Raw genomic sequence first — 55279 nt, 5'->3', positions numbered from 1 at the left:
GTGCAGACGGCAACGATCTTCGCCCGTTCGATGCCTGCCGCACGCAATACATCGAGCCGGCTACCGTCGCCGAAATAGATACGGAAGCCGAAAGACGCTGCCTGCCGGATACGGTCAGGGCTGTCGTCGATGATTGTCACGTCGCGGCCGCTGGCGAGCAGGATCTGCGCCGCGATCTGGCCGAAACGGGAAAAGCCGATCATCAGCACGTCGGCGCCCGCGCCTTCGAAATCCTCCTCGATCTCCTCGCGGACCTCGGCCGATACGAGCCGGCGTGACAACAGCTGCCCGAACGGCATCAGGGCCATCGAAAGCGTGACGATGGCGATCAGCAGCGAGGAGGTGCTATTGGTGAGCAGCCCACTCGCCGCTGCCGTGGTGAAGATGACGAAGCCGAATTCACCGCCCTGCGGCAGCAGCAGCGCAACGCGGATCGCATCGTCATGGGACGAGCGGGTGACCCGGCAGAGCGCATAGAGCACGACCGCCTTGATCAGCATCAGTGACGGCACCGCGACGACGATCATCAGGAGGTTCTGTCGGATGACGTCGAGTTCCATCGATAGCCCGACGGACATGAAGAAGAGGGCGAGCAGGAGGCCGCGGAACGGCTCTATATCGGCCTCGAGTTCGTGCCGGTAGGAAGATTCGGCGAGCATGACGCCCGCGAGGAAGGCGCCCATCGCCATCGACAGCCCGCTCGCATGCATCAGCATGGCCGACCCCAGCACGACGAACAGCGCTGCCGCGATCATCACTTCGCGGGCGCCGGTGCGGGCGATCACCTGGAACATCGGCGTCAGCAGGAAGCGGCCGGAAAGCACCGTGACCACGATCGCTCCGAGCGAGATGGCGATGTCGAGAAGCGGCGACTGGTCCGCTCCGCCGCGGTCCCCGTCGAGGACAGAGAGCATGGCAAGCAGCGGCACGATGGCGATGTCCTGCAGGAGCAGGATCGAAAAGGCGCGCTGGCCATGGCGGCTGTTGAGTTCGGCATTGTCGTTGAGGATCTGAAGCGCGAAGGCGGTGGAGGAAAGCGCAAGACCGAAGCCGGCGACCAGCGCGCCCCGCCACTCCAGAAGTCCGGTGGCGACGGCCACCGTTGTCAGGACAAGACCAGTCAGCACCACCTGCGCCGAGCCGAGCCCGAAGATGTCGTCGCGCATGTGCCAGAGCCGCGACGGCTTGAGCTCGAGGCCGATGATGAACAGCAGGAAGACGACGCCGAGTTCGGCGACGGCGAAGATGTCGTCGGTTCCGGTGATCAGATGGGCCAGCGGACCGATGATGATGCCGGCCGCGAGATAGCCGAGCACGGTGCCGAGGCCGAGCTTGCGAAACACCGGGGCGGCGACGATGGCGCCGCCGAGCAGAAGCAGCGTTTCCGTGAAAAGCGCCTCGGAACCTGTCGACAAATCCTGGGTCTCCTGCCTTTGTGATCGGGCCATCCCCGGGAATCGCCCCGCGACCCTTGATGCCTTCCGTAATGCACAATAAATGGAGCGGGAATGAAAGGCCAAATCATGTCCAGCCAAATCGATTCCGCGCCCCTCCTCGCTCGTGCCGAAGAGCTCGTCTCGCTTGCCCGCAAGGCCGGTGCCGATGCCGCCGACGCCGTCGTGGTCCGATCCCGTTCGACCTCGGTCAGCGTCCGCCTCGGCAAGGTCGAGCAGACCGACGCCTCGGAGGGGGATGACTTCTCGCTCCGCGTCTTCATCGGCAAGCAGGTCGCCAGTGTTTCGGCCAATCCGGGCTTCGATCTGAAGGCGCTCGCCGAACGGGCCGTCGCCATGGCCCGGGTTTCGCCCGAGGACCCCTATGCAGGTCTCGCCGATGCCGCCGATATCGCCAAATCCTACCCGGACCTCGATCTCTTCGACCCGACGGTGGTGTCGAGCGATGCCCTGCGCGAGGCGGCCCTCGCGATGGAAGCCGCAGCACTCGAGGTCGAAGGGGTCAGCAATTCGGCCGGTGCCGGAGCCTCGGCCGGCATGGGTGGCATGGTGCTCGTCACCTCCCACGGTTTTTCCGGAAGCTACATGGCGTCGCGCTTCAGCCGCTCCGTCGGTGTGATCGCCGGCGAGGGCACGCGCATGGAGCGTGACCACGATTTCGACAGCCGTCTCTATTTCGCCGACCTCGACAAAGCCGAGGAAATCGGCCGCCGTGCCGGTGAACGTGTCATCAAGCGCGTCAACCCACGCCAGGTGCCGACCGGCAAGGACCTGACCGTCGTCTTCGATCCGCGTGTCGCTCGCGGGTTTGTCGGCCATATCGCCGGCGCGATCAACGGCGCGGCCGTCGCCCGCAAGACTTCGTTCCTGCGTGACCGCATGGGCGAGCAGGTCTTGAAGGCCGGCCTCAACATCACCGACGATCCGCTGAAGGTACGCGGTTCCGCCTCTCGTCCGTTCGATGGCGAGGGCGTCAAGGGCGAGCGCATGACGATGATCGAGGACGGCGTGCTGAAGCACTGGTTCCTGTCGTCTTCGGCCGCGCGCGAACTCGGCCTGCACACCAACGGTCGCGGCGCCCGCGGCGGCACTGCCGTTTCCCCGACCTCGACCAACCTCGCGCTCGAGCCGGGCGATGTTTCGCCCGCGGACCTGATCCGCTCGGTCGGCACCGGCTTTTATGTGACCGAGCTGATCGGCCAGGGCGTCGACATGATCACCGGTGAGTACAGCCGCGGCGCGACCGGTTTCTGGATCGAGAACGGCGAACTCGCATTTCCGGTCTCCGGGGTGACGATTGCCTCGAACCTCAAGGACATGTTCATGCGGGTGACGCTCGCCAACGACATCGATCGCAAGTTCGGCGTTGCCGCCCCGACCATCGCGATCGAGGGCATGACGCTGGCAGGGCAGTGATCGCATGATGAACGGGACGGCAGGAGGGACAGCTTCGCCATGAGCGCCCAACCGATCTTCGACTGGCAGGCCGACCTGGCCCTGATCGCGGAAGCCGCCCGCGCGGCCGGTGCCGTGGCCCTTGGTCACTTCGGCCAGTCGCCGGAGGTCTGGTGGAAGAACGGTGGCCATTCCCCCGTCAGTGCCGCCGACTATGCCGCCAACCAATGCCTGGAAGAGAGATTGCGCAGTGCCCGCCCGGCTTATGGCTGGCTGTCGGAGGAGACGGACGACGATCCGGCCCGGCTCGCCTGCGAAACCCTCTTTGTCGTGGACCCCATCGACGGCACTCGCGCCTTCATCAACGGCCGCAAGACCTGGTGCGTCAGCGTCGCGGTGGTGCATGGTGGTCGGCCGGTCGCGGGTGCGCTGGTCGCCCCTGCACTCGACGAGGAGTTCCTCGCCGTGGTCGACGGGCCGGCGCTGAAGAACGGCAAGCCGATCTCGGTTGCCACCCACCGGCCGGAGGAAAGGCTCAAGGTCGCGACGCCGCAGGACATCGTCGCCGGCTTCGATGCCGTCATCCGCGACCGCATCGAGCGGGTCGAGCACATTCCCTCGCTGGCCTATCGCCTTGCCATGGTCGCCGACGGTCGTATCGATGCGACGCTGGTGAAGCGCAATTCTCATGACTGGGATCTTGCCGCCGCTGACCTCATCCTGGAGCGTGCCGGCGGCCGCCTCGTCGATCTCGATGGAGAGGCGCTGCGCTACAACCGCCCCGAGGTAAGCCACGGCGAACTCTGCGCCGCGATCGAGGCCGAATTGCCGGACCTGCTTAAACACCTGCTTCTCGCGCCGCGCAGTTGACCTTTCCGTCGAAATCGATCAGAGGAAGGTGGACGCGAAATCTACGGAAAGAGACTGGAAATGGCGGATTCGAACGACAGCAAGCAGCTTCTCCACCTCGTCTTCGGCGGCGAACTGTCGAGCCTGGAAGACGTTCAGTTCCGCGATTTGAACGCGCTCGATATCGTCGGGATCTTCCCGGACTATGCGAGTGCCCTCGCTGCCTGGAAGGCCAAGGCGCAGCAGACCGTCGACAACGCCCACATGCGCTATTTCATCGTCCACATGCATCGCCTTCTGACCCCGGGCGGCGCAACGGTCGAGCACTGAGACTTTTTTGGGCATCGACCTCGGGCGGTGCCCGATGACCGTTGCCGCATGTCACGTTTAAAACGTAGTTTTGAAGCATCAGGTATTTTTGCGTAGCCAGCCTCCTGAAAGGGCTCGATGGCGTTCATGATGAATAAAAACGGTGTCGCACGATGGCAATGAGCGATGGTCTCGCATCCTTGGCCATTGCCTCCTATGGCTGGGCGGGCATCGCTGCCTATCCTCTGACGGGGCCCCTGCTTGCCTTTCGTGCCGCGAAGGGCAAGGAGGATCGCGCCCGCCGCCTGGAGCGTTTCGGCTATCCCGCCATCGATCGGCCGGCAGGTCCGCTGGTCTGGGTGCATGCCGCGAGCGTCGGCGAGACGCTGGCCGTCGTGCCCTTGATGCGCGAACTGCGTCGGCGTGACATCCACGTGCTTCTGACCACCGGTACCGTGACCTCGGCCGAACTCGCGCGCTTCCGTCTCGATGGCGAGATCCTGCACCAGTATGTGCCGCTCGACGTCAAGCCGGCGGTGCGCCGCTTCCTGAGCTACTGGCAGCCGGACGTCGCGATCTCGGTCGAATCCGAGATCTGGCCGACGACGCTGATGGAGCTTCACAAGCGTCACATCCCGCAGATCCTCGTCAACGCGCGCATTTCTGATCGCTCCTTCGATCGCTGGCAGCGCCATTCCTCGATCGCCGAAGCACTGTTTTCCAAACTGTCGCTGGTGATCGCCCAGTCCGAGCTCGACGCCGAACGGTTCCGCGATCTCGGTGCCTGGCCGGTCAGCGTATCGGGCAACATCAAGGTCGACAGCGACGCCCCGCCTTGCGACATGGCGGTGTTCGAGCGCTATCGCCAGCAGATCGGCGACCGCAAGACCTGGGCCTCCATCTCGACCTTCGACGGCGAGGAAAAGATCGCCACCATGGTCCATCGGGCGTTGAAGGCCCACACCGGCCTTCTGTCGATCGTCGTGCCGCGCCATCCCGAGCGCGCCGACGAGATCGAGGCGATGATGATCGAGAAGGGCATGAAGGTGGCACGCCGCACTCGCGACGACGTGATCACCCCGGATGTCGACGTCTTCCTCGGCGACACGATCGGCGAGATGGGTCTTTACCTGCGCCTCACCGAGATCGCCTTCGTCGGCCGGTCGCTGACGGGCGAGGGCGGCCAGAACCCGCTGGAGCCGGCGATGCTGGGCTGCGCCGTGCTGGCCGGTCCGAAGGTCGGCAATTTCCGCGAGAGCTATCAGCGGCTGGTCCGCAGCGGCAATGCCCGTATCGTGCGCGATGCCGAAATGCTCGCCAAGGCGGTCCATTTCCTGATGTCGAACGACCTCGCCCGCCACAAGATGATCGACGCCGGAACCGAGACCATGCAGGAAATGCGCGGCGCGCTGGTCGCGACGCTGAAGGGCCTCGAGCCCTATATCACCCCGCTGACGGTGACGGCCAAGCTAGAGCCCCGTGTGGCGGGTCGCGGCTGACGCTGGAATCGGGGGAGGGGCACATCATGACGACCACATCGGAGATCGCCGGCATTCTGTTCGACAAGGACGGTACGCTGCTGGATTTCGATGCCAGCTGGGCGCCGGTGAACCGCAAGGTCGCCCTGATCGCCGCCGCAGGTGACGCGGCGCTGGCCGAGAACCTTCTTCGGGCCTGCGGCATGGACCCGGTGACCGGCCGGCTGGTTCCCGACAGTCTGCTCGCCGCCGGCAATACCCGCGAGATCGCCGAGGGGCTGATCGCCGCCGGCGCGCAGCACGATCTGGATGCGCTTGTTCCGCTGATCGACGACCTCTTTGCCGGCGCGGCTGAACTGTCCGTCCCGGTCACCGAACTTGCGCCGCTCTTTGCCCGGCTGCGGGAGCGTGGGTTGCGGCTCGGTATCGCCTCCAGCGACAACGAGCGCTCGATCCGGGTTGCGGTGCGCCGTTTCGGCATCGACGACTACGTCGATTTCGTCGCCGGCTATGACAGCGGTCATGGTTCCAAGCCCGGCCCCGGTATGGTGCTGGGCTTCTGCGCCGAAACCGGCCTCAAGCCACACCAGGTCGCGGTCGTCGGCGACAACAACCACGACCTCCACATGGGCCGCAATGCCGGCGCCGGTCTCAAGGTCGCAGTGCTGTCCGGAACCGGCTCCCGTCAATCGCTGGAGGAAGCCTGTGACGTTCTTTTGAACGACATCACAGAGCTCGAGGCTGTTCTCAACTGAGCGACGCGTGCGAAGGATGTCCGCAACCGGCTTGACGAAGGCTATCCGGTTGGGCTCTCTTGTGCCGCGACGTGGGGTCGAGCGGTCGGGGGACCGCGACAAAGAAAGAAAGTGGACCGGATGGTATCGGAAGCACCGCCTTTTTGGTGGATGAAGCCCGACTGGCGTGCCTGGAGTCTTTCTCCCCTGTCCTTCCTCTATGGCCAGGTCTCCGGTCGTCGCATGGGCCGCAAGCGCCGCCATGCGCCCCCGGTTCCCGTCATCTGTGTCGGCAACTTCACCGTCGGCGGTGCCGGCAAGACCCCGACGGCGATTACGCTTGCGCGCGCCGCGGTGGCCAAGGGCCTGAAGCCCGGCTTCCTCAGCCGTGGCTACGGCGGTTCGCTTGATGTCACCACCGTGGTCGATCCGGATCACCATCGTTCGGTCGATGTCGGCGACGAGCCGCTGTTGCTCGCCCGCGAAGCCCTGACCGTGATTTCGCGCCGCCGGGTGGCAGGCGCGGAGCGCCTGGTCAAGGAAGGGGCCGACATCATCATCATGGATGACGGCTTCCAGAGCGCACGGCTCGCCGTCGACTTCGCCCTGGTGGTGATCGACACCCAGCGCGGCATCGGCAATGGCCATATCGTTCCGGGTGGTCCGGTGCGGGCGCCGATCGCCGTCCAGATGCGCCACCTAGACGCGATCCTGAAAGTCGGAAACGGCAATGCTGCGGACCTCCTGGTGCGCCAGGCCGCGCGCGCCGGAAAACAGGTCATGGTCGCCCGCCTCGAACCGGAGCGCAACGACGCCCTGTCCGGGCGCCGCGTGCTGGCCTTCGCCGGCATTGCCGATCCGGGCAAGTTCTATCGCACGCTGGATGAGCTCGGTGCCGAGGTTGCCCAGACCCAGGGTTTCCCGGATCACCATCATCTGAGTGACGACGAGATTGATGATCTTCTCGCCCGGGCCGATGCCGCCGCGTTGCAGCTCGTCACCACGGCGAAGGACCAGGTGCGTCTGATCGGCGGGCACGGCAAGGCGGCGGAACTGCTGAGCCGAGTAGGCGTGGTCGACGTGGAAATGAAGTTCGATGATCCGAATGCGCCGGGCCGGGTTATCGACCGGGCAATCGATGCCTTTCGCGCCCGGCGGCTCAGGACGGCCGGACGCTGATGGCCTGAGGCCTCAACGCTTCTGGTTGGGCAGGGCGCCGGCGCGCTTTTCCGCCTCCAGCGATGCGGCGGCATCCACATAGGGTTCCTGGCGTGCCACGCTCCAGTATTTCAGCTCGTCGACGAGGATCGGCTGTCCGGTGATCGCACAGGTGACGAAAGTCCCGGGCGAAAGGATCTGGAAGTCCGCATCGAGATAGCGGATCTTGGCTTCCCGGCTTCCGCCTTCAAAACGGTTCATCTGGATCGATCTCCTGCGTGTAACAAAACTGCCATAGCGCGCCATCGTCCGGATTTCCAGACTTTTCAGCTACGCCCGAAAAGGCGTTCGATGTCGGAAAGCTTGAGCTCGACATAGGTCGGCCGGCCGTGATTGCACTGGCCGGAGCCCGGCGTCTCCTCCATCTGGCGCAGCAGCGCATTCATTTCCTCGACCCTGAGCTGCCGGCCTGACCGCACCGAGCCGTGGCAGGCCATGGTTGCCGCCACATGTTCGAGCTTGGCCGAGAGCCCCTGAGCCGTATCCCATTCCGCCACTTCGTCGGCGAGTTCGCGGATCAGTCCCGGCACGTCCATCTCGCCCAGCATGGCGGGCGTTTCCCGGACCGCGATGGCGCCGGGGCCAAAGCGCTCGATGGCAAGCCCCAGCTGTTCCAGCGAGGCGGCATGGACCATAAGCCGGTCGCAATCCTCTTCCGGAAGGTCGACGATCTCGGGGATCAGCAGGCCCTGCGAGGGAAGCCGCCGGCCGGAAAGCGCCTTGCGCATCTGCTCGAACACCAGACGTTCATGCGCGGCGTGCTGGTCGACGATCACCAACCCGTCCTTGGTCTGAGAGACGATGTAGTTGGCATGCACCTGGGCGCGGGCCGCACCGAGGGGAAAGGTTGCCGTCTCGGTGGCGGGCTTTTCGGCCGCGACGAAAGCCTCGCTCCGAGCAGTGGGCATTTCGGTTTCGCCGAACCGCGCCTGCAGCGGCTCGGAGAACCCCGGTTGCGAAAACGCCGTCGCGGCGTTCGTCGGCTGGCCCGCAAAGGGACGATAGGGAGACGACTGGTAGCTCCAACCTGCGCCTGATGGCGCGGGCGGCGGGGTGGGGCGGAACCCGGGCCTGAAGGCGCGCAGCATGCCTTCGGCACCCGTGGTCGAGGCCCGGTCGCCCTCCCGCTTCAGCGCTTCGCGGATCGCCCCGACGATCAGGCCGCGCACCAGTCCGGGGTCGCGGAAGCGAACGTCCGATTTGGCCGGGTGCACGTTGACGTCGACCAGTGCCGGATCGAGTGTCAACGACAACACGGCGACGGGATAGCGCCCCTGCGGCATGGTCTCGGCATAGGCGCCGCGGATCGCCGACAGGATCTGCTTGTCCTGCACCGGACGGCCGTTGACGAAGGCATATTGATGAGCCGAATTGCCGCGATGGAAGGTCGGCAGGCCGGCAAAACCGCCGAGCCGGACGTCCTCACGCTCGGCGTCGAGCGCAATCGCATTGTCGCGGAAGTCGCTGCCGAGCACCTGGGCGATGCGGGCGAGGCTGTCGTCGCCGGTTGCCGGCAGTTCGAGCGTCGAACGGTCGCTGCCCGACAGCACGAAGCGGATGGCCGGGAAGGCGATGGCCATGCGTTTGACCACTTCGGTGATCGCGGCCGCCTCGGCCTTTTCCGTCTTGAGGAACTTCAGCCGCGCCGGCGTCGCGAAAAACAGGTCACGCACCTCGACCGTGGTTCCGGGATTGGCAGGCGCCGGCCTCACCGCCGAAACCTTGCCGCCGGTCACGGTGATCTCCGCGCCTTCGGTACTGTCGGGCCTGCGGCTGGTGATGCTGAGCCGCGCGACCGAGCCTATCGAGGGCAGGGCCTCGCCGCGAAAACCGAGCGACCGGATGTCGAACAGCGTGTCTTTGAGCTTCGACGTGCAATGCCGGCGGATGGCGAGTTCCAGGTCCTCGGGCGCCATGCCGCTGCCATTGTCGATGACCCGGAGCAGGCCCTTGCCGCCGCCGGCGGTGGCGATCTCGATGCGGGTGGCACCGGCATCGATGGCATTCTCGATCAATTCCTTCGCTGCGCTGGCCGGTCGTTCGATGACCTCGCCGGCGGCGATCTGGTTGATGAGGGTTTCCGAGAGCTGCTTGATGACCATTTTTCTATTTTCGGGGATTCGCGGGCAGGATGGAAGCGGTAACTGAACCTGTGCACGGAAGGGGCAAAGGCAGGCAACTCCATTAAGCTGGTTTTAAGTTAAGGCGGATAGTTTCAACGCTGACTTGAAATGTTTTTCAAAGGCAGGGCCGGTTCCGCCGGCAGGGGAAGGACGATTGCCGGAACGTCCTTCATCTCACCCTCTGCCGCCTCAAGCGAATTCTCCCGGCATGTTTCGGCGTGACGAAATACCTATGGATTCGACTGTCTGGCGTACGCTTTTCAGTGTTTTGAGGCGGTAGTGTGAAAGAGTTTGCACCAGTTCCTGGTGAAGACAGGCCGAAAGGGAACGACGCAATGGTCAGCGGGGGTGCGGATGCGACAATGCAGACGACCATGCTCGACGCCGTGTCCGAGGCGCTTTCCGTTGCCTTCGTGGTCTACGACCGCAATGACCAGTTGATCTACGCAAGCCGACTGATCCGCAACTATTTTCCGATTCCTGCAGAGTTCCTGAGCCCCGGAACCCGTCTGCGCGACTATCTCGGTGCGCTCTACGATGCCGGCTGGCGCGATGCCGCGACCGCTGGCAAGGGCGAGATCGTCCAGAGCCGCGAGGAATGGATCGCCGAACATATCGCCGCCCACTGGCGCGAGCGCTCCGAAGTCCAGCAGCTCGACGGCCGCAATCGCTGGACACGCTATTCCAAGCGTCGCCTGCCGTCGGGTTTCGGCGTCTGCGTCATCACCGACATCACCGACCAGAAGAAGCGCGAGGAACAGTGGCGCGCCGACATGGAACGGGTGCAGCTCACCGAGGAAATCCTCGACAACCTGCCGCAACCGGTCTTCGTCCAGGATCGCAACCTTGCCATGGTCGCGGTCAACAAGGCTTTCTGCGCCTGGATGGAGATTTCCGCCGACAGCATTCTCGGCGGCACGCTCGCGAGCGCCTTCGCCGACGAGGTCGCGGGCCGCCTTCAGGGTGTCACACGCCACATTCTGGAGACCGGAACGCCGTCCGCCGTTTCCGTCGATCTTCCGGCGGGCGCTGCGGGCATCCGCCGCGTCGTGCTGCGCAGCCAGCGGGTCGGCAAGCCCGGTCGCTATTTCATCGTCACGAGCTTCGATGACGTGGCCGCCGTCGGCAGCGAGACCGCACCCGGTGCCCCGCTTGGTCCTGCGCTCCCGCTGCTTCCCGAAAACGATCCTGTGCGCCCGGCGATCCCCGCCGCCAACATCGGCCGAAAGGCCCTGCTGATCACCGGCAACGTCGAATTCGAAAGCAAGGCGCTGAAGACCCTTCAGCGCCTCGGCATCGACGCCTGCGCCGTTCGCGATCCCGGCGAGCAGGAAGCTTTCCTGAGTGTGGCGCGATCTGTCGGCGTGGTGATCGACCTCGTCATCGTCGATACCGACATGGATGTAAAATGCCTGGAGATCGCCGAGACCTTCGGCACCGCGACGATCACGCTCGACGGTTTCCAGCTCGACACCGAACTCGCCTTCCTGGTGATGGAGCGGCTTGCCGGTCTCGATCCGGACGGCGCGGCCGACGACTGGGAAATCTCGACGTCCGAACCCCAAGCTGCAACGCCGGTCGCAACGGCGCCTCTGGTGCTGGTCGCCGAGGACAACGAGATCAACCAGATCGTCTTTTCCCAGATCCTCGAGGGACTGGGTTATTCCTACCGCATCGCTGCCGACGGCGAGGAGGTCGTCAAGCTCTGGCTTGAACTTCAGCCGGACATCGTGCTGATGGACATCACGCTGCCGCGGCTGAACGGCTTCGAGGCAAGCCGCCGCATCCGCGAACTGGGCCTGAGTTCGGCCCGCGCAACCCCGATCGTCGGCGTCCTCGTCCAGGCCTTCGAGCGCGACCGCGAAGAATGTTTTGCCGCGGGAATGGATGATGTCATCCTCAAGCCGCTGAGCCCCGATGCCGTGGAAGCCGTGCTCTCGCGCGTCGCCCCGGCGCTGAAGGGCGTCTCGGCCGGCTGACGATCACTGTCAACCCCCTAAATCATGGGCCAGAATCCATAGCCAAGGCTACGGAATTGCTATTATTTTTTTAATGTTTGACACCCATCCTCGGTAGCGTCGAAAGATCTCAATCCAGGATGTGCCCATGGGCTCTGCGGGAACAACATTGCCACCAGTGAGCCAGAACGAGCTTCAGGCAATGGCCTATACCGACCAGCTCACGGGCCTTGGCAACCGCTACCGTCTGCGCGACAAGGTGCGCCTGCTGGCGAGCGAGCGTGCCGCCGATCCCGCTCCCTTCACCGTCGGCATCGTCAACCTTGATGGCTTCAAGCCGATCAATGATCTTTTCGGTTCGGTGGCCGGCGACGAAATCCTCTGCCAGGTCGCTCATCGCCTGAAGGCCTGCGTTCCCGATGGCGCGACCGTGACCCGCCATGACGGGGACGAGTTCGCCATTATCCTGCCGCTGGTCTTCGAGCGCGTCGGTGCCGAGCGTACCGGCCAGATGATCAAGGACGTGCTCTCCGCGCCTTACGACCTCGGCGATCGCAACGTCCGTCTTTCCGCCTCGCTCGGCTTTGCGGTCTATCCCTTTGCCGGTGCCGATTTCGAGGAGCTGATGAAGAGCGCGGAAACCGCCCTTTATCGCTCCAAGCGCCGCGGTCGCGGCCAGATCACCGTCTACTCCCGCGAGATCGCGCAAGAGATGCGGCGCGCCACCCAGCTCGAGCAGGCGCTGCGCAACGCCATCATCAACGACAATGTCGACGTGCACTTCCAGCCGATCGTCCGCCTGTCCGACAATCGCGTCGTCGGTTTCGAGGCGCTCGCCCGATGGAATGATCCCGATCTCGGCTTCGTTTCTCCCGCCATCTTCGTGCCGCTCGCCGAAGAACGGGGGTTCATCGACATGCTGTCGGAGACCCTGTTGCGCAAGGCGGCCGAAGCAACCCTCGCCTGGCCGCGTGAGCTGTTCCTCTCCTTCAATCTGTCCTCGGCCCAGCTGATGGATCCGCGCACCACGTTCAATACGTTGTCGATCCTCTCCAGCGTCGGTTTCGACCCGCGCCGCCTGGAACTCGAGATCACCGAAACCGCCGTGATGACCTCGGCGGACACCGCTCGCCGCATCATCGACGAACTGCGCGAAGCCGGTATCCGCATCTCGCTCGACGATTTCGGGACGGGCCAGTCCAGCCTCGGGCGCCTGCGCGACTTCACCTTCGACAAGGTCAAGATCGACCGCGCCTTCGTCTCGGCCATCACCACCGACCGCACCTCGGAACACATCATCAAGGCGATCGTGACGATGTGCGAGGGCCTCGATCTGGAAGTGGTCGCGGAAGGCATCGAAACGGCGGCGGAAGCCGAAAAGCTGCGCCGTCTCGGCTGCGGCATGGGCCAGGGCTATTACTTCGGCAAGCCGGCGGACGCCGCTGCCACGCTGCGTTATCTCAACGACCACCACCACGAGTTTGCGCTTGTCGAAAGGGCGACGGCCTGAAACGTTTCAGCCGGTGCCGTCATGTCCGATCGCCGGCTTTTCCCCTTGCGACAGCAGCCAGTCCCGCACTCTGGCGGCCGACGGCGTCAGCTCGCGCGAGCGCGGCCACACCACATAGAAGGCGTGTCCGGTATCCAGCGCATGGCCGCCCACTTGGACGAGCTGCCCTGAACGCACCTGCCCCTCGATGAGATGGTTCCAACCGAGGGCGATGCCTTCGCCGGCGAGTACGGCCTGGATGACCAGCACATAGTCGTTGATCGCCAGCCGTCGCCCCTTTGGTGCATAGGCGATGCCCGCGCTGGCGAACCATTCCGGCCAGTTGCAGGCCTGCCGCACCGGTTCCTCGAGCCAGATCAGCCTGTGCCGCGTCAGGGACTCGGGCGTGTCGGCCGGGCCGTTCTGCTCGATGAAGGCGGGGCTCGCGACCGCGCTGATCACCTCCGGTGCCAGCTTGGCGGCGTGGTAATGCGGCCAGTTTCCGGGATCGCCGCCGCGTACGCCGAGCGGGATGGCCTCTTCTTCGAGGTCGAGATCACGAACGCTTGTCTGAATCCTGAGATCGATGTCGGGCAGGTCTTCGCGGAGGCGCGCGAGCCGCGGCAGCATCCACATAGAGGCGAAGGCGGTTGAGGCCGCGAGCGTGACGTTGACCTCGCGGCCCTTGGCCCGGATGTCCTCGGCCGCGCGACCGATGCGAGAGAGACCGGCCGACACGTCGGAATGAAAACGCTCGCCGACCTCGGTCAGCCGCGCCGCCCGGTGCACCCGGTCGAAGAGCACCACGCCGAGCTGTTCCTCGAGCGCCCGGATGGCGTAGGAGACGGCCGCCTGGGACATGCCCAGTTCCTCCGCCGCGCGGGTGAAATTCTCGTGCCGGCCCGCCGCCTCGAAGACGATCAGGTTGTTGGCGGAGGGCAGCAGGCGACGGAAACTACTCATAAGCTGAACTTATCGCATCGCGAGACTTTTTCCAACGTCACAATGTCTCCCAGCACCGCTAGCTTCGATCAAAATCAGATTGCAAGGGGAGCGCCGGATGTCGGGAGATCTGCAGGAACTGGAACGCAAGGAACGCCGGACTCGGTCCGCGAGGGGAGGGCGACGGGAGGCCGGCGCAAGTCCTGCCTTGAGGGTGCCCTTCATCCGTCGCAACATCCCGACCTACGACATCCTGTCCGAGGAAAACCTGCTCCGCATCGAGCAGACCGCAGAGCGGATCCTGGCGGAAGTCGGGATCGAGTTTCGCGACGATCCGGCGGTGCTCGATCACTGGAAGCGGGCAGGTGCCAAGGTCGAGGGAGCGCTTGTGCGCTTCGAGCCCGGCATGCTGCGCGAGATCGTGTCGAGTGCACCGGAGACCTTCGTCCAGCACGCGCGCAATCCGGCAAACAACGTGGAAATCGGCGGCAAGAACGTCGTCTTCTCGCCGGCCTACGGCTCCCCCTTCGTCATGGATCTCGACAAGGGGCGCCGCTACGGCACCATCGAGGATTTCCGCAATCTCATCAAGCTCGCCCAGTCGAGCCCGTGGCTGCATCATTCGGGCGGCACGATCTGTGAACCGGTCGACCTGCCGGTCAACAAGCGCCACCTCGAAATGGTCTACAGCCATATCAAGTATTCCGACCGCGCCTTCATGGGCTCGGTCACCGCGGAGGAACGGGCAGAAGAATCGATCGAGATGGCCCGGATCCTGTTCGGCGCCGATTTCGTCGACCAGAACTGCGTCATTCTCGGCAACGTCAACGTCAACTCGCCGCTGGTCTGGGACGGCACCATGACCCGGGCGCTTCGAGCCTATGCGCGTGCGAACCAGGCCGCCGTCATCGTTCCCTTCATCCTCGGCGGCGCCATGGGTCCGGTCACCAATGCCGGCGCGATCGCCCAGGCCTATGCCGAGACGCTTGCCGGCTGCGCATTGACCCAGCTGGAGCGCAAGGGCGCGCCGGTCATCTTCGGCAACTTCCTCTCCTCCATGTCGCTCCGCTCCGGTTCGCCGACCTTCGGCACGCCGGAACCGGCGATCGGTTCCATGGTGATCGGCCAGCTCGCACGGCGCCTGAAGCTGCCGCTGAGATGCGCGGGCAATTTCTCGAATTCCAAGCTGCCCGACGCCCAGGCCATGCAGGAGGGCGTCATGTCGATGCTGTCGGCGGTCCATTGCGGCGCCAACTTCATCCTGCATTCGGCCGGTTTCGTCGATGGCCTGCTGTCGATGTCCTACGAGAAGTTTGTCATGGACACGGATTTCTGCGGGGCATTGCATTCCTACATGGCCGGCGTCGTGATCGACGACAACACGCTCGCCATGGACGCCTTCCAGGAGGTTGGGCCGGGCAGCCATTTTCTCGGCTCTGCCCATACGATGCGGAACTACCAGACGGCCTTCTGGGATTCGGCGCTTTCCGACAACGAGCCGTTCGAGAAATGGAGCGCCGCCGGCTCGACCGACATGGCAACCCGCGCCAACAGGCAGTGGAAGAAGACGCTCGCCGAATATCAGGCCCCGCCGCTCGACGTCGCCGTCGACGAGGCCCTGCGCGACTACATCGAGCGGACCACCCGCGACAGACCCGACGCCTGGTATTGACTTCGGCAGCCTGCGGCCGCTCGTTAGCCCTGATCGTTCATCATGGCGGTGAATTCGCCGCCGGGGCGCTCGGGCATCGGGTCGAAGACCAGTTCTTCCGGCCGACGGGTGAGGGCGATCTGATCGCCCTGTTCCGTGACGAACGTATCGAAATGCGTGAAATTCTTGTCGCGCAGATCGAAGACCGGCTCCTGATTGGCCTCGAGCGCTGCCTTGAAGCCGATGATCGTGCCTGCCGCCGCAACATAAGCGGAGGCACGTCGAAACAGCTTCGGCATCAACACCAGTTGGTCCGTGAGCGTACCGATATTGACGATGGATGAGAGCGTATTCGTTGCATCGACTGCGTGAACGCCAAGCCCCGCCGCGCGTGCTGCGTCGACACTCGCAGTCAGATGCTCGCGCAGTTCGGCGAAGAGCGTCCAGTAATAGGTGGGATAGGCGAAGCCACGCGACAGCAGATGGATATTGACGCTGTTGTCGAGGTCCTGAGCCTTGGCGAAGATCTCGCTGCCCGTGGCCATCGGTGCCACGTCGGCGAATGCAAACGCGATGACGCGCCCGAATTTGTCCGTCGATCTGGCAAGAATGTAGCCCGGCGATCCGTCATCGGCTGCAATGACGCTCCCGGCATTCGCATCCCACTGAACGTTGCGGATCCCGACGAAGTCCAGCAGTGCGTTGCGGGCCGCATTGGCCAGGTTCAACGGCTGATGGCGGCCTTCGAAATGGGTCTCCAACGCGTCGATCCCTTCAAGGCGGAGAGAGATATGCCCGCGCTTGTTGATTTCAGGTGGGACGCCATCCAGCAGATCCAAGATCTGATATTTGATCGGGTGAAAACCGGATCGTATCGCCATCGGGCGAATAGTTCACGCAGAAGAAGCGACCGGTGAGTATTCTGAAAGGCATCCCGCATACTCGCTCTATCGGAGAAAATCTCGCAATAGGTGTATTTCTATCATCTGCAAGCGGGCAAAGGAAGCGAAACTTCGGTCTGTCGGTCTGTGCGGAAGCCCCGCGACCGCATGTGTCTGGACACGGGAAAGGGCGGCGCCGAGGCGCCGCCCTTCAGGGACTTACAACACGTCCCGCGTTCCGGGTTACTTGGTAACCGTCGACGAGGTGGTGGTGTTGTCGGTCGGCATCACGGCCGGATTGGCGTCGGCCTGCTGTTCCAGGGTCTTGAACTCCGGCGCAGCCTTGAGCGTTTCGGCCGTTTCGACCGTCGTCAGGCGCAGTTCGTCGCCGTCATTGGCGTCGCGGGTCACCGTGATCTTGTCCATCGGAACGGCGACATCCTTTTCGCCGATCCCGAGGAAACCGCCGACGCCGATCACGGCCGCAACGATTCCGCCCTTGTCTTCGATGATCAGGTCGTTGATTTCGCCGATGGACTCGTCAGCAGCGGTGTAAACCGAAGTGCCGATGAACTCGTTGGCGCTGAGCTGCGTCTCGCCCTGTTCGGTGAGATAGGTCGCACTGGATGCGGTCGAAGTCGTGCCGTCGGTCGTGGTGGTCGTCGTCGTGCTGCTTGCCGCAGCGTCCGGAGCCTTGTCGGTCGGGACGACGGCCGGTGCTTCGGTGCCTGCTGCAGGCGCGGGCGCTGCCGGAGCGGTGGCGTCCTGGGCATAGGCGAGCGGTGCACTGGCGGTCGAGCCAAGCAGGACGGCGGCGACAAAGGTGTTGAGGGTCTTCTTCATGGTGGGCTACCTTTCCTCTGAGATAGTCTTGCGAATGACGCGGATCGCTTGCCTTGAGAGGCTTGGCTGCCTGCGTCGGTTCGAGAGGAAAATGCCCGGTGCCGATGATCGTTCCCGAACCGCGGCAAGGTTTATTTTTGCCGCAAGAGGGAACATTTTCAGTCTATTAGGATCGCGGCGGCGATCAATGCCTCCGCCGCGTCCCGGTTTCTCAAATCTTCAGAGGCGGAACGCCGGCTCGATCCGACCCTTGACCGCAATGCCGAGTTCGAAGGTCGCGCCGGCCAGGTTGTCGGCCTCGCGCCCCGTCGCGTCGAGCCCCTCCCAGCAGGAGGTGACCATCAGCCGGTCAGCATTGTTGCCGAAGAAGGCGGGGCAGGTGACGCGCCGTGCCGGCATGGCGTAGCGTGCGATATGGTTCCCCTGCGCATCATACCGGTCGAGGCAACCGCCGTCCCAGCGTGCGTTCCAGATATGGCCGTTGGCGTCGCAGACCGAGCCGTCGAAGACGCCCGGCATGTCGCGGCCGTCGACGAGAACGGAGGCGGGCCCGGTCGGCAGGCCGGTGGTCGGATCGACCGGCACGCGCATCAGCTGGTTGACCTTGGAGTCGGTGAAATACCCGACCGAACCATCGGGAGAGAAGCAGATCGCATTCGGAATGCTGACCGCATCGAAGATCCGCGTCACGGTCGTTCCGGCCACGTGGTAGATCGCGCCGGCGCCGGTTGCTGCGGTCTTGCCCATCGTGCCGATCCACAATGTGCCGCTCGGATGCAGCCGGCCGTCGTTGGAGCGGGTCCCGCGGCTCGCCGGTTCCAGTTCCGCGTGAAGGCTAAGGGCGCCGGTCGCCGAATCGCGCAGGAAAAGTCCCTGATCGGAGGCGATCAGGTGACGCTTGCCGTCGATCCGGGCGATCACGCTACCCATGAAGGGCAGGGCATGCGAACGCGTCGTGCCGTCTGCGAGTTCATGTTGCTTCAGGCTCCGCCCCATGATGTCGAACCACCAGAGGCAGTTCGCCACCGGGTCATAGGTCGGTCCCTCGCCGAGCTCCAGGCGCTCCTCGTCGAGAATGCTGCCGGCAAACGAATGTTGTGACGCCATGTCCGCTCCCTGGTCTAGGCCTTTTTGCAGTGCGTAAGGCCGTGAGCCCCTTATTGGCAGGGGTTTACCGTAAAATAAAGTTGGCTGCTGGACTGTTACGCGAATCTGCGGCTATTGTCCCAACCCATGGCAAGCCGGATTCGACTGGGATCGGGACTGCCGGCACATTGCAGTCGATAAAGCTCTTCCTTTTCGGTATCGGAAAAAAGACTGGCCGCGGCAAACCCCGTGGCACGCAGGGGGAAACGCCAGAGGGCGGCTTTAATTTGACGATTGTCATGCGTGGTCCGAACGTGCTTCAAGAGGGAATATTGCCGGCGATGCAACCGTTGGCGGAGATTCGTGGAGTGCGTGTTCGGAACGGGGAGAAGAATTTGTCGCTTGCTGATTTTGGGGTCTTGCGAAGAAAATTTATCCGATGAGTGTGAATGAAACTGACGGTGCGGACCGGATTGCCGGTTACGTCGCCGATATCAGCGGGTTCAAGACCCAGTTCGACGTCTTCCATTTCATGAAGCGGCTGACCGAAAACTATGGTGCGCGCGCATTCATGGTGCTGAACCTTCCTTCTGCGACCTCGCTGGACCTTTCCAGCAGTTCGATCATTACCAACTGGCCTGCGGATCTGCTCTCCGAATTCGATCAGACCGCGCTTTTGCCCACCAGCCCGATCCTCACGCGCCTGCGCACCGCGACTGCGCCCTTCACCTATGATATCGCCCACGTAGCCAAGCAGCGCGACGCGCAGACGACGGATCTCTCTCGTTCCCTGTTCGAGCGCTTCCGCATGCCCCGCGGCGCCTATTTCCCGGTTCACGATGCATCCGGCATGCGCGGCGCCGTCTCCTTCGCCGGCGATCGTGCGCTCTTCACGCCGGCCGAGATGATCGAACTCATGTATCTATCGGTTCACGTCTACAACCGCCTGGCCGAGATACGCGAGCTCGACAATCGCGCCACGGACATGCTGACGGAGCGCGAGATCGATTGCCTGAACTGGACCGCCGCCGGCAAGACCAGCGTCGAGATCGCGGAAATCCTCGGGCTGTCGGAACACACCATCAACCACTATCTCAACCGTGCCACCAAGAAGCTCGATACGGTGAACCGGACGCAGGCGGTCGCCAAGGCGCTGCGGCTCGGGCTCATCAAGTAGGCGCGACCGCCGTCGGATGCCGAACCGACCGCAGATCACCCTCGGCTTCCTTCCGCTGCTCGACAGCGCCATCCTGGTGGTCGCGGTTGAAAGAGGCTTCGCCAGCGACGAGAACCTCGATCTGAGATTGGTGCGCGAGACATCGTGGACGCAGGTGCGCGACCGCGTCCTCATGGGCCAGTTCGCCGGCGCGCAGATGCCCGGCCCGCTGCTCATAGGATCCAATCTTGGACTTGCGCCGCTCGCCGTGCCGATGGTTGCGCCGATGGCGCTCGGGCTCGGCGGCAACGCGATCGTCATCGCAGGCCCCATCCACGACGAGATGAAGGAAGTCGGCCTTTCCGACGACCTCGACCCGGCACAAGCGGGAGCAGCGCTTGCCGCGGTCGTGCGTCGGCGGCGAGCGATCGGATCGCCGAGGCTGCGCCTCGCCGTCGGCCACCGTCTCTCCGGCGCCAATCTTGCCTTGCGTTACTGGCTGGCTGCCAGCGGCATCCACCCGATCGGCGATGTCGAGACCATTTCCGGTGAACCGGCACCAGTGCCGGTCGCGCTGTCAAACGGTATGATCGACGGCTGCTGCGTCGGCGAGCCATGGGCGAGCCTCGCTGTGGAACGCGGGCAGGCCTGCATCGTTTCCACGACCTCGGCGATATGGCGGTCCGGCCCGGACAAGGTTCTGGGCTTGTCGGAACCTTGGGTCGAGGCCAATCCCCTTCTGCTGCAGGCCCTGCTGCGCGCGCTCTACAGGGCCGCGCAATGGTGCGCCAATCCCGCCAACATCGAGGAACTGGCCGGCGTACTCGCCGCCCGGCAATATCTCGACGTGCGGGGGGAATTGCTGCTGCCGGGCCTGACCGGCATCTTGGGTGTCGAAGCGGGCCGCGTGGTGACCACGACCGATTTCGTCCAGTTCGAGAAGAAAGCCGCGACCTTTCCTTGGCAGAGCCACGCCCTGTGGTTCTACAGCCAGATGGTGCGCTGGGGCGATTGCGCCCACCATCCGCTCCATGTGGCGATCGCCCGCGACAGCTACCGCCCCGATCTCTATCGCCAGGCCCTGAAGCCTGTCTTCGCGCCGATGCCGGGCGCCAACCTCAAGGTTGAGGGCGCCTTGCCGGAAGCCCGTGACGTCGGGGCCGCCAATGGCCGGATGGTCCTCGGGCCGGACGGTTTCTTCGATCGCGGCCTCTTCGATCCGGATCGTCTCGATGACTACATTGCCGGGCAGTCTCCAACCTCCATTGCCTGATTTTTGCGCGCCGCCTGCTGCGCCGCACAAAACGAAGGCAGGGAGAATGAGCGTCGAAAAGCATCCGGAACGGCCTGTTTTGCCTTAAGTCTTTGAAAATAAACGATGATTCTCTGTGGTTCGCAAGTTGGCACGGTTTCTGCATTTCAATGACAAGTCCAGAGGGGACGCTGCCAGCACCCGCCAAGGGTGCGACAAAGGCAAGCCGCCGCTGCTGACGTCCGCCACTCCGGACGTCGCGGCCGGCGGCTTTCCTTTTTTGTCGACCGGATTCTCACGCAGTCCACCCCCCGGGCGATTTGGTCGCAACCCACGACCGTATCCGCCGAGCTTTTCGGGTTGGCGAAGCCTGCCGTGTCCACTATCTAGACTCCGACGCCCCGGTTTTGGGGTCGCATCGCGAGAGGGTGGTATGAGCGCAGTCACGAAAGAGCAGGTTATGGAGACCCTGAGGGCCATTCGCGGCCCGGATCTCGAGGGCGACATCGTCAGCCTCGGTCTCGTCTCCGACGTCTTCATTTCGGACAGCAAGGTCTATTTTTCGATCACCGTGCCCTCCGATCGCGCCGATGCTCTCGAGCCGCTGAGGCAGGCCGCCGAACGGGCGGTCAAGGCCGTGCCGGGCGTGAAGGGTGCGCTCGTCAGCCTGACGGCGGAACGCAAGGCGGGTTCCACGCCGCCGCCCCGGCCGCAGGCGTCTGCGCCTGCCCATTCCCATGGCCACAGCCACGCGCCCGCACCGAGCGGGTCCCGGCCGGGTAAGCAGACCATTCCGGGAATTGGCGCGATCATTGCCGTGGCCTCGGGCAAGGGCGGCGTCGGCAAGTCGACCACCGCCGTCAATCTCGCTCTCGCCATGAAGGCCAACGGTCTGAAGGTCGGTATCCTGGACGCCGACGTCTATGGCCCGTCTATGCCGCGCCTGCTCGGCATCAGCGGCCGTCCGCAGCAGATCGAGAACCGCATCATCGTGCCGATGGAAAACTACGGCATCAAGGCGATGTCGATGGGCTTCCTCGTCGATGAGGGAACCGCCATGATCTGGCGTGGCCCGATGGTCCAGTCGGCATTGATGCAGATGCTGCGTGAAGTCGCCTGGGGCGCTCTCGACGTTCTGGTGGTCGACATGCCGCCAGGCACCGGTGATGCCCAACTCACCATGGCCCAGCAGGTTCCGCTCTCGGGTGCAGTCATTGTCTCGACCCCGCAGGATCTCGCGCTCATCGATGCGCGCAAGGGCCTCAACATGTTCAACAAGGTCGAGGTGCCGGTGTTGGGCATTGTCGAGAACATGAGCTACTTCATCGCGCCCGACACCGGCAAGCGCTATGACATCTTCGGTCACGGTGGCGCGCGAGCCGAGGCGGAAACGATCGGAGTACCCTTCCTCGGCGAAGTTCCGCTGACGATCGCTATTCGCGAGACCTCCGACGCCGGCACGCCGGTTGTCGTCTCCGATCCGGAGGGGCCGCAGGCGCTGGTCTATCGTGACATCGCCACCAAGGTCTGGAAGGAAGTACAAGCCCGCGCCGGTCGCGCTGCGCCGTCGATCGTCTTCGAATAGGGTCCGGGAAAGTAACCGCCACCTGGAAAATCGACCGCCGCCCCCAGGCGGATAGGGGCGGCGGGATTGCGCGATCTATTGTTGTTTTTCGATCGCGATCTTGCGCTCGACAGGAGCCGTTCCCGGCTTCTTCGGCATGGTGACCGTCAGCACGCCCTTGTCGAACTTCGCGGCGACGGCCGCTTCATCGACGCTGGACGGCAGGCGCATGGACCGCTGGAAGCTGCCATAGCGCCGCTCGACGACGTGATAATTGTCCTTGTCGTCCTTCTTCTCCATCTTCTTCTCGCCCTTCAGGGTGAGAACGCCGTTGTGGATCGAAAGGTCGACATCCTCCTCGGAAATGCCTGGCAGTTCCGCGGTAAGCGTGATTGCACTCTCATTTTCGGCGACGTCGATCGACGGCGCCATGAATTTTTCGCCCTCTGCCTCACCCGGCAAGCCCCGCTTGCCGAAGAAGCTTTCGAGCGCCTTATCCATCTCCTTGCGCAGATCGGCAAAGGGATTGTCAGACCAAAGACTCGGAAGAAAATTGGACGACTTGTCGTTCATTGCATCCTCCATCGGTTCCCAGCCCCGACGGCTGGAATAGTATGACGCGAAGGCAGCGTCGCTTTGATCCAGATCAAGCGGACGACGACCGGAAGCGGGCCTTTTTTGGGCTGGGAGTCGGGTCTGCTCTGCCCGAGTCTTTCGCTGCTGCGAAATGCTGCTTGCTTTTTTTTCTGAAGAGGTGTTTGTCTCGCGCGCCGAAACGGACCCTGAGGGCGCTATGAAAGTGTCTGCAACTTGATCAGAGCCTACCACCTGGATGGAAGGGCCGAGATCATCAATGCCGCCGAGCCGCGACAGGCGCTCGAGGCCGATAGCCTGTGGCTTGACCTCATCAATCCGGACCTTGCCGAGGAAGCCCTCGTCGAGAAGCTTTTTGGAATCCCTCTGCCGACCCGCGAAGACCTCAAGGACATCGAACCTTCCAGCCGTCTTTATGTCGAAGATGGTGGCGTTTATATGACCGGGTCGCTGGTCTGGAAGGCTGAAAGCGACCTGCCGGAAATCACCGACGTCGCCTTCATCCTGGCCGGCCATCGCCTGGTGACCATTCGTTATGCCGAACCGCGCGCCTTTGCCCTGTTCAGCGCCGCGCTCTTGCGGATGCCGGGCAAGTACCGCACCGGTGCGGAACTTCTCGCGCGACTTCTGGAGACGATCGTCGATCGCACGGCCGAGGTGCTCGAAGCCGGCGTCGCCCGCATCGATGAGCTTTCGGCGACAGTCTTCGTGGATCGCAAGGCGGCCAAGCGCCGCCCGCCCCGCTTCCTCGAAGACAAGTTGCTCGACATCGCCGCCCATCACCGGCTGGTCAGCAAGGCGCGCGACAGCCTCGTTTCTCTGTCCCGCATGGTTGCCTTCCTGCGCTCCCTGCCGAAGGTTCGCGAGGACCGTGAGGCGGAGGAGCTCTGCGGCATTGTCGCCCACGATATCCAGTCGCTCTCCGAGCACGCTGCCTTCGTCTCGAACAACATCACTTTCCTGCTCGACGCCTCGCTGGGCCTCATCAATGTCGAGCAGAATGCTATCATCAAGATCTTCTCGATCGCTTCCGTGGTCTTCCTGCCGCCGACCCTGGTCGCCTCGATCTACGGGATGAACTTCCACTTCATGCCCGAGTTGGAATGGACCTTCGGATATGGCTTCGCGTTGGTCGCGATGCTGCTGTCCGCCGTCATTCCGTTCCTGTTCTTCCGCTGGAAAGGCTGGCTCTGACGAGCCTGTGATCCCCATGACCCAAGAAACCTGCGAGACTCCGGAGACTAAGAAGAGTGTGCACGGCCTTTTCGGCCTGGCACTCGGCTCGGTCGGCGTCGTCTACGGAGATATCGGCACGAGCCCGCTTTACGCCTTTCGCGAGGCTCTGAAGCCGATCGCCGACGGCGGCATCATGCGTGAAGAGGTGATCGGCCTCATCTCGCTGATCATCTGGACGCTGACGATCATTGTCACGCTGAAATACGTGCTGTTTCTGCTGCGCGCCGACAACGAAGGCGAGGGGGGCACGCTGTCGCTGCTCGCACTCCTGTCCAAGAATGTCGGCGGTCATGGCGCTGTATTGATGATCCTCGGTCTGGTCGGGGCGGCGCTCTTCCTCGGCGACTCGATGATCACGCCGGCCCTCTCGGTGCTTTCGGCCGTCGAAGGCCTCAAGCTGGTGACGCCGCAGTTCGATGGCTACATCGTGCCCATTTCCGTAGTGATCCTGATCGCGCTGTTTGCCGTGCAGTCCCGCGGAACGGGTGCGGTTGCCAAATTCTTCGGACCGATCACCGCGATCTGGTTCGTCGTCATGGCACTCGGCGGCATCGTGCACATCTCCGAGGATTTCGGCATCCTGGCCGCCTTCAATCCCTGGCATGCCGTGCAGTTCCTGATGCGCGAGGGCTTCCTCGGCATTGTCGTGCTCGGTGCCGTCTTTCTGACGGTGACCGGTGCGGAAGCCCTCTACGCCGACCTTGGCCATTTCGGCCGCAAGCCGATCCAGTGGGCCTGGTTCGTGCTCGTCTTCCCGGCCCTGGTGCTGAACTATCTCGGCCAGGGCGCCATGGTGCTCAACCATCCTGAAGCCGCGTCGGATCCGTTCTTCCTCATGTTCCCGGAATGGGCGCTGCTGCCGGTGGTTATCCTGGCGACCTTCGCCACCATCATCGCCAGCCAGGCGGTCATCACCGGTGCCTTTTCGCTCGTGCGCCAGGCGATCCATCTCGGCTTCTTGCCGCGCATGCAGATCCTCTTCACGTCGGAAAAGCACACCGGCCAGATCTACCTGCCGTCGGTCAATACCCTGTTGCTGCTTGGCGTCCTGGCGCTCGTCATGCTCTTCCAGAGCTCGGAAGCGCTCGCCACCGCCTATGGTATCTCGGTCACCGGCGCCATGGTGGTCACGACGATCATGGCCTTCCGTTTCGTCCGCACCCGCTGGAAGTGGTCGGCGACGACGGCGCTCGTGCTGCTCCTGCCTCTCTTCGCACTGGAACTGGTCTTCCTCGGCGCCAACATGCTCAAGGTGCATGACGGCGGCTATGTGCCGGTCCTGTTCGCAGGCGGCTTCACCATCGTCATGTGGACCTGGCGCCGCGGCACGGCCATCCTGTTCGCCAAGACCCGCCATGCCGACGTACCGCTGCTGCCCTTCATCACCTCTGTCGAGAAGAAGAGCGACCACGCTCCGGCCGCGGTCGTGGGGACGGCGATCTTCCTCACCAGCGACCCGGAAACCGCGCCCGCGGCTCTGCTGCACAATCTGAAGCACAACCACGTCCTGCACGAGCGCAACATCATCCTGACCATCAAGACGGTGAACCGCCCGCGCGCCACGGCGGAAGAGCGCTTCGTGGTGGAGACGCTGTCCGAGCGGTTCAGCCGGGTGGAAATCCGCTTCGGCTTCATGGAAACGCAGAACGTGTCGAAGGCGCTTGCCAACCTGCGCCGCGGCGGGCTGAAGTTCGACATCATGTCGACCTCCTTCTATCTCGGCCGCCGCAAGCTCGTGCCGGATGCGAAATCGGGCATGCCTTACTGGCAGGACCGGCTCTACATCAGCCTCGCCAATGCTGCGGCCGATCCGTCCGACTATTTCCGTCTGCCGGCAAACCGCGTGGTGGAGCTGGGATCGCACGTCATCATCTGACGCCTGCGTCCGCTCACGAAGAGTTGAGAAAGCCGCCGCCTTCCGGCGGCTTTTTTGCGCGTGCCGTTCCGATCCGAAGTCTGCTCATTAACCAAGCATCAAGGTTAATGGACGATATTTCTCTAATGTAACCGTGGTCAGGTATGGAGTACCGGTTTTGCGTTCGAGAAGTCGTCTGCTAAAAAGGTCCGCCTCGTTTTTCGAGCGTTGGGGGTCCCCGCTGGTCTTTGGCCTGGCTTCCTGGCTTGCCTTTCCGTCCATGGCCGCCCAGGCTGATCTTGCCGGCCTGATCGCCGGCCTCGACCGTGGCACGAGCAACTGGCGCATGGTGCTGACCGCATCGCCGGCCGGCTCGCTCCATCAGGCCGAACTCGCCTTCTCTTCCGACGAAGCCTCCGCCGCCCTCAACAAGGACAGTGGCATCCTTTTGCCGGACGGCCGCAAGATCGCTTTCGACGGTGGCAAGGCCGAGACCAATCCCTTGCCGGACGAGGATCGCGTGACCCGTGGCCAGAAGAAGGGCAGGGTGGTCGCCGTCGAGCAGATGCTGCCGCCGAGGGCATTCACGGCCGGGTCGATCCTCCAGCGCACCTCGTCTCTGATGGATCCGAAGAAGGTGCCCGACGAGCTGACCGCCTTCACCCGCGCCAAGGCGAAGCCGGTCGAACTGGCGAGCTTCTATTTCAAGAAGTCGGAACCCGCGCCGGATGTCGGTGTCCCGGCCTTGCTCGCCTCGCTCGTCACCAACCGTGACGCGGATGTGCTGGCGACCGCCTATGCGCCGGCCGAACCTGATTTTTCCCGTGTCTCGCCCTTCGATGCGATTCTCTCGACGAAGCCCGAGACCGGCCGATTCTCACCGAAGATCGGCCCGGACGATCATGCTTGGGCCGCGTCCGTCCTGCCGCCATCCGTGTTTTCCGCCCGAGAACAGCAATGCCTCGCCTCCGGCATCTACTTCGAGGCGCGTGGCGAATCGGTGAAGGGCCAGGCGGCCGTCGCCCAGGTCATTCTCAATCGCGTACGCAATCCGGCCTATCCTGACACCATCTGTGGCGTCGTCTACCAGAACGAGGATTGGCGCAACCGCTGCCAGTTTTCCTTTGCCTGCGACAACATCAAGGATCGGGTAAACTCCGAATATCATTGGAAAGTTGCCCGTGAAGTGGCGCTCGCCGTGACGGCGGGCAAGATCTGGCTGAAGGAAGTCGGATCCGCGACCCACTATCATGCGCTTTACGTCCGCCCGGCCTGGGGTCGCACGATGAAGAAGGTCGGCCGCATCGGCCTGCATGTCTTTTACCGGACCTATGGCGGCGGCTGGAGCTGACCACCGTCAAAAAACACCCATCGTTGCGGCCAAGTGACCCGTTTTGCCGGCCGCGTTGCGCAAAGATTCGGTGCTTTCGACTTAAGTCTATGATTTTCCGCGGTTAATTTGTGGTGAAAGTTGGCCCTCCAATGCCTTGACTATGGGGGCGCTCAAAATTATGGTGCGCCCGACTTCAAGACGGGCTGGAAGGGTTCAGATCCTGCCGTATCTACATTGCTGACAGGCCCTACGAGGCTTGGAGAAAAGCAGAGAGGACGGGAGGAAGCCATGACCGGTCACCGTGAGGAAAGTCTGGAAGAGCGTCGCCGACGTCTGTCTGCCAACTTGGCGGACAAGGGCATCGAGGCGAGGGGTGAAGAGGCCGCCGAGCAGCGCGCCGAGCAAAGCCGCAAGGGCTATGCTCAGGCCATGAAGCTCTCGAGCGAATTCATCTCCGCCATCGTCGTCGGTGCGATCCTGGGCTATCTTATCGACCGTTTTGTCGGCACGGCACCGTGGGGCATGATCGTCTTCCTGCTGCTCGGGTTCTGTGCCGGTGTTTTGAATGTGCTTCGCTCTGCGGGCATGGTTGCGGCGCCCCATCCGGCTGACCGCGACACGGGAACAAAGAATGAGCGCGACGCCGGCTGAAAGGCCGCGAAGCGCAAGACAGGCAGACCTCCGCCCGCGGGCGGGCAAAAAGCGAAAGAGACCACACGGTGTCAAACGATCCGACTCATCAGTTCCTGATCCAGAAGATTGTTCCGATTGAGGTCGGCGGGATTGATTTTTCGTTCACCAATGCCTCTCTGTTCATGGTTGCGACCGTCGCCTGCGCCTCGGCCTTCCTCTATTTCTCGACCTCGAGCCGCGGTCTGATCCCGACCCGCGCCCAGTCGGTCGCCGAAATGTCCTATGAATTCATCGCCTCGATGCTGCGCGAAGGCGCCGGCAGCCACGGCATGAAATTCTTCCCCATGGTCTTCTCGCTGTTCATGTTCGTGTTGACCGCGAACCTGCTCGGCATGGTTCCTTACTTCTTCACGATCACCAGCCAGATCATCGTCACCTTCGCGCTGGCGCTGTTCGTCATCGGCACCGTGCTGGTTTACGGCTTCTACAAGCATGGCTTCCACTTCCTGCAGATCTTCGTGCCGAGCGGTGTTCCCGGTGCGCTTCTGCCGCTGGTCGTCATGATCGAAATCATCTCGTTCCTGTCGCGTCCGATCTCGCTGTCGGTTCGTCTGTTCGCAAACATGCTGGCAGGACACATCACGCTCAAGGTTTTCGCAGGCTTCGTCGCCTCGCTGGGCGCGCTCGGCGCGGTCGGCATCGGCGGCGCGATCCTGCCGCTCATCATGACCGTCGCCCTGACCGGTCTCGAGTTCCTCGTCGCCTTCCTGCAGGCTTACGTCTTCGCGGTACTGACTTGCATGTACCTCAACGACGCAATACACCCGGGCGGGCACTAAGGATAACCGACATCGGCGCCAGTCCGGCGCCTGTCATTCGCCGCAACAACCATCTCGAAGGAGTTCATTCATGGAAGCGGAAGCAGCAAAGTTCATCGGCGCAGGTTTGGCTTGCTTTGGCATGGCCGGCACGGCTCTCGGCCTCGGCAACATCTTCGGCAACTACCTGTCGGGCGCCCTGCGCAACCCGTCTGCCGCTGACAGCCAGTTCGGCCGTCTGGTATTCGGCTTCGCCGTTACGGAAGCTCTGGGCATCTTCTCGCTGCTCATCGCTCTCCTCCTCCTGTTCGCCGTCTAATACCGGCCGGGTTTTGGGGTCACGGCTCGCCACCGGGCGGCCGTGATCCTTCGCATTTGAGAATACACCTGGAGGTGAGCATGTTCGTGACCCCCGCCTATGCCGAGGAAACCCCGGCTTCGGGCCAGACCCCCGCGGCAGCGGCTCCTGCAGAGGGCCAGGTCCATACGGAAGAAGCCCCCGCACAGGGCGAAGTCCATACGGAAACCGGCGTTGCCCACGACGCAGGGCATGGTGGTGGCGTTTTCCCGCCATTCGACCAGTCGACCTATGCATCGCAGCTTCTCTGGCTGGTGCTCACGTTCGGCCTTTTCTACATCCTCATGCAGAAGGTCATCGTTCCGCGCGTTGGCGGCATCCTGGAAAACCGGCATGACCGGATCGCCCAGGATCTCGACGAAGCCGGCCGGCTGAAGTCGGAGGCCGATGCGGCCATCGAGACCTACGAGCGCGAGCTCAGCGCTGCCAAGGCCAAGGCCGGGCAGATCGCCACGACCGCCCGTGACAATGCCAAGGCAAAGGCAGATGCCGAGCGCGCCGCCGTCGAAGCGGAACTCGCCGGCAAGGTTGCCGCAGCCGAGGCCCGCATCGCCGACATCAAGGCCAAGGCCTTTGCTGAAGTCGATACCATCGCCGTCGACACCGTCGGTTCGATCGTCGAGCAGCTGATCGGGACCAAGGCGACCGCAGCCGACATCAAGGCAGCCGTCAGCGGCGTAGCCGGCAAGCAGGGAGCTTGATCCATGCATTTCGACGCAACATTCTTCGCTTTCGTCGGCCTGGTCCTGTTCCTGGCCCTGGTCGTCTATCTCAAGGTTCCGGGCATGGTGGCGAAGTCGCTCGACGCCCGCGCCGACAAGATCCGTGACGAGCTGGCCGAAGCCAAGCGCCTGCGCGAAGAGGCCCAGCACCTGCTGGCCGAATACCAGCGCAAGCGCAAGGAAGCTGAAGCCGAAGCTGCAGGCATCGTTGCCGCGGCCGAACGCGAAGCTGCCGCACTGACGGCGGAAGCCAAGCAGAAGACCGAAGAGTTCGTGGCGCGCCGCAATGCGCTCTCCGAACAGAAGATCAAGCAGGCTGAGGCCGACGCCGTGAACGCCGTGCGCTCTGCAGCCGTCGATCTCGCGATCGCCGCCGCAGAGGCCGTGCTCGCCAAGAAGACTGACGCAGCCGTGCAGGACAAGCTCTTCAAGGGCTCTGTCGGTGAGGTCAAGGCCCGCCTCAACTGAGGTTTTCGGATCGATCTGAATTATGAGAAAGCCCGGCTGCGACCGGGCTTTTTCTTTACCCGCTCGACGGCTCTCGGCCCTCTTCTTGGAGGTCGGCGGAGGCGGCGTTTGTTCGTGACTAGCGGCACCCGGTCTGCCGGGCTTTGGGCAAGAGATCGTGGCGCATGGCGATGGTTGGAGCGGGCGTCAGGCCCTGCCTCAATCGGCGGCGTCGTCCATCCGTAGCGGCCTGAAGCTCATGCGGTGCAGCAAGCAGGGGCCATGGACGGCGATCGCGCTGCGATGACGCTCGGTTCCGTAGCCGGCATGGATCTCGAAACCATAGGCGGGATGAACGAGACCGGCGCGCGCCATCATGCGGTCGCGCATCACCTTGGCGACGATCGAAGCCGCGGCGATCGACAGCGACCGGGAGTCACCTTTTACCAGTGCCTGCGCGCTCACTGTCAGGCTTGGCGGCACATCGCGTCCGTCGACCAGCACGTGGCGCGGCGCGACAGCGAGACCGGCAACCGCGCGCCGCATGGCGTCGAGGCTCGCCTTGCGGATGTCGCGCCGATCGATATGGCGCGGCGAGGATGATGCGATCGAGACGATCGACGTTTCAAGGATAGAGTCGAACAGGCGTTCGCGCTGGGAGGCGGACAGCTTCTTCGAATCGTTGAGCCCCGGCGGGGTATTCATCGGGTCGAGGATGACCGCGGCCGCAACCACCGGCCCGGCCAGCGGCCCGCGTCCGGCCTCGTCCGTCCCCGCAACCGGAAAAAGCCCGCGTCGCTCGGCCAGTTGCTCGAACTCGAAGCTCGGCCCGGCGGAAAGGTCGGCAAACAGATCGGGAGAATCGGGTGGCGTGCGAGATTTCATGCGGCAGAAATCGCACGCGCACCCGATCTCCTGCAAGTCCCCGGCATCGGCGGCCGGCAGGGGAGACGACCGCCGAGGCGGCAGCCGGGGACTTGTATTCCGGCGCGAGGCGGCGGGCCGCACCGGAAATTTCACAAAATGACGGGACGCAACCCGGAAGCCCGTTCGCGACCCTGTCCGTTGAGAGCGGGCCTGCCCGGCGCCTCAGAACAGCACCGGCCCAGGCAAGGCCTGGAAGGACATCTCAGAGCAGCGACAGCTGCACGCCGCTGCCATCCGGCGGAACGAACAGGTCGTCCCTCAGATGCATGCTGCGGCGAACCATGCCGAGCCGCTTCGTCGCCATCTCGAATCGGCGGCTGATCTGCCAGGCATAGGGGCCGGCGCCCTTCATGCGCTTGCCGAATTCCGCGTCGTAATCCTTGCCGCCGCGCATCGAGCGTACCAGCGACATCACGTGGCGATAGCGATCCGGATAGTTCTGCAGCAGCCAGTCGCGGAACAGCGGGCTGACCTCGTAAGGGAGACGCAGCAGCACGTAACCGGCCTCGTTCGCCCCGGCAGCCTTGGCCGAATCCAGAACCCGCTCGATCTCGTGGTCGTTGAGCGCCGGAATGACCGGCGCCATCAGTACGCCGGTCGGAACGCCGGCCTCGGATAGCGCCCGGATCGCCTCCAGCCGCTTCGTCGGCGTGGCCGCCCGCGGCTCCATCGTGCGTGCGAGCTTACGGTCGAGCGTGGTCACCGAGATGGCCACCTTTGCAAGCCCGCGCGACGCCATCGAGGACAGGATGTCGAGGTCGCGCAGGATGAGTGCCGACTTGGTGACGATCGCCACCGGATGGTTGGCCTTGTTCAGCACTTCGAGGATCTGGCGCATGATGCGCCATTCCCGCTCGATCGGCTGATAGGGATCGGTATTGGTGCCGATCGCGATGGTGCGCGGCTTATAGCCGGGCTTGGCCAGTTCCCGTTCGAGAAGCCGCGGTGCGTCGGGCTTGGCGAAAAGCTTCGCTTCGAAGTCGAGACCCGCCGAAAGCCCCATATAGCTATGGGTCGGGCGGGCGAAGCAGTAGATGCAGCCATGCTCGCAGCCCCGATAGGGATTGATCGAACGGTCGAAGGGAATGTCGGGCGACTCATTGCGGGTGATGACGCTGCGCGGCCGTTCCACCTGTACCTCGGTGCGGAAGGGCGGCATGTCCTCCAGTGTCGACCAGCCGTCGTCGAGCGCGACCCGATCCTGCGTCTCGAAGCGCCCGGACGGGTTCATGCCGGCGGCCCGGCCGCGGCGGCGATCCACCTCGATCCGCAGCCCGGAAGAGGCGACCAGTGCGTCGGCAATATCTGCCGTATTGGCAGGCTGGAAGGCAGCCTGCGCCACATGGGACAGCTCGTTCATGTTTGCTCCTCGCAGGGCGATCGCCCCGTCTCGATGATTAAATTCCTACCGCGGAAATGAGAACAATGCAAGAACAAAATGAGCGAACAGCCTGTGGCAATCGTTTGTGCGATGCGATAAAGATAGTGAATGTTGACAGTTATCCTCGAGTGCCGCGATCAGGAGGCGGAACTTGCCCAGACGCTTTCGGTGCTCGTCGCCGGGGCGGTCGAGGGGCTGGTGAGCGACGTGGTCGTGCTCGATCACGGCTCTCGCGACGGCTCGTCGCGGGTGGCCGATGCTGCCGGCTGCCGCTTTCATGTGCAGTGGGATCTGAAGGATGTCCTGCGGTCTGTGCGCGGCGAGTGGGTGCTGCTGGTCGAAGCCGGCGCGCGGCCGCTGCATGGCTGGATCGACGAGGTCGGCGAATATGTCGCCCTCAACAAGACGCCCGCCCGATTTTCTCCGTCCCGTCACCATCGCCGCCCGTTCTACCAGCGGATCGTGCGGCGCCTGCCGCCGCTGGAATGCGGTCTTCTCCTGCCCAAGCGTCAGGCGATCGCCTTGGCCAAGTCGGGCATGGCGCTTGGCCAACTCGCCGCCGGACAGAAACCGGCCCGTCTCGCCAGCGAGATCCTTCCGGCCTGGGTTTCCCGCCGGGGCGGGGCCTGAAGGTCCCGGTGTTCCGTTCAGTCCCTGACCTTCGCGGTCGCGGTCAATGCGTTCCGTTCGTTTCCGTCGCGGCAAAATACCAGTCGGGCCGCATCCGGCAGAGTTCGGCCTGCGCGGACGCCGCCGTTTTCCGGTTTTCATAGACACCGAAACAGGTTGCGCCCGATCCGGACATCCTGACCAGGCGTGCCCCGGTCGACCGCAGCATGTCGGCCAGCGCGCCGATCTCCGGCAGAAGCGCGCGGGCGGGGCCCTCGAGATCGTTGCGCTGCGCGGCGAGAAAGGCGATCCAGTCTTCGGTCGATCCCGAGGTCGGCGGCTCCCCGATCGGTGCATTGTCCTTGGTCGCAAGGCGTCGAAAAATGTCCGGCGTCGATATGCCCTTCAGGGGATTGCCCAGGACCAGATGGAAGCGCGGCATCGACCGAAGCACGTCGATCTGTTCGCCGATCCCGCGGGCGCGCAAGGGGCGGCCCTCAAAGCACATCGGCACATCGGCCCCGAGTTTCAGGGCAATCGGCCCAAGCGTGTCGGCGTTGAGCGTCGCGCCCCAGAACCGCATGAGCCCGCGCAGGGTCGCCGCAGCGTCCGCCGAGCCGCCACCGATCCCGGATGCGACCGGCAGGTTCTTTTCGAGTTCGATCGCGACGGGGGGCGCGGGCTGCCCGTGCGTGGCAAGTGTAGCCCGAAGCAGGTCGCGCGCCTTGAGCACGAGATTGCCGTCCTGCCCCGCCGCCTCCGCGGAAAGTTGCGGACCAAACCGGCCGGAAAGCCCGAAGGCGTCTTCGTCCGCAGGCGAAAAGCGCAGGAGGTCGCCTTCGCCGGCAAAAGCCACGATGCTGTCGAGAAGGTGATAGCCGTCGGCGCGCTGACCAGTCACGTGCAGCGCCAGATTGATCTTGGCCGGCGCTGCCTCGCTCGTCGCAATGCCTGTCATGGCCTCAATTGCCGGCCTTCGGCATCTTGATCGTCTGGCCGGGATAGATCCGGTTCGGATTGCGCTTCAGATCCGGATTGGCGTTGATCAGGTCGAGGAAGCGATGCCCGTCGCCGAATGATTCTGTGGCAATGCCCCAGAGCGAATCGCCTGCCTTGACGGTGTAGCTGTCGGTCGCGGCCTGCGTCGCCTGGCTCTTCTGCGCGTCGGCCATGGCCCCAGTCTGTGTGCCTTCGGCGCCCTTGGCGGCGACTTCCGGCGTCGCTTCCGGCAGCCCGTCGCGGATCTTCGCTTCGATCTTCGGAATTTCCGGCAGCTCGGGCTTGGAAATCAGCGCCCGCTTCCACTGGTAGGTCGCTTCCAGCTTGCGGCCGACGCGCCAGTAGGCGTCGCCCAGGTGGTCGTTGATGGTCGCGTCGCCGGCCTTGAGTTCGATCGCGCGTTCCAGCTCGGTCACCGCGTCGTTGAACCGGCCGAGGCGGAAATAGGCCCAGCCGAGGGAGTCGACGATATAGCCGTCATCCGGCCGGAGCTCGACCGCCTTGCGGATCATGTTGAGGCCTTCGTCCAGGTTACGGTTCATGTCGACCCAGGAATAGCCGAGATAGTTCAGCACCTGCGGCTGATCCGGATTGAGCTCCAGCGCCTTGCGGAAACTCGGCTCTGCCTCGTCCCACTTCTTCAGGCGTTCATAGGCGATGCCGCGCTGGAAGAAGATCGACCAGTGCGCCTTGGCCGGTTGCGGGCCGATGATCTCGATCGCCTTGTCGTAATTGGCGGCCATTGCCGCATAGTCCTTGGCGTCGGACAGCACGCTGCCATAGGCGAGGTAGCTGCGGATGTCGTTGGGATCGGATTCGATCAGCGACTTCAGGTGGGCCCGCGCCTCGTCCACCTTACCGGTCAGTGCGAGGGTAAGGCCGAGCTGCAGCTCGGAAATGCGCCGCATCGGCGAGGACGCCGGCACCTGCTTGTAGAAGTTGATCGCCCGTTCCGGCTGCTGGGCATTCTCCGCGATGCTGCCGAGCAGCACCAGCGTGTCGGCGCTGTTCTTGTCCAGCGCATGGGCGAACTGCAGGTAGAGCATGACGGTGTCTTCGGCGCCGTCGCGGTTCAGGGCGCCGCCGATCGAGAACAGCACTCCGGCTGCTCCTTCCGAGGCATTCTTCGCCAGCGGCTCGATCTTGTCACCGGCATTGATGCGGTCCCTGAGCGCCTTGAACGGCGCAAAATTGTTGATCATCTCGTCGCCGGCGGAGATCGCGTCGAGCGCCTTCTGCTTGTTGCCCTGCTGGGCCTCCAGCGTGGCGAGCGACATGACGGCGCGGGTGAATGTATCCGGCGCGGTTGCGCCGCCGGAACGATCGGTCACCGCCTCGTTGAAATGGCGCCGTGCCGCGTCGGCGTCGCCAATCAGCGCGGCGATCGCGCCGGCATTGTAGTTCTGGAAGATGCCGTACCACGCCGGGCCCTTGAGGCCTTCGACGAGCGCCAGCGCTTCCTTGCCCTGGCCGGCCCCGACCTTCGCCCAGGCGATCAGCAGCTGGTTCATCAGCCGGTCGAGATCGTTCGGCCCCTCATAGGTCAGCGCCTTTTCAGCCGCCGGGTATTCGCCCTTGCGAATGGCTTCGAGAGCGCGGGCGACCGACGTCACGCGCTCCACGGCCTGGTCGCTCTTCAGCTCTTCGGCGAGCGCCACGCCCTCTTCGAAGTCGCCGTTCATGAACAGCGCGATCATCAGCCGTTCCTGGATATCCAGCTCGTTCGGCGAAAAGCCCAGCGCCTTCTTGTAGAGCGCAATGGCGTTCGCATAGTCGCGGTCTGCATCGGCGGTGCGGGCGGCCAGGAAGGCGCCGGAAAACGTGTCGACGCTTGCCGGATCGAACTTCTCCTCTGCCGCGGGCTTCGCCTCGGTCGCCGTTTGCGCGGAAAGCGGCCCGGTGGAGAGTACGCCGGCCAGAAGCGCGAGACCCGTACCGGCAAGCAGACGGATGGCAAAACGTTGCCGCATGAAGAAGCCTTTCAAGAACTGATGACGTGCCGCGACGGGCCGTTGATACCCCAGGATGCGGGATGATTCCTGCACAGAATGGCTTTTTTGAAGCAACCCGGCAAGGCGACCACCCCGCGGCCGGTCAGTTGACGCGGGCGATGCAGAAGTCGATCACATCCATCAGCGCCGACTTCCATTCCGTTTCCGGCAGCGGCGCCAGCGCATCGCGGGCGATCGTGCCGTAATGCAGCGCGCGGGCGATCGTATCGTTCAGTGCGCCGTATTTGGTGATCAGGCCGAGCGCCTTTTCGAGGCGGGCGTCGTCGTTTTCACCCTTCTCGATCGCTTCGCGCCAGAACTCGCGCTCTTCCTTGGTGCCGCGCCGGTAGGCGAGGATGACCGGAAGCGTGATCTTGCCCTCGCGGAAGTCGTCACCGACATTCTTGCCGAGGTCGGCTGCCTTGCCGCCATAGTCGAGTGCATCGTCGACCAGCTGGAAGGCGAGGCCGAGATTCATGCCGTAGGACTTGAGCGCATTGCGGCCGGCCTTGTCGGCGCCGGCGATGATCGGGCCGACTTCGGCTGCAGCCGCAAACAGCGCAGCCGTCTTGGCCCGGATCACGGACAGATAGTCGTCCTCGGTGGTTTCCATGTTCTTGGCGACGGACAGCTGCAGGACCTCGCCTTCGGCGATGATCGATGCCGCTGCCGACAGCACGTCGAGCGCTTCGAGCGAGCCGACCTCGACCATCATGCGGAAGGCCTGGCCGAGCAGGAAGTCGCCGACGAGAACGCTCGCCTGGTTGCCCCAGATCATCCGGGCGGTCGACTTGCCGCGCCTCAGGTCGCTTTCGTCGACGACGTCGTCATGCAGCAGCGTCGCCGTGTGCATGAACTCGACGCTGGTCGAAAGCTTGACGTCACCATCGCCCTGGTAGTTGAACATCGCCGCCGATGCGAGCGTCAGCATCGGACGCAGGCGCTTGCCGCCGGAAGAGATCAGATGGTTCGCCACTTCGGGGATCATCTGCACGTCGGAGCCGGCCTTCGACAGGATGAGCTGGTTCACCCGCTCCATACCGGCTTTCGTCAGGTCCACAAGCGGCTTGATGGATGCCTGTTTGTTTTTGCTTTCCTCAAGCGGTATGACTACGCCCAACGCACCGGACTCCTATTGCATTCTGGGGGCGACAATAAAAAGTGGCAGCATGATGGGCAAGCGCCAATTGTCCGTCGCAAGGCTTTGGCCGAGGTTTTTTGCAGGATATGTACGAGATCATCCGCAGCAATGACGCCGTTCTCCTCTCCTTCGCCGAGAGCCTGATGAAGGATGCCGGAATCTCCTGCATGATCGCCGATCAGGCGATGAGCATCCTGGAAGGCTCGCTCGGCATGCTGCCGCGCCGGCTGCTCGTCGAAGAGGACCGGGCTGACGAGGCCCGGACGATCCTGATCGATGCCGGTCTCGGCGACGAATTGCGCGATCCGAGGGACTGATCGTGCCCGCTTCCGAAACGGTCAGCGAGACCGTCGATGCCTTTCACCGGGGACGTTTCCATCTGGTCCAGCCGAAGGGCAGGGGCCATCGTGCCGGCATGGACGCCATGCTGCTCGCCTCGCTGGTCGATGCGGCAGGGGCCGTGACGGTCGCCGATCTCGGCGCTGGGGCCGGTGCTGCCGGACTTGCGGTCGCCGCCCGGCTGGATACGGCGCGGGTGACCCTCGTCGAACGTTCGCCGGAAATGCTGGTCTTTGCAGAGAGAAGCCTGAAGCTTCCGGAAAACGCCGGCATTTCGGAGCGTGTGACGCTGGTCGAGGCCGATGTCACCCTGACCGGCCGCGCCCGTGTTGCGGCAGGACTTCCCGACGATGCCTTCGATCATGTCATCATGAACCCGCCCTTCAACGACGCCGGTGATCGTCGGACGCCGGATGCCCTGAAGGCCGAGGCCCATGCGATGACCGACGGCCTGTTCGAGAGCTGGATCCGCACCGCCGGCGCCATCATGATCCCCGGCGGACAGCTGTCGCTGATCGCCCGCCCGCAGTCGATCGCCGAGATCATCGACGCCTGTGGCAAGCGCTTCGGCGGCCTGGAAGTCACGCCCGTCTATCCGCGCGCCGGAGAGAATGCGGTACGCATCCTGGTGACGGCGATCAAGGGCTCGAAGGCGCGGCTCAACCTGCGTGCGCCGCTTCTCATGCATGACGATCCGGAGAGCCACCGGTTCTCGCCCTTCGTCGACGACCTCAATAACGGACGTGCCGCCTATTCCCGCAAGGGTCGATGATTTTTGCCGCCCGCCATTGCGTTTGTGGCCTCGCATCTTACATCACGGTGCGACATGAACGACAATGCGAGGTAAGCGATCGATGGCCGGTATGTTGAAGCGTCTAATGCCCAAGCGGTTCCGCAATGACGGCTTGGTCATCCCGGTGGTTCGCCTGCACGGCGCGATCGTGAGCGGCGGCGGCCGTTTCAAGCAGCAATTGAACCTCGCAAGTGTCGCCCCCGCGCTGGAAAAGGCCTTTTCGAAGAAGGATAGCCCGGCCGTCGCCCTTTCGATCAACTCGCCGGGCGGTTCGCCCGTCCAGTCGCGGATGATCTTCGACCGGATCCGGGCGCTTGCCGAGGAAAAGAACAAGCGCGTGCTCGTCTTCGTCGAGGACGTCGCCGCTTCCGGCGGATACATGATCGCCCTTGCCGGCGACGAGATCTATGCCGACGCCACCTCGATCGTCGGTTCGATCGGGGTCGTGTCCGGCGGCTTCGGCTTTCCCGAACTGTTGAAGAAGATCGGCGTCGAGCGCCGCGTCTACACCGCCGGCGAGAACAAGGTCATCCTCGATCCGTTCAAGCCGGAGAAGGAAAGCGACATCGAATACCTGAAGGAGCTCCAGCTGGAGATCCATCAGGTCTTCATCGACATGGTCAAATCCCGCCGCGCCAGCCGCCTCGCCGAAGACCCAGACCTGTTCTCCGGCCTCTTCTGGACGGGTCGCCGCGGCCTCGAGCTCGGTCTTGTCGACAATCTCGGCGGCATGCGCGAAGAGATCAAGAAGCGCTACGGTCGCGATGCGAAGCTGGAACTCGTTAGCGGCGGCAAGGACTTCTTCGGCCGCCGCATGCCGGGCGTCGGCATCGGTGGCGCAGGCCTCGACCAGATCGCCGCATCCGCCGTCTCCGGTCTTGCCGAGACGCTGGAGGAAAAGGCATTGTGGAGTCGCTACGGGCTCTGAAAACGCGCGAGGGGGGACATGTCGCGGATCATCTTTTTCGTCGTTCTGATCGGGGGAGCCTATTTCCTCTACCGCCGCTTCGTGTCCGATGCCGAGAAACTGCAGGCGCGATCGAAGGCGGCCGAGAAGGAACGCCAGACCGGCGCGACCGGCACGCTCGTCAAGGACGAGGAGACCGGCGAATACCGCCTGCGCCGCGAGGAGGAGTGAAACGTCTTGCTGGTGCCGATTTGAGGATATACATTCCAATGTGTATATCCTGGAGGATTCCATGCAGGTCGCAAAATGGGGCAATAGCCTCGCCATCCGCATTCCGGCAACCGTGGCCGAAGCCCTCGATCTCAAGGCGGGCGACGAGATCAGCGTTCGCGTGAGCGAGTCTCGTACGTTCGAAATCGCGCGTGACGACAGCCGGGCGCAGGCACTCGAGCGGATACGCGCCGCGAAGATACGCCTTCCCGCCGGCTGGAAGTTCGATCGAGAGGTCGCCAACGAGCGCGGCGAATGAAGTCGCCGTTCATCGACACAAATGTCCTCATCTACGCCTTAAGTGATGATCCGCGGAGTGCGAAGGCCCAGGAGAGCCTCGCACGGCCGTTTCTCTTGTCGGTGCAGGCTCTGAACGAATTCAGCAGCGTTGCCCTCCGCAAACTCGGAATGACCGTTTCCGACGTGCGTTCCGCGATCTCGGATATCTGCTTCCTTGCGGAAGACGTCTTGCCTCTGGATCGCGAGGCGCATTCCCGCGCTCTGGATATCGTCGAACGCTACGGCCTGTCCTTCTATGACAGTCTCATGCTGGCGACGGCCTGTCGGGCAGGTTGCGATATCTTTCTGTCGGAAGACATGCGGTCCGGATTGCGCATTGACGATGGCCCGCTGATCGTCAATCCTTTTGCATGATGAGGGAGTTTGGGCCGGCTGGTCACGCATGACTTGACCGTCCGCCCCCGCCGTGGCACCAGACGCAGCATCCTCGAAGACAAGTTCCGGACGCCATTCCCATGACCGAGACCAGCCTCGCCCCGCATATGGACCCCAAGCGCTCGTTCCAGGCCCTGATCCTAACGCTGCACAACTATTGGGCCGACAAGGGTTGCGCCGTTCTCCAGCCCTACGACATGGAAGTCGGGGCCGGTACCTTCCATCCGGCAACCACGCTGCGCGCGCTCGGGCCGAAGCCGTGGAAGGCGGCCTATGTCCAGCCGTCGCGCCGTCCCTCCGACGGCCGCTACGGCGAAAACCCGAACCGCCTTCAGCACTACTACCAGTATCAGGTCATCCTGAAGCCGAACCCGTCCAACCTGCAGGAGCTTTACCTCGGCTCGCTGGCGGCGATCGGCCTCGACCCGCTGCTGCATGACATCCGCTTCGTCGAGGACGACTGGGAAAGCCCGACGCTGGGCGCCTGGGGCCTTGGCTGGGAATGCTGGTGCGACGGCATGGAAGTCTCGCAGTTCACCTATTTCCAGCAGGTCTGCGGCATCGAATGCGCGCCTGTCTCCGGCGAGCTGACCTACGGCCTCGAGCGCCTCGCCATGTACGTCCAGGGCGTCGACAACGTCTACGACCTCAACTTCAACGGCCGCGAGGGCGACGAGAAGATTTCCTATGGCGAGGTCTTCCTGCAGGCCGAGCAGGAATATTCGCGCCACAATTTCGAATTCGCCAATACCGAGATGCTGCACCGCCACTTCATCGATGCGGAGAAGGAATGCCAGGCTCTCCTCGCCGCCGGAGCGCCGGGCGAGAACGACAATCAGCGCCTGCACAAGTGTGTTTTCCCGGCCTATGACCAGTGCATCAAGGCGTCCCACGTCTTCAACTTGCTCGATGCCCGCGGCGTGATTTCGGTGACCGAACGCCAGAGCTACATCCTGCGCGTCCGCACGCTCGCCAAGGCCTGCGGCGAAGCCTTCCTGCTGACCGACGCCGGCGGCGTCAACTTCGGCAAGGCCGCCTGAGGGGCGGTCTGATCCGGTGGAGCGATGTGCGCATTCTGTCATGTCGCTGCCGGATGACTTCTGCCCACCGACCGGCTAACGTGCTTCCGACATAACAGGGAGCCCGATCCGCATGTTCACTACGCTTGCCATTCTCGCCGCCGTCGCCTTGTATGCTGTCTTCGTCTACAACGGTCTGGTCAAGTCCCGCCAGATGACCGAGGAGGCTTGGTCCGGCATCGACGTCCAGCTGAAACGTCGCGCCGATCTCGTCCCGAACCTGATCGAGACGGTCAAGGGGTATGCGACCCACGAGAAGTCGACGCTGGAAGAGGTGGTCGAGTTGCGCAACAGGGCCCAGGCCGTGCCGTCGGGCGATGTGGCCGGTCGCGCCGCAGCCGAAGGCCTGCTCGGCCAGGCGCTCGGACGGGTCGTAGCACTCGCCGAGGCCTATCCGGATCTGAAGGCCAACCAGAACTTCCTCGAACTGCAGAAGTCGCTGGAAACGATCGAGGGTGAAATCCAGATGTCCCGGCGCTATTACAACGGTGCCGCCCGCGACCTCAACGTCAAGGTCGACAGCTTCCCCTCCAACCTGGTCGCCGGTCAGTTCGGTTTCTCCAAGGCCGGTTACTTCGAGATTGCCAACGACGCCGACCGCGCCGTTCCGACCGTCAAATTCTAAACGCGGACTTGCTTCGCCCGCTTCGAGACCCTGCATGAAAAACGACAGACTGACCATCCTTCCTCCGGGCCGTCCGCTTTCCGGGCGCGTCAGCCCGCCCGGCTCCAAGTCGATCACCAACCGCGCGCTGCTGCTCGCCGGCCTCGCCAGGGGCACGAGCCGCCTGACCGGGGCGCTGAAGAGCGACGACACCCGCTACATGGCGGACGCCCTGCGCGCCATGGGTGTTGCGGTCGACGAACCCGATGCCACCACCTTCGTCGTCACCGGCACCGGCAAACTGAACCCGCCGGCGGCACCGCTGTTCCTCGGCAATGCCGGAACGGCGACGCGATTCCTGACGGCGGCACTTGCGCTCGGTCACGGCCGTTATGTCGTCGATGGCGACGAGCACATGCGCAAGCGGCCGATCAGGCCGCTGGTCGAGGCGTTGCAGTCGCTCGGGGTTTCGATCGAGGCGCCGACGGGCTGCCCGCCGGTGACCATCGATGCGACCGGTGCCTTCGCCCGCAACCGGGTGGTGATCGATGCCGGCCTGTCCAGCCAGTATGTCTCGGCCCTGCAGATGGCCGCCGCCTGCGGCTCGGCGCCGTTCGAGATCGAGCTTGCCGGCGCCGACATCGGCGCGCGCGGCTACATCGACCTGACGCTCGCCGCCATGCGGGCCTTCGGCGCGAAGGTTTCGCAGCCGACGCCTGCGTCCTGGCGGATCGAGCCGACCGGTTACGTCGCGACTGATTTCCACATCGAGCCCGATGCCTCCGCCGCCACCTATCTCTGGGGTGCGGAGGTCATCACCGGCGGTTCGATCGACATCGGCACGCCATCCGCCGCCTTCACCCAGCCGGATGCCAAGGCCCATGAGGTGATCTCGGCCTTTCCGCGCATGCCGGCGGTGATCGACGGTTCGCAGATGCAGGACGCCATCCCGACGATCGCGGTTCTGGCCGCCTTCAACGAGACGCCGGTGCGGTTCGTCGGCATCGCCAATCTCCGGGTCAAGGAATGCGACCGCATCCGCGCTTTGTCGACCGGCCTCAACAACATCCGTGCCGGTCTCGCGGTGGAGGAGGGCGACGATCTGGTGGTTCATTCCGATCCCACCCTTGCAGGCCAGAGCCTTCCGGCCGAGATCGACACCTTTGCCGATCACCGCATCGCCATGAGCTTCGCGCTTGCCGGGCTGAAGATCCGCGACATCACCATCCTCGACCCCGGATGCGTCGCCAAGACCTATCCCGGTTACTGGGATGCCTTGGCCGCGCTCGGCGTGAAGTTCAGCCAGGAATAATCGCCATGAAGAAGATGTCCGGCCTGTTTGCGGCTTTCCTCGGCCTTCTGGCAATGGCGGGCCAGGCATGGGCGGCCGAGGTGATCCGCGACTATCACGCGGACATCTCGATCGCAGCCGATGCCGGCCTCGCGGTGACGGAGACCATCACGGTCCATGCCGAAGGCAACGAGATCCGCCGCGGCATCTTTCGCGACTTTCCGCTTTATGCCACCGATGCCGAGGGTCGCCGCACCGAGGTGGATTTCGATCTCGTCTCGGTCGAGCGCGACGGCGAGCCGGAGGCCTATCATACGGAGAGCATTTCGGGCGGCATCCGCATCTATGCGGGCTCCGCCGATGTCTTCCTGGCGCCGGGCGACTACACCTACACGATCACCTACACCACCGGGCGGCAGATCCGCTATTTCGACGATCACGACGAGCTCTACTGGAACGTGACGGGTAATGGCTGGCAGTTCCCCATCCTCAAGGCGTCGGCATCGGTCACGTTGCCGCCGGGTGTCGAGGCGACCAGGACCGCCTTTTATACCGGCTATCTCGGCTCGACCGCGACCGATGCAACGGTGAAGCGCACCGGAGCCGGCCTGTGGTTCGAGACGACCAAGGCGCTCGGCATCGGCAACGGCCTGACTTTCGTGGTCGGTCTGCCCAAGGGCGCGGTGGCAGCGCCGTCGAGCGAGCAGACGACAAAATGGTGGCTGCGCGACAATCTCGGCATGCTGATCGGCATCGGCGGTCTTGTGCTCGTCTTCCTCTATTACCTGCGCTCCTGGGTCACCGTCGGCCGCGATCCGGACGGCGGCGTCATCGTGCCGCGCTGGGATGCCCCCGACGGCATTTCACCGGCGCTCGTCAACTATGTCGACAACAAGGGCTTTTCCGGTGCCGGCTGGACCGCTTTTTCCGCGACGATGCTGGAATTGGCGGTCAGGGGCTATGTAGTTCTCGAGGATCTGGAAACCTCGATCGTCGTGAGGCGCACCGACAAGGCGATCAAGGAAAAGCTCCAGACCGGCGAGGCGAACCTGCTGAGTTCGATCGGCGATCCGGGCGACGAACTCAGGATCGACAAGGCGAATGGCAATCGGGTCCAGTCCGTGGGACGGCGCTTTCGTGATGCGATCGAGAAAGAGCATCGCGGCAAGTACTACCTCGCCAATACCGGCTATATCGTCGGCGGCGTGGTGCTGAGCGTGCTCTCGCTTGGCGCGCTGCTGATGTTCGGCACCTTTTCCGACGATACGGCCGGCCTGCTCTTCGCGCCGGTGGCGATCGCCATCTTCCTTGGAAGTTTCGCCGTCAGGATCGGGCGCGGCCTGCGCCGCGGTTCGCCGCTCGCCGTCCGCATCATTTCGATCGTCGGAATGGCGATCGTCGGCTTCGTGGCGGCTGCCATGGCGCTCTTCACGCTGCTGGCGATCTTCATCGACTTCTCCGAGATCCACCAGTTGCCCGTGCTGGTGGCCGCCGGCGGCATCGTCTTTGTCAATGTCCTGTTCTTCTTCCTGATGGGCGCGCCGACCCCGCTCGGCCGCAAGCTGATGGACGGCATCGAAGGCCTGCGCATCTACATGACGCTGGCCGAGAGGGACCGGATGAACATGCAAGGTTCGCCGAAGATGTCGCCGCAGCATTTCGAGACCCTGCTGCCCTATGCGGTGGCACTCGGCGTCGAGAAGCCCTGGACGGAGACCTTCGAGATCTGGCTCGCCTCGGCGGCCGCCGGCGCCGCTGCTGCAAGCTATCAGCCCGCCTGGTATCAAGGTACCCATCCGGGTGACTTCGGTGGCCGGATCGGCGGCTTCTCCACCTCGATGGCCTCGACCATCGCCTCCACCCTTCCCGAGCCCCCGAAAAGCTCGTCCTCCGGCTTTTCCTCCGGCGGCGGTTTCTCCGGCGGCGGCGGTGGCGGCGGCGGCGGTGGCGGCTGGTAGGGACGGACGCTGCTGGATGAAACGCACCTCCCCCTTGAGGGGGAGGTCGCCGCAAAGCGGCGGGTGGGGGTGATCTTTATGCTTGTCTTCGTTCTCCGCCCGATACTCCATGCCAAATTCGCGATTGTGCGAACGGGGCAAATTTTGCTAGCAGGAGCTAGCTTTTTGTTACCCCACCCCGGACCACGGTCCACCCCTCCTGCCGCAGGAGGGTGAGGAAAGAGAACATGCCTGATCTTCTGCTCGAACTCCGCTCCGAGGAAATCCCGGCCCGCATGCAGCGCAAGGCTGCCGGCGACCTGAAGAAGCTCGTCACCGATGCGCTGGTCGATGCGGGTCTGACCTATGAGGGTGCGCGCGAATACTGGACGCCGCGCCGGCTCACGCTCGACATTCGCGGGCTGTCGGCCCGTTCTGCGGACATTCGCGAAGAGAAGAAGGGGCCGAGCGTCAGCGCGCCACAGGGTGCCATCGACGGCTTCCTGCGCGGCGCGGGACTGACCTCGATCGACCAGGCAGTGATCAAGACCGATCCGAAGAAGGGCGATTTCTACATTGCCTATCTCGACAAGCCGGGCCGTGCGGCGGAAGAGATCGTCGCCGACGTGATGCCGGTCATCATCCGCACCTTCCCCTGGCCGAAGCCGATGCGCTCGGGCGCCGCATCCATGCCGAAGGGCATGACCTATGCCGGCATTGAAGGCCGTGGCCCGGAAGTGCTGCGCTGGGTTCGCCCGCTGCAGTCGATCGTCTGCACCTTCGGTACCGACCATGACGAAACCGTCGTCATTCCCTTCGAGATCGACGGCATCGTCGCCGGCAACGTGACCTATGGCCACCGCTTCCATGCGCCGGCCGCCATCACCGTCCGTCGCTTCGACGACTATGTCGCGAGCCTCGAAAAGGCCAAGGTCATCCTCGATGCCGAGCGCCGCAAGCAGATCATCGCCCAGGACGCCGCCAATCTCGCCTTCGCCAACGGCCTCGACCTCGTCGAGGACGAGGGATTGCTGGAAGAGGTCTCCGGTCTCGTCGAATATCCGCACGTGCTGCTCGGCACCTTCGAACAGGACTACCTGTCGATCCCGGCCGAGATCATCCGGCTGACCATCAAGACCAACCAGAAGTGCTTCGTGACGCGCCCGCATGGCGCGACCGAAGGCCTGTCGAACCACTTCGTTCTCATATCCAACATCGAGGCGAAGGATGGCGGCAAGGAAATCATCCACGGCAACGGCAAGGTCGTGCGCGCCCGTCTCTCGGACGCAAAACATTTCTGGACTCGCGACCAGGGTGACCTGCCGGATCTGGATACTCTAAAGGCTTCCGCTGAAAAGTTCGGCCTCGATCTGAAAAAGCCGCTCGACCAGCGCATGGCCAAGCTCGATGCGCTCAACGTCACCTTCCATGCCAAGCTGGGCACGCAAGGCGAGCGCGTTGCGCGCATCCGCGCGCTGGCGAAGGAACTGGCACCGGTTGTCGGCGCTGACGAGAAGCTCGTCGATCGCGCCGTGGTGCTCGCCAAGGCCGATCTGCGCACCGAGGCTGTCGGCGAGTTCCCGGAACTGCAGGGCCTGATGGGCCGCCGCTATGCGGCTCTCCAGGGCGAAGACGCCTCCGTTGCCGCGGCGATCGAGGATCACTGGAAGCCGAACGGCCCATCCGACCGTCTGCCGGAAGACAAGGTCGGCCTGACGGTGGCGCTCGCTGACAAGCTGGATACGCTGACCGGCTTCTGGGCCATCGACGAAAAGCCGACCGGCTCCAAGGACCCCTATGCTCTGCGCCGCGCGGCGCTGGGTGTGGTGCGGATGATCTTGGAGAAGGGGATCCGCCTCCCACTTTCCGAGTTGCTTCAGAGTGGAATGATGTTGAATGCCGAGAACCCGGCAGGGCTCAGTGGATCTTACTTGGCCGCGGTTCCCGACCTCGTCTCCTTCTTCCACGACCGCCTGAAAGTCTATCTGCGCGACCAGGGTGCCCGGCATGACCTGATCGATGCCGTGCTGACGCCTGAGGCCGACGACCTCCTGATGGTCGCCCGCCGGGTCGAGGCGTTGACTGCCTTCATCACCTCGGAAGACGGCATCAACCTGCTCGCCGGCACCAAGCGCGCAACGCAGCTGCTCGCCGCTGAGGAGAAGAAGGGCACCGTCGTCGCCGACGGCGTCTCGGATGCGCTCTTCAAGCTCGATGCCGAGCGCAACCTCTTCGCCGCCGTCACCGAAGCGACCAAGGCTGCCGCCGACGCCGTGGCCGGGGAGGATTTCCGCTCCGCCATGCAGGCCCTGTCGAAGCTGCGCGCGCCGGTCGACACCTTCTTCGAGGACGTGCTGGTCAATGACGACGACGCGGCCATCCGCGCCAATCGTCTGGCGCTCCTGAAGGCGATCCGCGAGGCGACCGGAGCGGTCGCGGACTTCTCCAAGATCACTGGCTGACCCAAGAAAAAGGCCCGGTCTCGACCGGGCCTTTTCTGCATTTGGGGGCAGCTTCGCTTCACGCCGGCAGCAGTGTTTCGTATTCCGTCTTGAGGTGGGCCCAGCGTGCCCAGAAGTCGGGACGAGGTTTACCGGCGACGACGGCGGCAAGCACGTCGAGATGGGCATGCCAGCCAGCCGAGACCATCAGCAGCACGGCGCGATCGGCAACGCGGCGGTGGGTCACGGTCAGGATGACCTCGCTGCCCTTCTCGATCAGGGTGAAGGTCACCTCCGCCTGCTCGCCCCAGGTGAAGACGAGCCTGCGTGGCGGCTCGACCTCGACGATCCGGCTCTTCATGCTGTGCTCCTCACCAAAACCTTCGGGACGTGGGGTCGCCGGCCCGTCGGCAAGGCGATCGTTTCGCCACGTGAGTTCGAAGCTTTCCCCGGCGGCAAGCCGCATGTCGCCCGAGGCCAACCATTTGGCGCGCAGCTCGCTGTCCGTCAGATAGGACCAGATGCGCTCGATCGGCCCCGGCAGCACGCGCCGGATCATCAGTGTCGTCGGATCGGAAAGGGTGCCGTAGTCATTGCGGACTGCCATGTCGTTCATCGCTTTTCTCCTTCTCCCGGATCTTGGTTCTTTGCGGCGTCTTCCGCGCGGATCAGCTGTTGGAGCACGTCGAGGCGGCTCGTCCAGAATTGTTCGTACTGGCGCAGCCAGTCATGGGCGGCGGCGATCGGCGCCGGCGCGAGCCGGCAGAGATGCGTACGCCCGAGAATTTCGCGGCGGACCAGCCCTGCGGCTTCGAGCACCTTGATGTGCTTGGATGCCGCGGCGAGCGACATGTCGAAGGGCTCCGCAAGCTGGCTCACGGTCCGCTCGCCCCGGGAGAGGTCGCGCAGCATTTGCCGGCGCGTGGTGTCGCCAAGGGCGTGAAAGACGGCGTCCAGTTCTGATGAGCTATAATCAACCATGTGGTTGAATATATCGATTGGGAGGGATTAGTCAACCGTTTGGTTGAATAAATTGGCGGTGCCCCCCGCGTCCCGCGTTTTCGCCTGTGAAACCGCCGCGGGGCGTGGCGGCTCCTGCAAAGGTAGGTTCGGCCGGACAAAGGTGCCGGCCGAACCGAACGCGTCAGAGAAGCGGCAGAATACGATGCTTCCACGCCTCGATCATCGCTGGAAAGGCCGGCCCGGACATAGCCTCGATCACGGCGTTGCCGGTCGGGCTCAAGCCCGTCGATCGGTAGCGGATCTCCACCGCGGTTCCGTTCTCCTCCGGTCGGCAATGCACGTCGACAAGCACGGCGCGGACCCCGGGCGAGATCCGGCTGTAGCGTATCCGATGGTCATCTGGGTCGTGGTCTGCAACGACCCAGATCGTCATTTCTCCGTCGTGGCCGGTCGAAAAGACAGTTCCTTCGAGTGAAACTGCGATAGTCCGGTGGAAATACGCGGGCGACCAGTCGTCGACCCACAGACGTTCTCCTTCGGGCGTGAAGAAGCCGAAGCAGCGTTTCGGTGTGCCGGGAAGATGGATGGTGTGGCGTTGATCCTGATGAAAACTCTGGAACATGGTGTCCTGTCCTTTTGAAGATTGAATGTTCAAGGACCAGGATTGGCATCGGCTCTATTCTCCCCGCCGATCCGTGAGCCGGTGGCTGTGCTCGGCCGTAAGGTCGAGACCATAGATGGCGCTGAGACGGCGAATGACGTCGAGCGTCTCCTCGGAAAAAGGGTTTTTGCCTTCGAAGCTGTGCAGCAGAATTCCCTCGATGAGGTCGCCGAGGGTCATATCCTTGTGCTCGGCAAGGCCCTTGAGGACCTTGATCAGGCGCTTTTCCAGGCGGACGCCGGTCTGGATGCGTTCGACCGGAACGGATGCGGAGTGGGGCATGATAGGCTCGTTGGTATCTTGGTACATAGGTAAAAATGATAGATGCGGGTGCTGGAGTCAAGCCGCTGGCCTCGGCGCATCCGCCGGATTAGAAAGGTCGGCATGTCGCATCGTATCCTCATTAGCGCCTGCCTGCTCGGTCGTCCGGTCCGCTATGACGGCAAAGGCAAGCCCCTTCATCATCCGGCCATCGAGCGTTGGAAGGCGGAGGGGCGCCTCGTCGCTTTCTGTCCCGAACAGGCAGGCGGCCTGCCGACGCCGCGCCCGCCGGCCGAGATCGAGCAGGCGATGGACGCCGATGATGTCCTTGCCGGTCGCGCCCGCGTGATCGAAAACACCGGGGCCGACGTCACGGCCGCCTTTGTCGAGGGCGGGCGCAAGGCCGTGGAATTCGCCCGTGCCAATGGCTGCACCTTTGCGCTGCTGATCGACGGCAGCCCCTCCTGCGGATCGGGCTTCATTTACGACGGCAGTTTTTCCGGCAAGCGTCATCCGGGCGAGGGGGTGACGACCGCGCTGCTGCGGCAGGCCGGCATCGAAGTCTTCTCAGATCGGGAGGTCGAAGACCTCGAAAGCCGCCTGGTCGGGCTGCACCCCTAGGCGGAAAGGGGGCTTTATTTAATAGACGGATTGGTCTATTAAATATCCATGACATCTCCGAACGCCGTCGAAAAGCAGGCTGTTGCGACCGTGACCTTGGGCCAGCCAAGGAAGCGTGGTCGTCCGGCGCGCGATCCGGTTGATGCCGCATCAAGGCAGAAGCTGATTCGCGCCGGCCTGATCTTCCTGACCGAAAAGGGCTATTCGCCGGTCGGGATCGACGAGATCCTCGAACACGCAGGCGTGCCGAAGGGCAGCTTCTATCACTACTTCAAGGGCAAGGCCGATTTTGGCAGCCAGCTGATCTCCGCCTATCACGCGTTCTTCGCAGCCAAGCTTGACCGCTGGTTTCAGGATGAGAGCCTCACACCCCTCGATCGCCTGCGCGCCTTCGTCGCCGACGCCGAGGCAGGCATGGCCCGCCACGAGTTCCGTCGCGGCTGCCTCATCGGCAATCTCGGCCAGGAAATGGGCGCCCTGCCGGAAGCCTATCGAAGCCAGCTGACGGATGCGCTGGGCGACTGGCAGAGCCGCACCGCCGCGTGCCTGCAGGCCGCGCAGGCAGCCGGCGAAATTGCCCCGCACCACGATACGGCGGCTCTCGCCGCCTTCTTCTGGATCGGCTGGGAGGGCGCGGTCCTGCGCGCCAAGCTGGAGCGCCGCGCCGATCCCCTTTCGACCTTCGCCGAAGGCTTCTTTGCCCTACTGACCTGAAACCGGGAGACCGCCATGTTCGATGCAATCGTCATTGACAAAACCGAGGCCGGACAGACCGTCCGCCTCGTTCCGATCGCCGGGGATCAACTGCCGGAAGGCGACGTCCTGGTCGACGTCGCCTGGTCGACGCTCAACTACAAGGATGCCCTTGCCATGACCGGGGCTTCGCCGGTGGTGCGCAGTTTCCCCATGGTGCCGGGCGTCGACTTCTCCGGCGTCGTGGCCGAGAGCAGCAATCCTGCCTTCAAACCCGGTGACCGGGTCGTGCTGAATGGCTGGGGCGTCGGTGAAAAACACTGGGGTGGCCTCGCCGGCAAGGCGCGCGTCCGGGGAGAATGGCTGGTGCCGCTGCCGGAAGGCATCAGCCTGCGCCAGGCCATGGCGATCGGAACGGCCGGCTATACGGCGATGCTCTGCGTCATGGCGTTGGAGCGGCATGGCGTGATGCCGGACAGCGGCGAGGTCGTGGTGACCGGTGCAGCCGGTGGTGTCGGCAGCGTCGCCGTCGCCCTTCTGGCCGCCCTCGGCTACAACGTCAGCGCCGTGACCGGCCGTGTCGCCGAGGCGGATTACCTGACGGGGCTCGGCGCCCGCACCATCATCGACAGGGCGGAGCTCTCCCAGCCGGGCAAGCCCCTGGCCAGGGAGCGGTTCGCCGGGGCGATCGACGTGGTCGGCGGTGTGGTGCTCGCCAATGTACTGGCCGCCACGCGCTACCGCGGCACGGTTGCCGCCTGTGGCCTCGCCGGCGGCATGGATCTGCCCACCACGGTCGCCCCGTTCATCCTGCGCGGTGTGACGCTGGCGGGTGTCGACAGCGTGATGTGCCCGACCTCAGAGCGCATCGTCGCCTGGCAGCGGCTGGCGCGTGCACTCGATTTCACCAGGCTGGAGGCGATGACCGCGGAGCTGCCGCTCGAAGAGGTCATCGCCATCGCGCCGTCCTTCCTCGAGGGCAAGGTGCGCGGCCGTGTCATCGTGCCGATCAATCCGGCGCTCGGCTGAGGCGCGCGATGCGGCAACACCTCTCCGATGCACCCGATTGGCGCTATCTCGTCCGGGAATTCCACACGCTCTATCGCAACGCCCCGTGCGGCGGCAGCGAGCCGATCCGTCGCCATCTGCGGCGGGTCGTCGATACGCTTGATGCCGTGCTCGCGGAAGATCCGGAGGTCCTTCCGCGGACGCCCGAGACGCGGCCGGTCACCGCCCATCTCCCAAGAGCACTCGATCTCGGCTCCCGCAACACGATGGCGGGCTTAAGCGACGCCCTCGCAAGGGTTCGCGACGGATTGACCTGGGAATACGGCTATGCGGAAGTGCCCGCGGCTCTGGCGCCTAACTATGCCTATTGCGAGATCCTCGGACCGCAGGGGCCGGTCAGGGCCGACGGCCTGATCCTCGGCTTCGTGCTGTTCGCGCCCGACACCGTCTATCCGCAGCACAGCCATCGCGACATCGAGGAGAGCTATATCTCGGTCGCCGGTGACTGGTCGCAGAACGATTTCGGCGTCCATGCGCCGGGCTGCCTGGTCTTTAACCCGCCCGGAAACGAGCATCGCATCACAACGGGTCCTGACAATCCATGTCTGCTGGCCTGGGCTTGGATCGGCCCCGCTGAACGCCTGGCTGCGCCGGGCATGGTCTTCTCCTGATACGGGCAACGCCAAGGGCAGAAACAAGAAAGCCGCCGGGAGCGATCCCGGCGGCTTTCGTTTTGGTGGCGAATGCCCGCGTCAGCTGGCGCGGCGCATCTGCTGCGCCATGCCCTTGAGCGATGACCCGGGCTGCGCACCGGCATTGGAGACCTTGAAGCTGCGGATCAGCTCGAGCAGATCGCCGGTGTCGTTGGCGAGAACGTCGGCGGAGGCCGTCGTCTCTTCCGCCATGGCGGCATTCTGCTGCGTAGCGGTGTCCAGCTGGTTCATCGAGGACGAGATCGAGCGCAGCGTGGTGTCCTGTTCCTGGGCACTGTGCGAGATCTTGCTGACGATCTCGTTGGCGTCGGCGATCTGGTCGGAGATGCGCTTCAGCGCTTCGCCGGCTCGACCGACCAGCTGAACACCCTGTTCGACCTGCGACGAGGACCGGGCGATCTGGTCCTTGATCTCCTTGGCGGCCGCGGCCGAACGCTGGGCGAGTTCGCGAACTTCCTGGGCGACGACGGCAAAACCCTTGCCGCTTTCGCCCGCACGGGCGGCCTCGACACCGGCGTTGAGGGCCAGCAGGTTGGTCTGGAAGGCGATCTCGTCGATCACACCGATGATCTTCGAGATCTCGGCCGAGGAGTTCTCGATCCCGCTCATTGCGTCGATGGCACGGGAGACGATCTCGTCGCTCTGCCGTGCCTCGGTGGAGACGCTGCTGACGCGATTGGCCGCTTCGCGAGCACCTTCCGCCGTCTGGCGAACGGCAACGGTGAGTTCGTCGAGGGCCGCCGAGGTTTCCTCGAGGTTGGCGGCCTGGCGCTCGGTGCGCTGGGCCAGCTCGCCGGACGCGCGGCGGATCTCTTCCTTGCTCACCGCGATGTCGTTGCCCTTCAGGTTGACCCGGCCCATGGCCTCTTCCAGGCGACCGAGCGCTTCGTTGAAGTTGTGGCGGAGCTCGGCATATTTCGGGCCGAGATCGCCGCAGCGGACGGTGAGGTCGCCATGGGCGAGCTCGGCCAGCGCGGAACCGATGGTGGAGACGACGCGAGCCTGCTGGGCGGCATCGGCCTGCTGCATGTCGGCATTCTGCTGGCGCTCGGCGTCGAGCTGGTGCTGCTGCTCTTCCTGGCGGGCGGCCATGGCGTGACGCTCGCGGACCTTCTCCTGCAGCGCCTTGGTGGCTTTCGCCATCATGCCGACTTCGTTGCCCATGTCGGTGTGCGGGATGGCGATCGAGACATTCTCGTCGGCTACCGCGCCCAGTGCGCCATGAATGGCGGCAAGCGGTCGGGTGATGCCGCGGATCAAGACGGTTGCAGCGATCAGGGTGACGATCAGCACGACGGCGCCGATGCCGACCGCCTCCAGCGTCATGGCGCGGATCTGCGCCTGCAGGTCATCGATGTAGACGCCGGTTGCAAGCACGAGCTTCCACGGCTCGAATGCCTTGGCGTAGGAGCTCTTCAGATAGTCGCCTTCCGGGAAGCCCGGCTTGACGGTGCTGTAGTAGTTGACGATGCCGCCGCCCGCGCGGCCGGTCGAGACCATTTCGTCGCGATACATGTTGCCGGCAGAATCCGGCTTGCCCTTGCCGCTTTCACCGACCTTGGCCGCGACCGGGTGAATGCGCATCACGACGTCGTAGTCATAGGCGAAGATGTAGCCGTCGGCGCCGTACTTGATCGCGGAGACCTCGCGAAACGCCTGTTCCTTGGCGGCTTCGGGGGTGAGTTCGCCGGATTTTTCCCGGTCGTGATAGGACTGCATGATCGAGAGCGCGGCGTCGACCTGATAGCGCAGCATCGTGTAGCGCTCGGCGTAGATCGCATTCGTGGCGGTGTGGATCTGGTAGTAGACAAGGCCGGCCGCGGCGATGACCAGGCCGCAAACCAATAGAATCAATTGTCGCGAAATCTTGAGGTTCTTCATCTTCGATGTCTCGGGAGGAGGCTTGGGGGGAGATCGGTCAGACGCGCTCGATGATGGATCGCATGCTGGTGAACGTCGGCAGGGGCCGCGCGCATCATCGCCTTCGGCTTCGTCCCTTCGAGGCAAAGAATAGAATCGAATGGAAAACGAAATGATAAAATTTATCGACTGAAACAATTATCATACTTAACGTTGAATTTTTTAGGGATTTCTAATTGACGGGTGCGTGAATTCCTAAACTGAACATCCGGGAAATTCTCAAATTAAACTATAGGAAGAGCTATATATACTAATAGGCCGCCGGGGTCTCCCCCGGCGGCCTTTGTGTCAATTGTTGGGGCTGCCTGTCTCAGCCGGCCATGCGCATGCGCTGGGCCATTCCGCTGAGCGAGGCGGACTGGGCACCGGTGCCGGAGACGCGGAAGCCGCGGATGAGGTTCAGGAGTTCCTCGGTGTCGTTGGCCAGCGCCTCGGCGGACGCCGTGGTTTCCTCGGCCATCGCCGCATTGTGCTGGGTTGCCGCGTCGAGCTGGTTCATCGACGAGGAGATCGAGCGCAGCGTGGTGTCCTGTTCGGTCGCCGAATGAGCGATCTTGGTGACGATTTCGCTCGCCGCCTTGATCTGGTCGGAGATGCGCTTCAGGGCCTCGCCGGCTTCGCCGACCAGCTGTACGCCGTTCTGTACCTGGCCGGACGAACGCGAGATCTGGTCCTTG

Annotated in this window: 54 protein-coding genes and 1 pseudogene (1 of these 55 cut by a window edge); 36 read left to right on the top strand and 19 right to left on the bottom strand. The window is 63.9% G+C overall.

The window, feature by feature from the left end; translation table 11 throughout:
* On the bottom strand, positions 1 to 1448 hold the 5' portion of the coding sequence (locus tag HHL25_RS11005) for a monovalent cation:proton antiporter-2 (CPA2) family protein (protein WP_169590287.1). Its footprint begins 397 nt before the window's first position; the window shows 1448 of its 1845 coding nt (coding positions 1-1448); it begins with the start codon at positions 1446 to 1448; its stop codon lies off the left edge, out of view.
* Between the two features lie 75 nt (positions 1449 to 1523).
* Between HHL25_RS11005 and HHL25_RS11000 the strand changes: the two genes are divergently transcribed.
* From HHL25_RS11000 to lpxK, 6 genes are all read left to right on the top strand, one after another.
* Positions 1524 to 2870, top strand: a complete 1347-nt coding sequence (locus tag HHL25_RS11000; RefSeq protein WP_169590285.1) for a TldD/PmbA family protein — start codon at positions 1524 to 1526, stop codon at positions 2868 to 2870.
* Positions 2871 to 2909: 39 nt separating this feature from the next.
* Positions 2910 to 3719, top strand: coding sequence for a 3'(2'),5'-bisphosphate nucleotidase CysQ (locus HHL25_RS10995; protein WP_169590283.1), 810 nt, complete (start codon positions 2910 to 2912; stop codon positions 3717 to 3719).
* Between the two features lie 60 nt (positions 3720 to 3779).
* Positions 3780 to 4028: a DUF4170 domain-containing protein gene (locus tag HHL25_RS10990; protein WP_169590281.1), complete on the top strand. Its 249-nt coding sequence runs from the start codon at positions 3780 to 3782 to the stop codon at positions 4026 to 4028.
* A 158-nt stretch (positions 4029 to 4186) separates the two neighbouring features.
* On the top strand, positions 4187 to 5506 hold the full coding sequence (gene waaA, locus HHL25_RS10985) for a lipid IV(A) 3-deoxy-D-manno-octulosonic acid transferase (RefSeq protein ID WP_169592779.1): 1320 nt from the start codon (positions 4187 to 4189) through the stop codon (positions 5504 to 5506).
* Between the two features lie 26 nt (positions 5507 to 5532).
* Entirely contained in the window at positions 5533 to 6240 is a 708-nt protein-coding gene (locus tag HHL25_RS10980; protein WP_169590279.1) for an HAD family hydrolase, read from the top strand.
* Positions 6241 to 6360: 120 nt separating this feature from the next.
* Positions 6361 to 7398, top strand: a complete 1038-nt coding sequence (lpxK, locus tag HHL25_RS10975) for a tetraacyldisaccharide 4'-kinase (RefSeq protein ID WP_169590277.1) — start codon at positions 6361 to 6363, stop codon at positions 7396 to 7398.
* Positions 7399 to 7410: 12 nt separating this feature from the next.
* On the opposite strand, the gene HHL25_RS10970 is transcribed toward lpxK, so the two are convergent.
* Positions 7411 to 7638: a DUF2093 domain-containing protein gene (locus HHL25_RS10970; protein WP_169590275.1), complete on the bottom strand. Its 228-nt coding sequence runs from the start codon at positions 7636 to 7638 to the stop codon at positions 7411 to 7413.
* A 65-nt stretch (positions 7639 to 7703) separates the two neighbouring features.
* Positions 7704 to 9539 carry a DNA mismatch repair endonuclease MutL gene (gene mutL / locus HHL25_RS10965; protein WP_169590273.1) on the bottom strand — a complete coding sequence of 612 codons (1836 nt, stop codon included), beginning with the start codon at positions 9537 to 9539 and terminating at the stop codon, positions 7704 to 7706.
* A gap of 383 nt (positions 9540 to 9922) precedes the next feature.
* Between mutL and HHL25_RS10960 the strand changes: the two genes are divergently transcribed.
* Positions 9923 to 11539, top strand: a complete 1617-nt coding sequence (locus tag HHL25_RS10960) for a response regulator (protein WP_246701779.1) — start codon at positions 9923 to 9925, stop codon at positions 11537 to 11539.
* A 127-nt stretch (positions 11540 to 11666) separates the two neighbouring features.
* Entirely contained in the window at positions 11667 to 13028 is a 1362-nt protein-coding gene (locus tag HHL25_RS10955; RefSeq protein ID WP_169590269.1) for a putative bifunctional diguanylate cyclase/phosphodiesterase, read from the top strand.
* A 6-nt stretch (positions 13029 to 13034) separates the two neighbouring features.
* Here HHL25_RS10955 and HHL25_RS10950 read toward each other — a convergent pair whose 3' ends face one another.
* Complete coding sequence (locus tag HHL25_RS10950; RefSeq protein WP_169590268.1) at positions 13035 to 13970, bottom strand: LysR substrate-binding domain-containing protein; 936 nt, start codon at positions 13968 to 13970, stop codon at positions 13035 to 13037.
* A gap of 97 nt (positions 13971 to 14067) precedes the next feature.
* Here HHL25_RS10950 and HHL25_RS10945 point away from each other — a divergent pair, with 97 nt between their 5' ends.
* On the top strand, positions 14068 to 15621 hold the full coding sequence (locus HHL25_RS10945; RefSeq protein WP_169590266.1) for a trimethylamine methyltransferase family protein: 1554 nt from the start codon (positions 14068 to 14070) through the stop codon (positions 15619 to 15621).
* 23 nt (positions 15622 to 15644) lie between these two features.
* Here the strand turns inward: HHL25_RS10945 and HHL25_RS10940 are convergent, their stop codons facing one another.
* The 3 genes from HHL25_RS10940 to HHL25_RS10930 form a co-directional block, all read right to left on the bottom strand.
* Positions 15645 to 16361, bottom strand: a complete 717-nt coding sequence (locus HHL25_RS10940) for a hypothetical protein (protein ID WP_169590264.1) — start codon at positions 16359 to 16361, stop codon at positions 15645 to 15647.
* Between the two features lie 363 nt (positions 16362 to 16724).
* Positions 16725 to 17324 (bottom strand): PRC-barrel domain-containing protein, encoded by a 600-nt coding sequence (locus HHL25_RS10935; RefSeq protein WP_169590262.1) that lies wholly within the window; start codon positions 17322 to 17324, stop codon positions 16725 to 16727.
* Positions 17325 to 17543: 219 nt separating this feature from the next.
* Positions 17544 to 18431 (bottom strand): SMP-30/gluconolactonase/LRE family protein, encoded by an 888-nt coding sequence (locus HHL25_RS10930; RefSeq protein WP_169590260.1) that lies wholly within the window; start codon positions 18429 to 18431, stop codon positions 17544 to 17546.
* A 418-nt stretch (positions 18432 to 18849) separates the two neighbouring features.
* On the opposite strand from HHL25_RS10930, the gene HHL25_RS10925 reads away from it, so the two are divergent.
* The 3 genes from HHL25_RS10925 to HHL25_RS10915 all read left to right on the top strand — a co-directional run bounded on the left by HHL25_RS10925 (position 18850) and on the right by HHL25_RS10915 (position 22403).
* Entirely contained in the window at positions 18850 to 19587 is a 738-nt protein-coding gene (locus HHL25_RS10925) for a helix-turn-helix transcriptional regulator (protein WP_169590258.1), read from the top strand.
* 16 nt (positions 19588 to 19603) lie between these two features.
* Positions 19604 to 20839: a CmpA/NrtA family ABC transporter substrate-binding protein gene (locus HHL25_RS10920; protein ID WP_169590256.1), complete on the top strand. Its 1236-nt coding sequence runs from the start codon at positions 19604 to 19606 to the stop codon at positions 20837 to 20839.
* Between the two features lie 412 nt (positions 20840 to 21251).
* Positions 21252 to 22403 carry an Mrp/NBP35 family ATP-binding protein gene (locus tag HHL25_RS10915; protein WP_169590254.1) on the top strand — a complete coding sequence of 384 codons (1152 nt, stop codon included), beginning with the start codon at positions 21252 to 21254 and terminating at the stop codon, positions 22401 to 22403.
* 75 nt (positions 22404 to 22478) lie between these two features.
* On the opposite strand, the gene HHL25_RS10910 is transcribed toward HHL25_RS10915, so the two are convergent.
* The gene (locus tag HHL25_RS10910) at positions 22479 to 22955 is read right to left on the bottom strand and encodes an Hsp20/alpha crystallin family protein (RefSeq protein ID WP_169590251.1); all 477 of its coding nucleotides are present in this window, start codon (positions 22953 to 22955) and stop codon (positions 22479 to 22481) included.
* Between the two features lie 237 nt (positions 22956 to 23192).
* On the opposite strand from HHL25_RS10910, the gene HHL25_RS10905 reads away from it, so the two are divergent.
* The 8 genes from HHL25_RS10905 to HHL25_RS10870 all read left to right on the top strand — a co-directional run bounded on the left by HHL25_RS10905 (position 23193) and on the right by HHL25_RS10870 (position 30399).
* Positions 23193 to 24170, top strand: a complete 978-nt coding sequence (locus HHL25_RS10905; protein ID WP_169590249.1) for a magnesium transporter CorA family protein — start codon at positions 23193 to 23195, stop codon at positions 24168 to 24170.
* Between the two features lie 16 nt (positions 24171 to 24186).
* Positions 24187 to 26088 carry a potassium transporter Kup gene (locus HHL25_RS10900; protein WP_169590247.1) on the top strand — a complete coding sequence of 634 codons (1902 nt, stop codon included), beginning with the start codon at positions 24187 to 24189 and terminating at the stop codon, positions 26086 to 26088.
* A gap of 259 nt (positions 26089 to 26347) precedes the next feature.
* Positions 26348 to 27418: a cell wall hydrolase gene (locus HHL25_RS10895; RefSeq protein ID WP_169590244.1), complete on the top strand. Its 1071-nt coding sequence runs from the start codon at positions 26348 to 26350 to the stop codon at positions 27416 to 27418.
* Between the two features lie 270 nt (positions 27419 to 27688).
* Positions 27689 to 28051, top strand: coding sequence for an AtpZ/AtpI family protein (locus tag HHL25_RS10890; protein ID WP_169590242.1), 363 nt, complete (start codon positions 27689 to 27691; stop codon positions 28049 to 28051).
* 68 nt (positions 28052 to 28119) lie between these two features.
* Complete coding sequence (locus HHL25_RS10885) at positions 28120 to 28872, top strand: F0F1 ATP synthase subunit A (RefSeq protein WP_169590239.1); 753 nt, start codon at positions 28120 to 28122, stop codon at positions 28870 to 28872.
* A 70-nt stretch (positions 28873 to 28942) separates the two neighbouring features.
* Positions 28943 to 29170 (top strand): F0F1 ATP synthase subunit C, encoded by a 228-nt coding sequence (locus HHL25_RS10880; RefSeq protein ID WP_046796018.1) that lies wholly within the window; start codon positions 28943 to 28945, stop codon positions 29168 to 29170.
* An 80-nt stretch (positions 29171 to 29250) separates the two neighbouring features.
* Entirely contained in the window at positions 29251 to 29910 is a 660-nt protein-coding gene (locus HHL25_RS10875; RefSeq protein ID WP_169590237.1) for a F0F1 ATP synthase subunit B, read from the top strand.
* 3 nt (positions 29911 to 29913) lie between these two features.
* Positions 29914 to 30399 carry a F0F1 ATP synthase subunit B gene (locus tag HHL25_RS10870; protein WP_169590235.1) on the top strand — a complete coding sequence of 162 codons (486 nt, stop codon included), beginning with the start codon at positions 29914 to 29916 and terminating at the stop codon, positions 30397 to 30399.
* Between the two features lie 198 nt (positions 30400 to 30597).
* On the opposite strand, the gene HHL25_RS10865 is transcribed toward HHL25_RS10870, so the two are convergent.
* Together HHL25_RS10865 and HHL25_RS10860 are read right to left on the bottom strand one after the other, a co-directional pair.
* Entirely contained in the window at positions 30598 to 31263 is a 666-nt protein-coding gene (locus tag HHL25_RS10865; protein WP_169590233.1) for a ribonuclease HII, read from the bottom strand.
* A gap of 244 nt (positions 31264 to 31507) precedes the next feature.
* Entirely contained in the window at positions 31508 to 32665 is a 1158-nt protein-coding gene (locus tag HHL25_RS10860; RefSeq protein ID WP_169590230.1) for a PA0069 family radical SAM protein, read from the bottom strand.
* A gap of 129 nt (positions 32666 to 32794) precedes the next feature.
* Here HHL25_RS10860 and HHL25_RS10855 point away from each other — a divergent pair, with 129 nt between their 5' ends.
* On the top strand, positions 32795 to 33316 hold the full coding sequence (locus tag HHL25_RS10855; RefSeq protein ID WP_169590228.1) for a glycosyltransferase family 2 protein: 522 nt from the start codon (positions 32795 to 32797) through the stop codon (positions 33314 to 33316).
* A 43-nt stretch (positions 33317 to 33359) separates the two neighbouring features.
* Here the strand turns inward: HHL25_RS10855 and HHL25_RS10850 are convergent, their stop codons facing one another.
* The 3 genes and pseudogenes from HHL25_RS10850 to HHL25_RS10840 all read right to left on the bottom strand — a co-directional run bounded on the left by HHL25_RS10850 (position 33360) and on the right by HHL25_RS10840 (position 37405).
* Entirely contained in the window at positions 33360 to 34253 is an 894-nt protein-coding gene (locus HHL25_RS10850; RefSeq protein ID WP_169590226.1) for a 4-(cytidine 5'-diphospho)-2-C-methyl-D-erythritol kinase, read from the bottom strand.
* A 223-nt stretch (positions 34254 to 34476) separates the two neighbouring features.
* A pseudogene (locus HHL25_RS10845) lies at positions 34477 to 36264 on the bottom strand (tetratricopeptide repeat protein); the annotation flags it as partial.
* A gap of 124 nt (positions 36265 to 36388) precedes the next feature.
* Positions 36389 to 37405, bottom strand: a complete 1017-nt coding sequence (locus HHL25_RS10840; RefSeq protein ID WP_169590221.1) for a polyprenyl synthetase family protein — start codon at positions 37403 to 37405, stop codon at positions 36389 to 36391.
* Between the two features lie 107 nt (positions 37406 to 37512).
* Here HHL25_RS10840 and HHL25_RS10835 point away from each other — a divergent pair, with 107 nt between their 5' ends.
* The 11 genes from HHL25_RS10835 (at position 37513) to glyS (ending at position 47783) form a co-directional block, all read left to right on the top strand.
* Positions 37513 to 37743: a putative signal transducing protein gene (locus tag HHL25_RS10835; RefSeq protein WP_169590219.1), complete on the top strand. Its 231-nt coding sequence runs from the start codon at positions 37513 to 37515 to the stop codon at positions 37741 to 37743.
* A 2-nt stretch (positions 37744 to 37745) separates the two neighbouring features.
* Positions 37746 to 38537, top strand: a complete 792-nt coding sequence (locus HHL25_RS10830) for a tRNA1(Val) (adenine(37)-N6)-methyltransferase (RefSeq protein WP_315853060.1) — start codon at positions 37746 to 37748, stop codon at positions 38535 to 38537.
* Between the two features lie 82 nt (positions 38538 to 38619).
* Positions 38620 to 39486, top strand: a complete 867-nt coding sequence (locus HHL25_RS10825) for a S49 family peptidase (RefSeq protein ID WP_169590217.1) — start codon at positions 38620 to 38622, stop codon at positions 39484 to 39486.
* 18 nt (positions 39487 to 39504) lie between these two features.
* Positions 39505 to 39696 (top strand): hypothetical protein, encoded by a 192-nt coding sequence (locus tag HHL25_RS10820; RefSeq protein ID WP_169590215.1) that lies wholly within the window; start codon positions 39505 to 39507, stop codon positions 39694 to 39696.
* A 61-nt stretch (positions 39697 to 39757) separates the two neighbouring features.
* Positions 39758 to 39994, top strand: a complete 237-nt coding sequence (locus HHL25_RS10815; protein WP_169590212.1) for an AbrB/MazE/SpoVT family DNA-binding domain-containing protein — start codon at positions 39758 to 39760, stop codon at positions 39992 to 39994.
* Positions 39991 to 40389, top strand: a complete 399-nt coding sequence (locus HHL25_RS10810; RefSeq protein ID WP_169590209.1) for a PIN domain-containing protein — start codon at positions 39991 to 39993, stop codon at positions 40387 to 40389. The genes HHL25_RS10815 and HHL25_RS10810 overlap by 4 nt, the downstream gene beginning before the upstream one ends.
* Before the next feature lie 101 nt (positions 40390 to 40490).
* Positions 40491 to 41450 (top strand): glycine--tRNA ligase subunit alpha, encoded by a 960-nt coding sequence (locus HHL25_RS10805; protein ID WP_169590207.1) that lies wholly within the window; start codon positions 40491 to 40493, stop codon positions 41448 to 41450.
* 112 nt (positions 41451 to 41562) lie between these two features.
* The gene (locus HHL25_RS10800) at positions 41563 to 42114 is read left to right on the top strand and encodes a LemA family protein (protein WP_169590205.1); all 552 of its coding nucleotides are present in this window, start codon (positions 41563 to 41565) and stop codon (positions 42112 to 42114) included.
* 34 nt (positions 42115 to 42148) lie between these two features.
* The gene (gene aroA / locus HHL25_RS10795; protein ID WP_169590202.1) at positions 42149 to 43405 is read left to right on the top strand and encodes a 3-phosphoshikimate 1-carboxyvinyltransferase; all 1257 of its coding nucleotides are present in this window, start codon (positions 42149 to 42151) and stop codon (positions 43403 to 43405) included.
* Positions 43406 to 43410: 5 nt separating this feature from the next.
* Positions 43411 to 45342 (top strand): DUF2207 domain-containing protein, encoded by a 1932-nt coding sequence (locus HHL25_RS10790; protein ID WP_246701778.1) that lies wholly within the window; start codon positions 43411 to 43413, stop codon positions 45340 to 45342.
* Between the two features lie 227 nt (positions 45343 to 45569).
* A complete protein-coding gene (glyS, locus tag HHL25_RS10785; RefSeq protein WP_169590199.1) occupies positions 45570 to 47783 on the top strand; it encodes a glycine--tRNA ligase subunit beta in 2214 nt (737 codons plus the stop codon).
* Positions 47784 to 47841: 58 nt separating this feature from the next.
* Here the strand turns inward: glyS and HHL25_RS10780 are convergent, their stop codons facing one another.
* From HHL25_RS10780 to HHL25_RS10765, 4 genes are all read right to left on the bottom strand, one after another.
* Complete coding sequence (locus tag HHL25_RS10780; protein ID WP_169590197.1) at positions 47842 to 48378, bottom strand: SRPBCC family protein; 537 nt, start codon at positions 48376 to 48378, stop codon at positions 47842 to 47844.
* Positions 48375 to 48743, bottom strand: a complete 369-nt coding sequence (locus HHL25_RS10775) for an ArsR/SmtB family transcription factor (protein ID WP_169590194.1) — start codon at positions 48741 to 48743, stop codon at positions 48375 to 48377. Before HHL25_RS10775 ends, HHL25_RS10780 begins: the two co-directional genes overlap by 4 nt.
* Positions 48744 to 48906: 163 nt before the next feature.
* A complete protein-coding gene (locus tag HHL25_RS10770; RefSeq protein ID WP_169590192.1) occupies positions 48907 to 49380 on the bottom strand; it encodes an SRPBCC family protein in 474 nt (157 codons plus the stop codon).
* 21 nt (positions 49381 to 49401) lie between these two features.
* Complete coding sequence (locus tag HHL25_RS10765) at positions 49402 to 49668, bottom strand: hypothetical protein (protein WP_169590189.1); 267 nt, start codon at positions 49666 to 49668, stop codon at positions 49402 to 49404.
* Between the two features lie 102 nt (positions 49669 to 49770).
* Between HHL25_RS10765 and HHL25_RS10760 the strand changes: the two genes are divergently transcribed.
* From HHL25_RS10760 to HHL25_RS10745, 4 genes are read left to right on the top strand one after another with little or no spacing between them, the layout of a single operon-like run.
* Positions 49771 to 50268 (top strand): DUF523 domain-containing protein, encoded by a 498-nt coding sequence (locus HHL25_RS10760; protein ID WP_169590187.1) that lies wholly within the window; start codon positions 49771 to 49773, stop codon positions 50266 to 50268.
* A gap of 48 nt (positions 50269 to 50316) precedes the next feature.
* Complete coding sequence (gene acuR, locus HHL25_RS10755; protein WP_169590184.1) at positions 50317 to 50982, top strand: acrylate utilization transcriptional regulator AcuR; 666 nt, start codon at positions 50317 to 50319, stop codon at positions 50980 to 50982.
* A gap of 15 nt (positions 50983 to 50997) precedes the next feature.
* On the top strand, positions 50998 to 51990 hold the full coding sequence (gene acuI / locus HHL25_RS10750) for an acrylyl-CoA reductase (NADPH) (RefSeq protein WP_169590182.1): 993 nt from the start codon (positions 50998 to 51000) through the stop codon (positions 51988 to 51990).
* An 8-nt stretch (positions 51991 to 51998) separates the two neighbouring features.
* Positions 51999 to 52640 carry a dimethylsulfonioproprionate lyase family protein gene (locus HHL25_RS10745; RefSeq protein WP_169590179.1) on the top strand — a complete coding sequence of 214 codons (642 nt, stop codon included), beginning with the start codon at positions 51999 to 52001 and terminating at the stop codon, positions 52638 to 52640.
* Positions 52641 to 52721: 81 nt separating this feature from the next.
* Here the strand turns inward: HHL25_RS10745 and HHL25_RS10740 are convergent, their stop codons facing one another.
* Both HHL25_RS10740 and HHL25_RS23505 read right to left on the bottom strand, forming a co-directional pair.
* A complete protein-coding gene (locus HHL25_RS10740; RefSeq protein WP_169590177.1) occupies positions 52722 to 54563 on the bottom strand; it encodes a methyl-accepting chemotaxis protein in 1842 nt (613 codons plus the stop codon).
* Positions 54564 to 54912: 349 nt separating this feature from the next.
* Positions 54913 to 55279 (bottom strand): methyl-accepting chemotaxis protein (locus tag HHL25_RS23505; protein WP_246701777.1); only part of this gene is annotated, 367 nt, incomplete at its 5' end.

The sequence above is a fragment of the Rhizobium terricola genome (assembly GCF_012927355.1).
Lineage (GTDB): Bacteria > Pseudomonadota > Alphaproteobacteria > Rhizobiales > Rhizobiaceae > Allorhizobium > Allorhizobium terricola.
This window is presented reverse-complemented; position numbering and strand designations above follow the sequence as displayed.

Coding starts and splice junctions, on each gene's coding strand:
- HHL25_RS11000 (WP_169590285.1), top strand. CDS start 1,524: ATGTCCAGCCAAATCGATTCCGCGCCCCTCCTCGCTCGTGCCGAAGAG.
- HHL25_RS10995 (WP_169590283.1), top strand. CDS start 2,910: ATGAGCGCCCAACCGATCTTCGACTGGCAGGCCGACCTGGCCCTGATC.
- HHL25_RS10990 (WP_169590281.1), top strand. CDS start 3,780: ATGGCGGATTCGAACGACAGCAAGCAGCTTCTCCACCTCGTCTTCGGC.
- waaA (WP_169592779.1), top strand. CDS start 4,187: ATGAGCGATGGTCTCGCATCCTTGGCCATTGCCTCCTATGGCTGGGCG.
- HHL25_RS10980 (WP_169590279.1), top strand. CDS start 5,533: ATGACGACCACATCGGAGATCGCCGGCATTCTGTTCGACAAGGACGGT.
- lpxK (WP_169590277.1), top strand. CDS start 6,361: ATGGTATCGGAAGCACCGCCTTTTTGGTGGATGAAGCCCGACTGGCGT.
- HHL25_RS10970 (WP_169590275.1), bottom strand. CDS start 7,638: ATGAACCGTTTTGAAGGCGGAAGCCGGGAAGCCAAGATCCGCTATCTC.
- mutL (WP_169590273.1), bottom strand. CDS start 9,539: ATGGTCATCAAGCAGCTCTCGGAAACCCTCATCAACCAGATCGCCGCC.
- HHL25_RS10960 (WP_246701779.1), top strand. CDS start 9,923: ATGCAGACGACCATGCTCGACGCCGTGTCCGAGGCGCTTTCCGTTGCC.
- HHL25_RS10955 (WP_169590269.1), top strand. CDS start 11,667: ATGGGCTCTGCGGGAACAACATTGCCACCAGTGAGCCAGAACGAGCTT.
- HHL25_RS10950 (WP_169590268.1), bottom strand. CDS start 13,970: ATGAGTAGTTTCCGTCGCCTGCTGCCCTCCGCCAACAACCTGATCGTC.
- HHL25_RS10945 (WP_169590266.1), top strand. CDS start 14,068: ATGTCGGGAGATCTGCAGGAACTGGAACGCAAGGAACGCCGGACTCGG.
- HHL25_RS10935 (WP_169590262.1), bottom strand. CDS start 17,324: ATGAAGAAGACCCTCAACACCTTTGTCGCCGCCGTCCTGCTTGGCTCG.
- HHL25_RS10930 (WP_169590260.1), bottom strand. CDS start 18,431: ATGGCGTCACAACATTCGTTTGCCGGCAGCATTCTCGACGAGGAGCGC.
- HHL25_RS10925 (WP_169590258.1), top strand. CDS start 18,850: ATGAGTGTGAATGAAACTGACGGTGCGGACCGGATTGCCGGTTACGTC.
- HHL25_RS10920 (WP_169590256.1), top strand. CDS start 19,604: ATGCCGAACCGACCGCAGATCACCCTCGGCTTCCTTCCGCTGCTCGAC.
- HHL25_RS10915 (WP_169590254.1), top strand. CDS start 21,252: ATGAGCGCAGTCACGAAAGAGCAGGTTATGGAGACCCTGAGGGCCATT.
- HHL25_RS10910 (WP_169590251.1), bottom strand. CDS start 22,955: ATGAACGACAAGTCGTCCAATTTTCTTCCGAGTCTTTGGTCTGACAAT.
- HHL25_RS10900 (WP_169590247.1), top strand. CDS start 24,187: ATGACCCAAGAAACCTGCGAGACTCCGGAGACTAAGAAGAGTGTGCAC.
- HHL25_RS10895 (WP_169590244.1), top strand. CDS start 26,348: ATGGCCGCCCAGGCTGATCTTGCCGGCCTGATCGCCGGCCTCGACCGT.
- HHL25_RS10890 (WP_169590242.1), top strand. CDS start 27,689: ATGACCGGTCACCGTGAGGAAAGTCTGGAAGAGCGTCGCCGACGTCTG.
- HHL25_RS10880 (WP_046796018.1), top strand. CDS start 28,943: ATGGAAGCGGAAGCAGCAAAGTTCATCGGCGCAGGTTTGGCTTGCTTT.
- HHL25_RS10875 (WP_169590237.1), top strand. CDS start 29,251: ATGTTCGTGACCCCCGCCTATGCCGAGGAAACCCCGGCTTCGGGCCAG.
- HHL25_RS10870 (WP_169590235.1), top strand. CDS start 29,914: ATGCATTTCGACGCAACATTCTTCGCTTTCGTCGGCCTGGTCCTGTTC.
- HHL25_RS10865 (WP_169590233.1), bottom strand. CDS start 31,263: ATGAAATCTCGCACGCCACCCGATTCTCCCGATCTGTTTGCCGACCTT.
- HHL25_RS10860 (WP_169590230.1), bottom strand. CDS start 32,665: ATGAACGAGCTGTCCCATGTGGCGCAGGCTGCCTTCCAGCCTGCCAAT.
- HHL25_RS10855 (WP_169590228.1), top strand. CDS start 32,795: ATGTTGACAGTTATCCTCGAGTGCCGCGATCAGGAGGCGGAACTTGCC.
- HHL25_RS10850 (WP_169590226.1), bottom strand. CDS start 34,253: ATGACAGGCATTGCGACGAGCGAGGCAGCGCCGGCCAAGATCAATCTG.
- HHL25_RS10835 (WP_169590219.1), top strand. CDS start 37,513: ATGTACGAGATCATCCGCAGCAATGACGCCGTTCTCCTCTCCTTCGCC.
- HHL25_RS10825 (WP_169590217.1), top strand. CDS start 38,620: ATGGCCGGTATGTTGAAGCGTCTAATGCCCAAGCGGTTCCGCAATGAC.
- HHL25_RS10820 (WP_169590215.1), top strand. CDS start 39,505: ATGTCGCGGATCATCTTTTTCGTCGTTCTGATCGGGGGAGCCTATTTC.
- HHL25_RS10815 (WP_169590212.1), top strand. CDS start 39,758: ATGCAGGTCGCAAAATGGGGCAATAGCCTCGCCATCCGCATTCCGGCA.
- HHL25_RS10810 (WP_169590209.1), top strand. CDS start 39,991: ATGAAGTCGCCGTTCATCGACACAAATGTCCTCATCTACGCCTTAAGT.
- HHL25_RS10805 (WP_169590207.1), top strand. CDS start 40,491: ATGACCGAGACCAGCCTCGCCCCGCATATGGACCCCAAGCGCTCGTTC.
- HHL25_RS10800 (WP_169590205.1), top strand. CDS start 41,563: ATGTTCACTACGCTTGCCATTCTCGCCGCCGTCGCCTTGTATGCTGTC.
- aroA (WP_169590202.1), top strand. CDS start 42,149: ATGAAAAACGACAGACTGACCATCCTTCCTCCGGGCCGTCCGCTTTCC.
- HHL25_RS10790 (WP_246701778.1), top strand. CDS start 43,411: ATGAAGAAGATGTCCGGCCTGTTTGCGGCTTTCCTCGGCCTTCTGGCA.
- glyS (WP_169590199.1), top strand. CDS start 45,570: ATGCCTGATCTTCTGCTCGAACTCCGCTCCGAGGAAATCCCGGCCCGC.
- HHL25_RS10780 (WP_169590197.1), bottom strand. CDS start 48,378: ATGAACGACATGGCAGTCCGCAATGACTACGGCACCCTTTCCGATCCG.
- HHL25_RS10775 (WP_169590194.1), bottom strand. CDS start 48,743: ATGGTTGATTATAGCTCATCAGAACTGGACGCCGTCTTTCACGCCCTT.
- HHL25_RS10765 (WP_169590189.1), bottom strand. CDS start 49,668: ATGCCCCACTCCGCATCCGTTCCGGTCGAACGCATCCAGACCGGCGTC.
- HHL25_RS10760 (WP_169590187.1), top strand. CDS start 49,771: ATGTCGCATCGTATCCTCATTAGCGCCTGCCTGCTCGGTCGTCCGGTC.
- acuR (WP_169590184.1), top strand. CDS start 50,317: ATGACATCTCCGAACGCCGTCGAAAAGCAGGCTGTTGCGACCGTGACC.
- acuI (WP_169590182.1), top strand. CDS start 50,998: ATGTTCGATGCAATCGTCATTGACAAAACCGAGGCCGGACAGACCGTC.
- HHL25_RS10745 (WP_169590179.1), top strand. CDS start 51,999: ATGCGGCAACACCTCTCCGATGCACCCGATTGGCGCTATCTCGTCCGG.
- HHL25_RS10740 (WP_169590177.1), bottom strand. CDS start 54,563: ATGAAGAACCTCAAGATTTCGCGACAATTGATTCTATTGGTTTGCGGC.